Raw genomic sequence first — 57,078 nt, 5'->3', positions numbered from 1 at the left:
GGATCGGCGACGCCGGCGACACCCAGGCGCCGACGGCCCCGGCGAACCTGGCCTACACCGAGCCCGCCTCCGGCCAGATCCGCCTGACCTGGACGGCGTCCGCCGACAACACGGGCGTCACCGGCTACGACGTGTACGCCGACAACGTCCTGCGGGGCAGCGTCGCCGGGAACGTCACCACCTACACCGACACCCAGCCGGCCTCCGCGACCGTCACCTACCAGGTGCGGGCCAAGGACGCGGCGGGCAACCGGTCCGGCGCGAGCAACAGCGTCACCCGCAACGGCACGGGCGGCACCGGCTCCAACCTGGCCGTCGGCAAGGCGATCAGCGCCTCCTCCACGGTCCACACCTTCGCCGCCGCCAACGCCAACGACAACAGCACGGCGACCTACTGGGAGGGCGCGGGCGGCAGCTACCCGAACACCCTCACCGTCAGGCTCGGCGCCGGCGCCGACCTCGACCGGCTCGTCCTGAAGCTGAACCCCGACACCGCCTGGGGCGCCCGCTCCCAGACGATCGAGGTCCTCGGCCGCGCCCAGGACGCCACCGGCCTCACGAGCCTCGTCGCGGCGAAGAGCTACGCCTTCGACCCCGGCAGCGGCAATCAGGTGACGATCCCGCTCACGGCCCGGGTCGCCGACGTGCAGCTCCGGATCACCGCCAACACCGGGGCCCCGGCCGGCCAGATCGCCGAGTTCCAGGTGATCGGCGTCCCGGCGCCCAACCCGGACCTGAGGGTCACCGGGCTGACCGTCTCGCCCGCCTCGCCCGTCGAGTCGGACCCGATCACGGTCGGCGCCACCGTCCGCAACGACGGCAGCGCGGCCGCCCCGGCCAGCACACTCGCCGTGCGTCTGGGCGGCACCGAGGTCGCCACGGTCGCGGTGGGCGCGCTCGCCGCGGGGGCCCAGACCACCGTCACCGCCTCGATCGGGGCCCGCGACGCCGGCTCGTACGAACTGAGCGCCGTCGCCGACGAGGCGGACCAGGTCGTCGAGCAGAACGAGACCGACAACACGTACACCAGCCCCGCCGCGCTCGTGGTGCGGCCGGTGGACAGCTCCGACCAGACCGTCGCCTCGGTGACCACCTCGCCCTCCAGCCCCTCGGCGGGCGACAGCGTCACCTTCAAGACCTCGGTCCGCAACCAGGGCACGGTCGCCACCGCCGCCGGATCCCACGGGGTGACGCTCACCCTGCTGAACGAGCAGGGCGGCACGGTGAAGACCCTCAGCGGCTCGTACAGCGGCGCGCTGGCACCGGGGGCGCAGACGGAGGTGAGCCTGGGGCCCTGGACGGCCGCCGACGGCTCGTACACCGTCCGCACGGTCCTCGCCGACGACGCGAACGAGCTGCCGGTGAAGCGGCAGAACAACACCGCCACCCAGCCCCTCTTCGTCGGGCGCGGCGCGAACATGCCGTACGACATGTACGAGGCGGAGGACGGCACCACCGGCGGCGGCGCGACCGTCGTCGGGCCCAACCGCACGGTCGGCGACATCGCGGGCGAGGCGTCCGGCCGCAAGGCGGTGAACCTGGACGCGACCGGCGAGTACGTCGAGTTCACCACCCGGGCGTCCACCAACACCCTGGTCACCCGCTTCTCCATCCCGGACGCACCGGGCGGCGGCGGGATCGACTCGACGATCGACGTCTACGTCGACGGGGTCTTCAAGAAGGCCCTGCCGCTCACCTCGAAGTACGCGTGGCTGTACGGCTCCGAGACCGCACCCGGCAACTCCCCGGGCGCGGGCGGCCCGCGGCACATCTACGACGAGGCGCAGCTCATGCTCGGCGAGACCGTGCCGGCCGGCAGCCGGATCCGGCTCCAGAAGGACGCCGCGAACACCTCTACGTACGCGATCGACTTCGTGAACCTGGAGCAGGTCGCGCCGGTGGCGAACCCCGACCCGGCCGCGTACGCGGTCCCGTCGGGCTTCACCCACCAGGACGTGCAGAACGCGCTCGACCGGGTCCGGATGGACACCACGGGCGCCCTCGTGGGCGTCTACCTGCCGCCGGGCGACTACCAGACGTCGAGCAAGTTCCAGGTGTACGGCAAGGCCGTGAAGGTGATCGGTGCCGGGCCCTGGTACACGAGGTTCCACGCGCCGTCGACGCAGGACAACACGGACGTCGGCTTCCGGGCCGAGGCCGCGGCGAAGGGCTCGCTCTTCAAGGGCTTCGCCTACTTCGGCAACTACACCTCGCGGATCGACGGCCCGGGCAAGGTCTTCGACTTCGCGAACGTGTCGGACATCGTCATCGACGACATCTGGAACGAGCACTTCGTCTGCCTCTACTGGGGTGCCAACACCGACCGGATCACGATCAAGAACGCGCGGATCCGGAACCTGTTCGCCGACGGCGTCAACATGACCAACGGGTCGACGGACAACCTGGTGACCAACAACGACGCACGGGCGACCGGGGACGACAGCTTCGCGCTGTTCTCGGCGATCGACGCGGGCGGCGCGGACATGAAGAACAACGTCTACGAGAACCTGACCAGCACGCTCACCTGGCGGGCGGCGGGCGTGGCCGTCTACGGCGGGTACGACAACACCTTCCGGAACATCCACATCGCCGACACCCTGGTCTACTCCGGGATCACCATCTCCTCGCTGGACTTCGGCTATCCGATGAACGGATTCGGAACCGGGCCGACGACCTTCGAGAACATCTCGATCGTGCGGGCCGGCGGGCACTTCTGGGGCGCGCAGACCTTCCCGGGCATCTGGGTCTTCTCCGCGTCGAAGGTCTTCCAGGGGATCCGGGTCAACCACGTCGACATCGTCGACCCCACCTACAGCGGGGTGATGTTCCAGACCAACTACGTGGGCGGACAGCCGCAGTTCCCCATCAAGGACACCGTCTTCACCGACATCTCCGTCACGGGGGCGCGCAAGAGCGGTGACGCCTTCGACGCGAAGTCCGGCTTCGGCCTGTGGGCCAACGAGCAGCCCGAGTCGGGCCAGGGCCCGGCGGTGGGCGAGGTGACCTTCAACGGGCTGCGGACGAGCGGAAACGCCGTGGACATCCGCAACACCACCTCCACCTTCAGGATCGACGTCAACCCCTAGCACCCACCCCCCGGCGAGGCCGGTGCGAGCCGCTTCGAGTGGTTTGCGCCGGCCTCGTCTTCATGCAAGGTTGCGCTGCAATGTCGAGCATTTACGAAATCGGCGCGATATCTTGCGTTCACTTGTTGGGGGTGGTTGAGTGTGCGCACCCCACCCACGCATCCGAGTTGGGGTGACCTCCACGCCGCCCGAAGGGGACCACTCATGAGAAGTGCCCGGCTCCGCCGAACCCGCCGACCCGCCGCAGTCGCCCTCGTCTCCGCCCTCACGCTGACCGCCCTCGCCGCCTGCGGCACGAGCAGCAGCAGCGACAACGGCACCGGCGGAGACGGGGCGAGCGGGTCCTCCGACCCCTCCGCGCCGCTCGACCCCAAGGCCAAGGTCACGCTCACCATCGACTGCATGCCGCCCGCCGCCAAGGCCGCCGAACTCAAGGAATGGAAGGCGGACGTCGCCGAGTTCAACAAGACGTACCCGAACGTCACCATCGAGGGCCGCTCCACCCCCGGCCAGTGCCTGGAGCCCCCGCGCTTCACCGCGATGCTCAAGGCCAAGTCGCAGCCGGACGTCTTCTACACGTACTTCACCGACCTGCCGCAGGTCCTCTCCGAGGACGGCGCCGCCGACATCAGCGCCTACGTCACCGACAAGAGCGTGCCGCTCCTCAAGGACATCGACCCCGACGTCCTCGGCTCCCTCAAGCAGGACGGCAAGCTGTACGGCCTGCCCACCAGCAACTACACGATGGGCCTGCTCATCAACCGCAAGCTCTTCAAGGACGCCGGCCTCGACCCCGACAACCCGCCGCGCACCTGGGAGGAGGTCCGGGCCGCCGCCAAGAAGATCGCGGGCCTCGGCAACGGCATCTCCGGCTTCGGCGAGTACAGCGCCGGCAACACCGGCGGCTGGCACTTCACCGCCCAGATGTACAGCCTCGGCGGCGACGTCGTCGACGCGAGCGGCACCAAGGCCGCCTTCAACAACGAGCTCGGCAAGCAGGTCGCGAAGAACCTCCACGCCATGCGCTGGGAGGACGACAGCATGGGCAAGACCCAGCTGCTCAAGTGGGGCGACCTCCAGAAGCAGATCGCCACCGACAAGCTCGGCATGTTCCTCGCCGCCCCCGACGACATCGCGTACATGGTCCAGCAGCTCGGCGCGAAGTACGAGAACTTCGGCATGGGGCCGATACCCGGCGGCCGGAACACCCTCGCCGGCGGCAACAACTACATGGTCAAGAAGGGCATCTCGCCCGACAAGATCAAGGCCGCCGTCGCCTGGCTCAACTACAAGAACCTCACCGTCGGAAAGGGCCAGTTCGACTGGGCCCGCTCCAAGGCCGACGGCCTCCCGGTCGGCGTCCCGCAGCCCAACTTCTGGCTGAACGCCTCCAAGAGGACGGACGACGCCAACCGCGCCCAGAACGCGACCATGCCCGTCGCCAACTTCAAGTCCTTCATGGACAACCCGGTCGCCGGCAAGGCCGAGCCGCCGAAGGCCCAGGAGGTCTACAAGGTCCTGGACAACGTGATGTCCGGCCTCCTCACCAACAAGGACGCCGACATCGACAAGCTCCTCGCCACCGCCGAGACCCAGGTCGACCAGGTCCTGGCCAACCAGTGACCCGCCGGGCGGGGCGGTCCCGGTCCGCCCCGCCCGCCAGCACCCTCAGCAGCGGCACCCCAGCACCAAGGAGCGACGATGCCGGCCCCCAGCACGATCCCGAGCACGGCGGCACCCCACCGCAGCCCCGCCCCGCCCGGCCCCGCGGCACCCCGCCCGGCCACGGGGCAGTTCGCCAGGGCCCTGCGGCGCAACCTCACCGCCCACGGCTTCCTCATCGGCGCCGTCCTCTGCTTCGCGGTCTTCTCCTGGTACCCGATGATCCGGGAGTTCCTGCTCGCCTTCCAGAAGACCGAGAGCGGCCGCACCACCTGGGTCGGCCTCGACAACTTCCGGACGGTCGCGAACGACCCCGCCTTCTGGCAGGCCTGGGGCAACACCCTCCTCTTCACCGTCCTCGCCCTGGTCCTGGGCTTCGCCGTCCCCTTCGTCGCCGCCCTCGTCATCAACGAGTTCCGCCACGCCCAGGGCTACCTCCGGCTCCTCGTCTACCTGCCGGTCATGCTGCCCCCGGTCGCAGCGGTCCTCCTCTTCAAGTACCTGTACGACCCCGGCTACGGCCTCCTCAACGAACTGTTCCGCTTCCTGGGCCTGCCCGAACAGCAGTGGCTCCAGGACCCCGACCTCTCGATGCTCGCCGTCGTCATCGCCTCCACCTGGATGAACATGGGCGGCGCGACCCTCATCTACCTCGCCGCCCTCCAGTCCATCCCCGGCGAGCTGTACGAGGCCGCCGAACTCGACGGCGCCGGCCTGCTCCGCAAGATCTGGCACGTCACCATCCCGCAGACCCGGCTCGTCCTCTCGCTGATGCTGCTCATGCAGGTCATCGCGACCATGCAGGTCTTCGTCGAGCCGTTCCTGCTCACCGGCGGCGCCGGACCCGAAGGGTCCACCACCACCGTCGTGTACCTCATCTACCAGTACGCCTTCAGCTTCAACAACTACGGCGCCGCGGCCGCCCTCGGCCTGATGCTGCTCGTACTCCTCGCCGGATTCTCGGCGGCGTACGTGAAGCTCAGCCGCGCCGAGGACGAGTAGGACCGGGGAGACACACATGTCCACACGCACACTCATCGCACCGGCGCGGCTCGCCCGACCCCGCGGCAGGGCCGCCTACCGGATCGTCCTCGGCCTGGTCCTCGTCCTCTTCACCCTGGTCTTCCTCGGCCCCCTCTACTGGCTGGCCTCCAGCGGACTCAAGGACGCCCAGGAGGTCATCCAGACCCCGCCCACCCTGGTCCCCGGCACCTTCACCCCGGAGAACTACACCCGGGCCTGGGAGGTCATGGACCTCGCCACCCTCCTCCTCAACACCCTCTACTACGCCTTCGGCGCCCTCGCCTTCCAGCTCGTCCTGGACGTCGCCGCCGCCTACTCGCTCTCCAAGCTGCGCCCCGTGCTCGGCAAGGCCGTCCTCGGCATGATGCTCGCCACCCTGATGATCCCGGCGACCGTCCTCGTCGTACCCCAGTACCTCACCGTGCTCGACGTGCCGATCGTGGAACGCAACCTGCTCGACAGTCCCTGGGCGATCTGGCTGCCGTCCGTCACCAACGCCTTCAACATCTTCCTGCTGAAGCGGTTCTTCGACTCCATCCCCAAGGAACTCCTCGACGCCGCCTCCATGGACGGCGCCGGCCCCCTCCGGATCCTCCGGTCGATCGTCCTGCCGATCTCCCGGCCGATCCTCGGCGTCGTGTCGATCTTCGCGGTCGTCGGCGTCTGGAAGGACTTCCTCTGGCCGATGCTGACCCTCCCCGACCCCACGAAGCAGACCCTCAACGTGGGCATCTACTCCCTCTCCAACGGGGTCCCGGTCAACGTCCTCATCGCCGCCCTCACCATCGCCTCGCTGCCGACGCTCATCGTCTTCCTGATCTTCCAGCGGAACATCATGAGCGGCCTCACCGCCGGCGGCCTCAAGGGCTGACGCGCCCCACCCCCTCACCTCCACCGCACACACCCCTGCCCGAAAGGACCGTCACGTGGCAGCCCCCAACCCGTCCCGCACCGCCGACTGGTGGCGCGACGCCGTCATCTACCAGGTCTACCCGCGCAGCTTCGCCGACGGCGACGCCGACGGCACCGGGGACCTCGCGGGCGTCCGGGCGAGACTGCCCCACCTCGCCGAACTCGGCGTCGACGCCGTGTGGTTCACCCCCTGGTACGCCTCCCCGATGGTCGACGGTGGATACGACGTCGCCGACTACCGCGCCATCGACCCCGCCTTCGGCACCCTCGACGAGGCCGAGAAGCTCATCGCCGAAGCGGCCGACCTCGGCCTGCGCGTCATCGTCGACATCGTCCCCAACCACGTCTCCGACCAGCACGCCTGGTTCCGGGCCGCCCTCGCCGCGGGCCCCGGCAGCCCCGAACGGGCCCGCTTCCACTTCCGCCCCGGCCGCGGCGAGAACGGCGAACTCCCGCCCAACGACTGGCCCTCCCAGTTCTCCGGCGACACCTGGACCCGCGTCCCCGACGGCGAGTGGTACCTCCACCTCTTCACCCCCGAACAGCCCGACCTCAACTGGTCGCACCCCGACGTCCGCCGCGAACACGAGGACGTCCTCCGCTTCTGGTTCGCACGCGGCGTCGCCGGCGTCCGCATCGACTCCGCCGCGCTCCTCACCAAGGACCCCGGCCTCCGCGACTTCGTCGAGGGCGTCGACCCCCACCCGTACATCGACCAGGACGAGATCCACGACGTCTACCGCTCCTGGCGCGCGATAGCCGACGAGTACGGCGGTGTCTTCGTCGGCGAGGTCTGGCTCCCCGACGCCGAACGCTTCGCCCGCTACCTCCGCCCCGACGAACTCCACACCGCCTTCAACTTCAACTTCCTCTCCTGCCCCTGGGAGCCCGGACGCCTCCGCACCACCATCGACGACACCCTCGCCGAGCACGCCCCCGTCCACGCCCCCGCCACCTGGGTGCTCTGCAACCACGACGTCACCCGCACCGCCACCCGCTACGGGCGCACCGACACCGCCTTCGACTTCGCCAGCAAACGCTTCGGCACCCCCACCGACCTGGAGCTCGGCACCCGGCGCGCCCGCGCCGCCGCCCTCCTCACCCTCGCCCTCCCCGGCTCCGTCTACCTCTACCAGGGCGAGGAGCTGGGCCTGCCCGAGGCCGACATCCCCCGGGACCGCATCCAGGACCCCATGCACTTCCGCTCCGGCGGCACCGACCCCGGCCGCGACGGCTGCCGGGTGCCCCTCCCCTGGGAGGCCGAGGCCCCCTCGTACGGCTTCGGCGCCGGTACGGAGCCGTGGCTGCCGCAGCCCGCCGACTGGGCGCGCTACGCCGTCGACCGCCAGCGGGCCGACGCCGACTCCATGCTCACCCTCTACCGCACCGCCCTCGAACTGCGCCGCACCGTCCCCGGCTTCGGCGACGGACCGCTCCGCTGGCTCCCCGCCGGGGACGGCGTCCTCGCCTTCGCCCGCGACCACGGCCTGATCTGCGTCGTCAACCTCTCCGCCGGCTCCGTGGAACTCCCCGCCCACCACACCCGGCTGCTCGCCAGCGGCCCCCTCGACCCCGCCGGCACCCTCCCGCCGGACACGGCCGTCTGGCTGCGCGCCTGAGCCGCGCCCGCCACCACGAGAGAAACGAGAGCCCCGCATGGCCCACCCGTACGGGAGGGCGACGGCGCTCGCCGCCGCCCTCCTCGCCCTCGGCACCGCCCTCGCCGCCGCCCCCGCCGCCCGGGCGGGAGCGGCCCCCGCCCGGCCCGCCGTCACCGGGCCCGTCGTCACCCGCGCCGGCCTCGACCCGGCCCTGGTCTCCGGTCGCGGCGCCGCCGTCGCCTTCGACGAGCAGGAAGCGGAGAACGCCCGCACCGACGGCACGGTCATCGGCCCGGGCCGCACCCCGTACACCCTCCCCTCGGAGGCCTCCGGGCGGAAGGCGGTCCGGCTCCTCCCCGGGCAGTACGTCGAGTTCACCCTGCCCCGCGCCGCCAACGCCCTGACCGTCCGCTCCAGCATCCCGGACGCGCCCGGGGGCGGCGGGGTCACCGCGCCCCTGGACGTCACCGTCGACGGACGCCACCGCCGCACGATGACGCTGACGTCCCAGTACTCCTGGCTCTACAACCAGTACCCGTTCACCGACGACCCCGGCGCCGACCTCCTCCACCCCGACTGGTGGCTGACCGAGTGCTCCTGCGTCCCGGCCGGCACCACGCCCGCGCCCATCCTCGACAAGCCCTTCCGGCCCGCCCACTTCTACGACGAGCAGCGCCTCCTCCTCGGCACGACCCACCGCGCGGGGGAGAAGGTGCGGCTCACGGTGCCGGCCGGCAGCCCGGCCGCCTGGACGGTGATCGACCTCCTCGACACCGAACTCGTCGCCGCGCCGCACGTCGAACGCGGGGGGATCGACGTGCGCGCCCTCGGCGCCGACCCCACCGGGCGCCGGGACGCCGCACCCGCCATCGAGCGGGCCGTCGCCCTGGCCCGCCGCACCGACCGGCCCGTCTACCTCCCGCCGGGCACCTTCCGCGTCGACCGGCACATCGTCGTCGACGACGTCACGATCGTCGGCGCGGGCAACTGGCACACCGTCCTCAAGGGCCGCCAGGTCACCCTGGCCGAACCCGCCCCAGACGGCTCCCGGCACACCGGCGTCGGCCTCTACGGCAGGCCCGCCGCCGAGGGTGGCAGCCGGAACGTGCACCTCTCCGGCTTCGCGGTCGAAGGAGACGTCCGCGAGCGGATCGACACCGACCAGGTCAACGCCATCGGCGGCGCCATGAGCGACTCGACGATCAGGGGTCTGTACCTGCACCACACCAAGGTCGGCCTCTGGTTCGACGGCCCCCTGCGGAACGTCCGGATCACCGACAACGTGATCACCGACCAGATCGCGGACGCCCTCAACCTCCACACCGGCGTCACCGACTCGCTCGTCCGGAACAACTTCATCCGCAACACCGGGGACGACGGCATCGCCCTCTGGTCGGAGAAGACCGCGGACGCCCGCAACACCGTCGCCCGCAACACCGTCCAGTCACCCACCCTCGCCAACGGCATCGCCGTCTACGGCGGGGCGGACACCACGGTGAGCGGCAACCTCGTCGCCGATCCCGTACGCGAGGGCAGCGGGCTCCACGCCGGCGCCCGCTTCGGCGCCGAACCCTTCACCGGAACCCTCCGCTTCACCGGCAACACCACGGTCCGCGCCGGCACCCTCGACCTCAACTGGAAGATCGGACTCGGCGCCCTCTGGTTCTACGCCCTGGACGGCTCGATCGACGCCGACGTCCGGGTCACCGGGGACCACTACCTCGACTCCACCCACAACGCGGTCATGCTGGTCAGCGAGTACGGGGTGAAGGACCGCTACGACATCCCGGCCGTCCACTTCAAGGACATCCGCGTCGACGGCGCCGGGAACTCCGTGCTCAGCGCCCGCACCAAGGGCTCCGCCACCTTCGAGAACGTCGACGCCCGGAACGTCGGAGCCGTCGGCGTCAACAACTGCGGCTCGTTCCACTTCCCCGCCACGGGCTCGGAGTTCGCCCTCGCCGACCTCGGAGGCAACGACGGCGGCTGGCTCGCCCCCTGGCTGCTGCCGAACACCCTCACGTGCGACGACCGCCCGCCGGTCGTCGTGCCCCCGGCTCCCGCGCCCTGGTCCTGACGCCAGGGCGCGGGGTCACCCCGGGATCACCAGCCGAAACGGCGGTCGACCACCGCCGCGAACTCCTCGAAGCTCAGGACGCGGTCGCCGTTCTGGTCGGCCGCGTCGAAGAGCGCCGCGGAGTCGTCGACGTCCCCGACCCCCCAGACGGGGATCACACCCTGCGCCGCCAGGGTGGGCCCCTTCTCCCGCAGCGCCCGGATGACCTCGGTACGGGTCAGGGTGCCGTCCTGGTCGAGGTCGAGCGCATCGAAGAGGATGCGGGCCTTGTCACTCATCACGTGTCCTGTCAGATGGGGCCGGGCGCGGGCGCGGCCGACGCGTCATGTGGGGGAGGACGCGCCACCGTCCCCCGGGGTTGCCTCGCCGTCCGGCCCGTCGAACCGCTCACGGTTGCGGACGATCGCCCGCTGGTGCTCCCGCACCCACCCCACGACGTGGGCGACGGTGTCCCCGAGCGAGCGGCCCAGCGGCGTCAGCGCGTACTCGACGCGAGGGGGCATCTCGGCGTACGCGGTCCGTGTGACCAGGCCGTCCCGGGTGAGGGCGCGCAGCGTCTGGCTCAGCATCCGCTGGGACACCCCGTCGATCCGATCGTGCAGGGCCGTGAAGCGCAGCGGGCCGTCGCCGAGCGTGGTGACGACCAGGACGGTCCATTTGTCCCCGACGCGGGCGAGCACATCGCGTACGAGTGCGATGGTCGCCGCGCACTCCGGGGAAGGAGCGGCGGACGCGGGACCTGAATCCGGCGGGGAGACCAAGGCGTCGCTCCCTTCCTGTGCGTTGCTGACTTCGAAGTGCGTATCGGCGGGGCCTTGATCGTGGCCGCACCGCCCCCGTTACATACGAAGGGTAACCAACGGGCCCCACCCCCGACACGTCACGACTTCACATGAGGTGAACATGGCCAGTCCCGAAGCCCCTGTGCCGAACCCGGCTGCCGACGGGCACGCCGGTGGCACCGTGCCGGAGGTGCGGCACGAGACCTTCACCGTCGAATCCCGGCCGGCCGCACCGCCGAGCGCCGTGTTCGAGGCGTTCGCCGACGACGCGGTCCGGCGCCGGTGGTTCAGGATGCCGGGCCGGCACGCCACGTACCGGCACGACTTCACCGTGGGCGGCGGCGAGGTCGCGTCGAGCGTGTTCCCGGTCCCGGACGCGGAACCGGAGCGACTCGCCTACGCCTCCCGGTACCTCGAGATCACGCCGGGCCGCAGGATCGTCTTCGTGTACACGTCCCGCGTGGACGACGTGCCCCGATGGACGTCGCTGGTGACCGTCGAGCTGTACCCGGAGGCCGGCGGCACCCGTCTGCGGTGGACCGAGCAGGCGGCCTTCCTGACCCCTTCCGCGGAGCCGGACCACGACCTTCCGAACCTGCGCGGCGCCACCCGTCTGCGGCTCAACGGCCTCCCGGCCGCCCTGGCGGCCGCGGCCGGTCCGGACGGCTTCGTGCCCCGCGCGGTGGAGGACACCCGATCAGGGTGACGGCCCGGATCAGGACAGGCCGAGGTGCACCACGTCGAGCGGGGGAACCGGCCGCGGGCTGCCGTCGGAGTCGATCGCGACGAAGGTCAGGAACGCGGTGGCGACCTCGACCGCCGGGCCGGAGCTGTTCCAGCGCTCGGCGGTGACGCGCACACCGACGGTCATGGAGGTCCGCCCCACGCGTTCGAGCCCCGCCTCGACACTGAGCAGGTCGCCGGCACGGACGGGGGCAAGAAAGGTCATCCGGTCCACGGAGACCGTGACGGCGGGGCCGTCGGCATGGCGCCCGGCGGCGGCCGCCGCGGCGTCGTCGATGAGCTTCATCATCACGCCGCCGTGGATGGTGCCGTACAGATTGGTGTCGTGGTCGCTCATGATGTGAGCGAGGACGACACGGGAGTCGTCCGGGGTCTTGGCGGGACGGGCAGGGCTGGTGACGGTGCGGTCGGCCACGTCAACTCTCCTTCGCGAGTCGCGGCAGGGCTGGTCCGCGTCCGGGATCGCCGGCGCACGGGCAGCGGGCAGGTCTTCGGACTCGCGGGCACGTCCTCCACGTGGAGGGCTCCTACTGGCCGTCGCTTCCCAGGCCCGTCACGGGCCCAGTGCTGTGTGACGGCGGTCGTTCCCGCTCACCGCTGCGGGGCAGTCCCGGATTCCCACCGGGTTCCCTCTTACGACGCCTCCCGCCTGGCGGACGGGGCGAACCAGCTGCACCGCCCACCCTACGCGGCGCTCCTCCCCGCGCGACGGAGTCCCGTGCGCACCGCTGCCCTTGATCGGGAGGAGCGTGCATGATGCGGGCATGACGCAGATCATCAAGGGGGCGAACCTCCCCCTCAGCGGTGAGCCGATGCGGGTCGCCGTCGTCCGCCGCTCCGACGGGCCGGACGAGCTCCGGATCGACCCGGCGGCACTGCTCGTCGCAGCGGACGACAAGGTCAGGGGCCCGGAGGACCTGGTCTTCTACAACCAGCCCGAACACGGCGGGAGCGGCGTGCGGCTGACGGGCAGCGCCCGCGCCGAGGGCGGGGTCGTCGCGGACTGGCTGGAGATAGACCCCGCCCGGGTGGAACCGGACGTGCGGCGGATCGTGGTCGCCGCCTCCTGCGAGGGCGCCACGTTCGGAGAGGTCACCGGCCTCTACCTGCGGGTGGTGAGCGCGGCCACCGGCGAGCAGCTGGCGCTGTACGCGGTCGAGGACGCGACGACGGAGACGGCGCTCCTGCTGGGTGAGTTCTACCGGCGGGACGGAGGCTGGAAGTTCCGTGCGCTGGGGCAGGGGTACGCCTCCGGACTCCCGCGCCTGGCAGCGGACTTCGGCTTCTCGGTGCCGGGCGACGACACGGCCGAGGACGAACGGGAGGACGAACGGGAGGACGACGAGGCGGAATTCGACCGGGCGGGCGACGTGCTGCCGGACGGGACGGTGACGCACGACGCGTCTCCGGCGCACCGCATACCGGAGCCGGTGGCCGCCCCGGAGCCGGCCGCCCTCGCGGCGACCCCGTTCGAGGCTGGCATCCCCTCCGTACCGGCCGCCCCCGCCGCCCCGCCCGCTTCCCTCGTCGTGGCGAAGTCCGGTGCGCTCGGGCACCTCGTCATGCCGCCCCTCGGCGCGCCCCTGGCGCGGTGCAACGACCTCCCGTCCGAGATGGGGCCCGAGTTCACTCCGGTCGAGTTCTCGGGGTGCGGGAAGGAGGACGTCGACCCCGGCCTCACGCTCCCCAAGGGCTTCGTGGTCGTGGACGTGCTGAAGGAGGACGACCGCCTCATCGAGGTCGTCACGCTGACCGTGCGCAAGCGCGCCTGGCGGCAGGCTCTGATCAGCTCCATGCCGCAGCTGCGCGGGGTGGGGGTCTTCCACCATGACGGCCACACGCCGCTTCGGCTGCGGGTCGACGCGTGGGGCCGGGGCGCGTGGACGATCCGGCTCCGGCCGGTGTCGACGCTGCGCCCCTTCGACGGCCCGCTGGAGGGGGTGGGGCCGGACGTCCTGGCGTACACGGGCGGTGAGACGGGGGTCAGGTACCGGTGCCAGGGGGACGAGAAGAAGGAGGGCTTCTTCGGTGTGAACGTCCTCCGGCGCGGTGGCCACCAGCAGAGCGCCTTCTGCCGGCTGAACCGCGGCCGCGGCAGCGGTGCGTTGCCCGCGGGGCCGCGGCTGCTGGTGGTCGACACCAGGGGAGGCTGGTCGATGGAGCCCCGGCAGGGCGGCATCGGCGGCTTCTGGACCCGCCGCCGCTAGGGGGTTTCCGTCGAGGGCGTCGGCATCCGAGGGGCCCCGGGGCGTGGCCGGCGCTACGGGGTGAGCCAGCCGCGCAGGAGTCTGCTCACCGCGGGCATCGCCACGTACGTCATCAGGACGTTGAAGACCCCGGCGACGACGGCGCTGCTGAGCAGGACGGGGAGCGCGGTGAGGTGCGGGGTGAGGAAGAGGGCGCCGAGCACGGAGATGGGGTAGATCGCCAGGGTCGCGCTGATCGCCATCTTCCACCGGGGCGGCGCCGGCCGTGTCGAGCCCGGCTCGGCGAACCAGGTCTCCATGCCGGTGAGGGTGCGCCGCGCGATCTCGGTGTGGTGGTGACCCTGGCAGTCGGCGAACCAGGCGGCCCGCTCGGGGGATTCCTGCCAGGCCCGGCAGGCCTCCGCGTTCCGGAAACGGTGGACGAGGAACCAGGGGGCGTCGCCGCCGGAGGACCGGAAGAGCCCGTATCCGAGGTGGCCGGGGAAGCCGGCCGCCGTGTCGAGGATCCCCTGCGCCCAGCGCTCGAAGGCGGCTTCGTGGCCGGGCTCCACCCGGCGGGCTATCAGGAGGGTCACTTCGCCGGTGTCGGCGGGGACGGTGGTGTGCTCAAGGCTGACCGCGGTCACAGATACTCCTCGTGATCACGCCGCGCCGGGCCCCACTGTACGCGGTGCCCGCTCGGCGTCACGCGGCGCGGCAGAGATCCGTCGGGGCGGGCGCGGGCGAGGTGCGGGCCATGGTCGCGGGAAGGGGGACGGCGGTGCGGGTGGCGGCCCGCGAGCGGTTCCGTGCGAAGACGACGAGACGCAGCACCGCGAACCGTGCCACACCGGTGAGGGCGGAGGCCGAGAGGTAGACGACCTGCTCGAACACCGCACCGGGCGTCGCCACCAGCAGGTGCAGCGCGAGCATGGCCACGCAGGTCACCGCGTATCCGATCGCCGCGGCTCCGGCCGACTCCCCATGCTGGCGCCAGGTCGCCCGCCCGCCCGAGCCGAAGGTGAAGCGGGCGTGCAGTTCGGTGGCGAGGAGCGTGGAGACCACGGTGATCAGGGCGTTGGCCAGGACCCAGGGGATCCAGGTGCCGAGGGCCGTCACCGCGAAGCTGGAGGCGATGCCGATCCCGCCGCCGCAGAGCACGAAGCGGGCGAAGGCGGTGAAGGCCCCGGGCGCCGCCTGCTCCCAGTTCTGCGCTGTGTCCATGATCCGCCCCCGTCGATGACTCGTCCCCTGAAGCGGGCGCCCACGGCCTGCGAGGCCGAGCGTGCCGCTTGTGGTGCCATCATGGCGCATAAATGGCGCCATCGCGACCCTTTCTTGGTGTCCTGTGGCGCCGGCTTGTCTCCGTGGACTGCCGAACGGCCGTGAAAGCACAGTTCAGGGGCTGGGTCGTGATGGCGCCAAGCAGTTCGGAACTGTCGAGAATCTCCACGACCCCACGGGGTGGCCCGTACCGCTGTCGGTCTCACGGCCAAGGAGCCGTCCCGGGAGCCGGGCTCGCAGCACGGCCGAGCCGACCCTTCCGGAGTCGGCCGGCGGTCGGCCCTTCAGGGCATTCGGCACCCGGCCGCCGCGCGGCGCCGGAGCGCGGCCCGCGGGTTCGGGATATCAGTGGTCGCACGCGGCGGTCGGCGTCGATCGCCCCTGTTCGGAAAGGCGGGAGACCGGTGACCGTCAAGCCCATCCCCGAGGGATATCCGCGCGTCACGCCGTACCTCTGCGTCGACGGAGCCGCGGCGGCCATCGACTTCTACGTCTCCGTGCTCGGCGCGACCGAGCGGATGAGGATGCCGGCGCCCGACGGCACCATCGGCCATGCCGAGCTGGAGCTCGGGAACGCGCTCATCATGCTCGCGGACGAGTTCCCGGACATGAACTTCCGCTCCCCGAAGGCGGTGGGCGGCACGCCCGTCACCCTGCACGTGTACGTGGAGGACGTCGACGCGGTCTTCGCCGAGGCGCTCTCCCGGGGTGCCAAGGAGCTGTCGCCGGTGAAGAACGAGTTCTACGGCGACCGCACCGGGCAGCTGGAGGACCCCTTCGGCCACCGCTGGAACCTCGCCACGCACGTCGAGGACGTCTCTCCGGAGGAGATGGAGAAGCGGGTCGCGGAGGCCATGCGGTCGATGGGGTCCGACGGCGACTGAAACGGCCTCGGCCCGCCTCGCTTCCTAGCTCTTCGCCGGGGCGATGTTCTGGTTGTGGTGGAAGACGTTGTCCGGGTCGTACGTCCGCTTCACCTCGGCCAGCCGGTCGTAGTGACCGCGGTACGTGGCCCGGACGCGCTCGCCCTCCTCGTCCGCGCCGAGGAAGTTGACGTACGCCCCGCCCATCGACTGCGGGTGCAGGGCCTCCCAGTAGTCCACCGCCCAGGTGCGGATCGCCTCCGCGTCGGACGGCTCGGGGCTGATGCCGCCGATCACGCCCGACCAGATCGCGTCCCGGTAGGCCCAGGCCGTGTCCATGGGACCCACGCGGTGGGCCGCGGCGTCGACGGGGTAGAGGTGCATCGTCGACAGCGGGGTGGGGAGGTTCTCCAGGAAGGTGCCGTGCACGTCGATCGCCTCGTCCGTGACGCGGTCGAAGAAGTCGCCGCGCCAGTACCACTGGAGGCCCTTCGGGATCAGCTCGTCGAACATGGCCTGGACGGCCGGGTACGGCATCGGCGCCGCGAAGTGGAAGGCGGGCGGGGCCGGATCGGCGACGGCCGCGAACGTCTTCGCAAGGCTCTCCTCGTCCGTCGCGCCCGTGGTGCACCACACCACGCCGCACATCTTCCTGCCGTGGATCTCCTCCGGGAACGGCGGTCCGGGCGCGACCGTCAGAACGGCGAAGAAGCCGTTCAGCTCCTGCGGCGCCGCCGGCAGGAACTCCCGGTACCAGCGCAGCACCGCGCCGATGTGCTCCGGTTCCCATAGGGTGACGGCGAGCCCGACGGTGTCCACCGGGTGCAGGGCGTACGTGAAGGAGGTCGCCACGCCGAAGTTGCCGCCGCCGCCGCGCAACGCCCAGTAGAGATCGGGGTGTTCGTCCGCCGACGCGGTGACGACCGAGCCGTCCGCGAGGACCACGTCCGCCGCGAGGAGGTTGTCGATGGTCAGCCCGTACGCGCGCGTCAGGTGCCCGTGGCCGCCGCCCAGTGTCAGCCCGCCGACCCCGGTCGTCGACATGATCCCTGCGGGTGTCGCGAGCCCGAAGCCGTGCGCCTCGTGGTCCAGGTCCCCGAGCTGGCTTCCGCCGCCCACCAGGGCGGTCCGCGCCCCGGGATCCACCCGTACCCAGCGGATGGCGGACAGGTCGATCATCAGTGAGCCGTCGATCAGACACAGGCCGCCGCCGCTGTGCCCGCCGCCGCGGACCGCCAGGTCCATGCCGCTCTCCCGGGCGTACCGTACCGCCGCCCGTACGTCCGTGGTGTCCGCGCACCGCGCGATGACGGCCGGCCGGCGGTCGATCATCGCGTTGTAGATCTGGCGGGCCTCGTCGTACCCCGCGTCCTCCGGGCCGATCACCTCGCCGCGCAGCAACTCGCGCAGGGTCTCCACCGCCGTGCCGCCCATGACCACTCTCCTCCTGGGCACCCCTGCCTGCCGGCCGCGCTACCTCTTCAGTCTGCCCCTGCCGTGCGGGCCCCGCGAGCCCGTGATGTGCAACCTTCCGGTTGCTCCTCGCGGGTCGATGTGCAACTCTGGGGTTGCGGTAATGCGTCGGCGGACCCGTCGGCGACCGCACCACGCGGAGAGGATTCCCTCATGACCGAGGACCGGATCGAACGCGAGATCCAGATCGACGCGCCCCTGGAGCGGGTGTGGACCCTGGTCGCCCAGCCCGGCTTCTGGGTGGCCGACGAGGCGAGCCTGGCCGGGACCGTGGCCCGGGAGGGCGAGACCATGGTGGCGCGCAACGCGGAGTACGGGGACTTCCCCGTACGGGTCGAGAAGGTCGAGCCGCCCACCCGTCTCGCCTACCGCTGGGCCAGCGCGTTCCCCGGCGAGGCGCTGACCGACGGCAACAGCACCCTGGTCGAGTTCACCCTCACCCAGGAGGGTGCCGGCACCCGGCTCAAGGTCGTCGAGAGCGGCTTCGCCTCGCTGGCGGGCTCGGAGGAGCTGCGGGCCAAGGCGGTACGGGACAACTCGGGCGGCTGGCCCCAGGTGTTCGACGCCTTTAAGAAGCGCGCCGAACAGTCGCCCTCGTGACGGAGGACCCCGCCCGGCACCGGGCCGACGCGGCGGAGGATTTGGCTCGGGGCCGGGGCGGCGCGGCGGAGGACCCGGTCCGGGACCCGGCCGACCGTGTCTTCGGAGCTCTCGCCGACCCGACGCGGCGCGCCCTGCTCGACCTGATCGCGGAGCAGGGCGAGGCCACCGCGACCTCCCTCGCGGTCCGGCTGCCGGTCTCGCGCCAGGCGATCGTCAAGCACCTCGCCGTCCTCGACGCGGCCGGACTGGTCACGGCGGCCCGGGTCGGCCGGGAGGTCCGCTACGCGGTCCGCCCGGACGCCCTGGACGCGACGGCCCGCTGGATGTCGGCCCTCGCCTCCGAGTGGGACCGTCGCCTGGCGGCGCTGAAGCGGATCGCCGAGAGCGGCTGATCCGACTCGTGCGCGGCCGGCGGGGGCGGGCGGTGCCTCACCGGACCCGGAACGTGGCCATCATGCCCATGGCCGAGTGGTCGAGCATGTGGCAGTGGTACACGTAGTCGCCCCGGAAGCCGTCGAAGGTCACGTGCAGTTTCACCGTCTCGCCCGGCATCACCCGGACCGTGTCCTTCAGACCCGCCTCGGTCGGGCCCGCGGGCCGTCCGCCGCGTTCCAGGACGCGGAACTGGACCAGGTGCAGATGGAAGTTGTGCGCGATGCGCCTGTTGGTGTTGGTGACGTTCCAGATCTCGGACGACCCGAAGGCCACGGTGGTGTCGACGCGATCGGGGTCGTACAGCTGCCCGTTGATGAACCCACGGGGATCGGGGCGCCCGTCCTCGTCCATGCTGAGCTCGATGTGGCGGGTGACGGCGGCGGCGGGCAGGGCGGCGGCGGGCGGCAGGGTGCGCAGCACCTCGGGCACGCGGCTGGGGTCGTCCGCGGTGCGCACGACGTCGAAGCGGAGGACCTTGCCGACCTGCTCGGGCCGCCCGGGGCCGCTGTTCGTGAGCACCAGCCGGGTGCCGACGGGGTGGCGGGAGAAGTCGACGACCACGTCGGCGCGTTCGCCGGGGGAGAGCGTGAGGACGGGCACGGCGACGGGGCGTTCGAGCAGTCCGCCGTCCGAGGCTATCTGGATGAGCGGAGTGCCGTCGGACAGGCTCAGCGCGAAGAGGCGCAGGTTGGAGCCGTTGAGCAGACGGAGGCGGTACTTGCGGGCCGCGACCTCGAAGAAGGGGGTGGGGGCGCCGTTGGCGAGGATGGTGGTGCGGTTGCGGTCGGACATCGTGTACGCCAGCTGCCCGTGCTCGTCGAAGCGGGCGTCGCGGATCGTGAGGGGGACGTCGTACCGGCCCTTCGGCAGCGGAAGACGCTGTTCGAGGGCGTCGGTGAGCAGATAGGTGCCGGAGAGCCCCCGGTAGACGTGCTCGGCCTCCATGTGGTGGGCGTGGTCGTGGAACCAGAGCGAGGCGTGGGGCTGCCGGTTGGTGTACACGTAGGTCCGCGAGGTGCCCGGAGCGAAGACGTCCATCGGGTTGCCGTCGGAGGAGGGCGGGACGCTCGCGCCGTGCAGGTGGACGGAGACCGGCATGTCGAGGCCGTTGCGGTGACGGACGAGGACCCGGCGCCCGGAGCGCGCGTGGATCACGGGGCCCGGGAAGTGCCCGTCGTAGGTCAGGACCTCGGTGGCGATGCCCGGGAGGATCCGGGCCGTGGCCTTCCGGATGGTCAGCTCGTAGAAGTCCGCGTTCCCCGTCGAGGTGAGGGGGCGCAGCACGGGCGGGACCGGCATGGCCGTGCTGAACGCGGGCGGCACGGGGGCGGGTGCGCGGTGGGGGCCGGCCTGGGGCAGGGCTCCCGCCGCGTGCGCCTCGCCCCCGGCGAATGAGCCGGGGGCGAGGAGCGGCAGACCTGCGGCGGCGAGAGCCCCGCCGAGCACACGGCGACGGGTGATCATCGACTTCCTCCCGGGTGGTGGGCGGCAAGTGACGCCGGACGAGTGGCTTCCGGCGGGCCGGCCGACACCCTGTGATCCAGGTCTAGCCGAGAGCGGGAGGAACCGCACACGGCGACGGCGCCTCCGTGGCCCAGGGCGGGTCGTCACGGGTCGGCGCGTCCGGCGCGGTGCCTGGTACGCGGCCGGATTCGGCCGGCACCCGGCGAGGTACTCCGTCCGAGAGGGATGACGGCTGGTCAGGCCCGCTTCGCCAGCCCCGTGGCCCGGCCGACCCCGTCCCAGACGACCTCCAGGACCTCGTCGACGGCGGCGCGGTCGACCGGTCCGAAGACGTGCGGGAAGAGCGTGCCCTCGGTGACGCCGGGCGGCGGGGTCGGCACGGCGGCCTCCCACTCCGTCCGGGCCGTGAGCCGGCTCTCGTCGAGCAGGAGCGCCAGGAGCGGCCTGGGGGCGCCGCGGTAGAAGGCGTTGACGACGGCGAGCGTGGTCGCCTCGTCGGGGGAGCAGTGCACGAAGCCCTCCTCCGCGAGGGAGGCGGGCTTGTACGGCTCCTCCGGCAGGGCGGACCATTCGGCGGACGTCACCACGTGGTAGATCATGTTCCGGTTATAGCAGGGGCGATCGGGCGCCCTCCCGGGTCACCAGGCCCGGGCGGCCTCGATCAGCAGGTCCCGTACCCGGGTGACGTCGGGGTTGTCGGGGCGGCCCGGGCGCTGGACGAGGTAAGCGGTGTTGATCGGCGGGTCCTCCGGTTCGTGCAGCGGTACGAGGGCGCCGGAGGCGAGTTCGGCCTGGCAGAGGTAGCGCGGCAGGACGCTGAACCCCGCTCCGGCGACGACCGCGGCGAGGACCCCGCGCAGATCGGGCACGGTCACGGCCGCGGGGCAGGACAGCCGCGCCCCGAAGACGTGACGCCAGTAGCGGCGGGCGATCGGCAGATCCTCGGCGTACGTGACCAGGGGGACGGGGTGCAGAGCCGCCGGTCCCTCCAGCGCGAGCCGCTCCTTGACCCGGTCGGCCCACACGGGGGCCGCGACCAGGACGAACTCCTCGTCGGTGAGCGGCACGGAGGCCAGCGCCCGCCCGCGCGGCCGGAAGGTCGCGATCACCAGGTCGTGCCGGCCCGCGCGCAGTTCGTCGAGGAGCGGCTCGGTCAGCCCCGGGCCGACCCTCAGCCGCACGCCTCCGGCCGTCAGCGGGGCGAGCGCGGGCAGGACGCGCGTGCAGAGCAGCTCCGCCGGGCCCGCCAGGTGGACGGGAGCGGCCCGCTCGTGGGGCGCCGCCTCGTGCCCGGTCACGGCGGCGAGCGCGTCGAGGGGCCCGGCGACCCTGGCCGCGAGGTCGTGGGCGACGGGGGTCGGGGCGACGCCGCGCGGCAGCCGCTCGAAGAGCTCGCGGCCCGTCTGCCGCTCCAGGGCGCGGATCTGGGTGGTCACGGTCGGCTGCGACAGGCCGAGCAGCCCGGCGGCGGCGGTGAAGGAACCGGAGCGGTGGACCGCCAGGAAGGTCCGCAGCAGGTTGAGATCGGCCACGGGCTGGGCCGCGCCGCCGCCCTCGATGCCATCGGAATCCTTATGCCTCATGAGAGAAGCCTAACGATCCGGCTATGGGAGGGCCTCGCGTCGGACGCCCGCAGCCCGGGGCGTGAGGTCCTGCCCGGCGCGCTACGCCTTCAGCGCCGACTCGAAGATCTCGGCGACGGACCGCCGCACCGCGTAGGTGGCGCCCACCCCGTCCTTGCCCGCCCACCAGAAGAAGGGGTACCGGCGCCCGGACTCCTTCCGGGCGCGGCCGGTGGTGTTCATGTGGCCGGCCACGACGTTGGGGTTGTTCTTGGTGCCGTCGGGGTTGAGCCCGAAGCGCCGCACGAGCTCGTCGCAGGAGACCCGGCGGCCGGGGGTGGCCCGCAGGTGGTCGAAGATCATCCGCGCCGTCGGGGAGAGCGCCTCGTAATAGGCCACCGCCCGGTCGAGGTCCGTCGCCTCCCAATCGGGCCCGTCGTGCCCCGGTCCGCCGCTGTGCCGGGCCCACGCGGGGGCGGAGTCCTCCAGGAGAAACGGGAGTTCCTGGCCATCGGGCTTGCCCACGACTGGCTCCTTCCGGGCGACCGAGCCGCACGGGGGACGTCCGTCGCGGCGGCGACACCCTATTCCCGGGCCGCGTACGGAAGTTCAGCGGCCCCTGGTACCGGAGGCCGTGAAGAAGGGGATCGCCAGGAAGAAGCGGTTCGTGGCGGCGCGTTCGCTCTGGTCCGCCGTCCAGGCCGCCGCCTGCGCGGGGGTGACGGCCCCGGTCCGAACCGCCGACTCCGCGAGGCCCGTCACCAGGGGAAGACGGTGGGCGTCGGTGAGGACGGCGGTGGAGACCTCCACCTCCACCTCGTCGAAGCCGTGGTCCAGGAGCAGGCCGCGGAACCGGCGTGCGACGCGGGGCCCGGTGACCAGGTCGGCGCGCGCGTGCACGATCGTCCGGGTCAGGGAGCCGTCCTCGGCGTCCAGGACGCAGGTGTCCCAGTCCTGTCCGGTGAGCACGGCCCGCCCGCCCGGCGCGAGGACCCGGTACGCCTCCGCGAGCGCCGCGCCCGGATCGGGCAGCTCGTGGAGCCCCTTGTCCGCGCGGTACGCGTCCCACGCACCGTCCTCGCAGGGCAGCGCGGTCGCCTCGGCGACGGAGAAGGCGTGCCCCGGGTGGCGACGGCGCGCCTCGGTGATCATCTCCTCGTCCCGGTCGACACCGGAGGCGAAGGCCCCGAGAGCCCCGGCCTCCGCCACGGCGAGACCCCCGCCGCAGCCCACGTCGATCAGACGGGTACCGGCCGCCACCCCCAGGAGCTCGTAGGAACGGGCGCGCAGCGCGGCCGCCCCAGGGGCGCGGTCGACGGCGTCGAGGACGGCGAGCAGGGAAGGACGGCGTTCGCGGCCCGGACGGGCCGCAGGCGTGATGGACATGGCGACCACGCTCGTGGTTAATGCCGACATGAAGTCAAGCGGTGCGCCCCCGACGATGAGCATCGGCGAACTCGCGGAACGGTTCGGCCTGGCCACCCACGTGCTGCGGCACTGGGAGTCCACCGGACTCCTCGACCCCGCCCGCGACCGCCACGGCCGTCGCCGCTACGACGACACCCACGTCACCCGTGTCGCCGTCGTCCTCCGGGCCAAGCGGGCGGGTCTCGCCCTCGACGACATCCGGGAGCTGCTGCGGTCCGGCGACCCGGGGGCCCGCCGGCGACGGCTCGAAGCGCACCGCGAGGAGCTCCGGCGCCGGATGGCGGAGGCGCGGGCCTGTCTCGACCTGGTCGAATGCGCGCTGGGCTGCACCCACGACGACCTGGCGGACTGCCCCCGGTTCCGGGAGGCCGTCGCCGCCACGGGCGGAGCCGAAGACCTCTCCGACGCGACCGGTGCGCGCGGACCTACCCGCTGGTACGGTCCCTGACCTACCGGCGCTTCGCAGGGGAGCCGCCGGAGCCAGGGAGGGGCGTGACCATGACGACGCGAACGGGCGGGGTGCTTCCAGGGGTGCTTCCCGAAGGGCTTGCCGAGGCGATACGCGGCACCGCCGACGACATCGCGACGGTCCTGCGCACCCCCGCGCCGGCCGGACGCGGCGCGGACACCTCCCGGCTTCCCGTGCCCCGGTCCACCTGGACGGTCGGGGAGGCCGCCGCCCACCTGGCCCAGGCGAACGCGCTCATGGCCGACCTCGCGGCCGGACAGGAGCGCCCCTACGGCGACGGCACCCCCGGGAGCCTGGCCGAGGCCAACGAACAGGCCCTCGCCGGGTTCGGCGAGCGGGAACCCGGCCCGCTCGCCGAGATGATCACGGCTCAGGCCGACGCCTTCCTCACGGCCGTGGACGAGCGCGACCCGGCCGAGTCGCTCACCACGCCGCTGGGCCGCATGAGCCCGGCCGTCCTCGGGTCGTACCTGCTGACCCACATGCTCGGCCACGGCTACGACCTCGCCCTCGCCCTGGACCGACCCCACATGCTCGACGCGCGCCGGGTCGAGCTCACCCTGCCGTTCATGGTCGAGGCGATGCCCCGGGTCACGGACCCGGCCGCCGTCGCCGGCCTGACCGCGGCCTTCGCCGTACGGCTCCGGAGCGGCCCGAGCTTCGGCGTCACCGTCACGGACGGGGCGGTCCGGACCGCCCACGAGCCGCCGGCCCGTCCGGACTGCACGATCCTCACCGAGCCGGTCGCCTTCCTCCTGCTCGGCCTCGGGCGGGTCGACCCCTGGCCGGTGATCGCGCGCGGCAAGGCGCTCGGCTGGGGCCGCAAGCCCTGGCTCGCCCCCCGCTTCCCCCGCCTCTTCCGCGCGCCCTGACCGCGTCCCCGCGCGTTCCCGTCCCGGCCGGTGGATCCTGGAGGTACCGGAAGGGGCCGCGCCTCGGTGCCGCGCGGCCCGGCGATGCGAGGAGGCGGACCATGACCCGCACCCTGGAGTGGAAGGTCGGCGTGGAGCTGACCGAGGACAGCGGCCGGACGAAGGCCGAGGCCCGGCTGAGCACCGGCACCTCGACCCTCACGGGCCACGGCTCCGCCCGGTGCAACCCGGCGGACGTGGACGTGCCGGCGATCGGAGACGAACTCGCCGCGAGCCGGGCGATGAAGGACCTGGCGGGCAAGCTCATGCGGGAGGCCAACCGGGAGATGGAGGCGGTGGGCGCCGGGACCGTACCCCAGCACACCGGCCCCGGCTACGGCTGGCCGGAGGCGGTCTCCTGACGGAACCGCCTCCCGCGCCGGGAGCCCGGCGGGCCGGTGACGCCCCACCGGGCTCCCGGGCCGTGCTCCGACGGACCTCAGGAGCCGTCGCCCCGGGCTCTCGGGCCTCCCCGGACGCCCGAGAGGGTGCCGCACCCGTGCCCCGGCTGGCCTCAGGAGCCGCCCTCGTCCCCCTCGTACGTCATCCGGTCCACGACCTCCACCACCCCGTCCACCGTCTCGCACAGGCGCACCAGGATCGGGCCGAGGCCCGGTCGTTCCAGGGTGCCGCTCAGTGTCACCCGGCCCTCGTCGACGTCGATGTGCACGGCCGAGGGGGAGAGGCGCAGGATGCGGACGATCACGTCCTCGCGGATCTCCTCCTGGATCGAGCGGTCCCTCCGCAGGAACAGCTGGAGCAGATCGCTGCGGCTGAGCACCCCGATCAGCCGTCCGTCCGCGTCCACGACCGGGAGCCGCTTGACCCGGTGGCGTTCCATCAGGCGGGCCGCCTCGACGGCCGTCCAGGAGGGCCGGGCGGTCACGGCCGGGCTCGACATCATGGCCTCCGCCGAGCTGGGGCCGTCCTTCGCCGCGTGGCGCCTCAGCAGGTCCGCCTCGGAGACGACGCCCACCGGCCGGTTCTCCTCGTCGACCACCGGGACCGCGGTGATGCCGTACTCGTCGAGGAGCCGCGCGATCTCCTTGAACGACGTCCCGCGCTGCACCGCGACCGCGGTGGGCGTCATCAGGTCCGCGACACTGCGGTGCCTCATCGTCCGTTCCGTCCCTTCTGTGTTCCTCCGTCCATGATCCCGCACCGGCGGGGAGAGGAGGTGCGGAGGGGTGCGCCCCAGGGGCTTGTGGGCTCGACGTGACCATGGTTACCTCCGGTAAGTCGTCGTCGTGCCACGGAAGAAGGACCCCCATGCCCTCTCCCCGACCATCACGCTCCAGGCGCCCGCTGTTCCTGGGCGCCCTCGCCGCGGCCCTCGCGCTCGTCGCCACGACGGGCGGCAGCGGAGCAGCCGCCCCCGCCCCCGCCGAGCTCCAGGAGGTGATGTTCGTCGGCAACAACTGGGACGGGACCGCCGACGTCATCGCCTCCCGCGGCGACTTCCACCGCGTCGGACGGGTGAACGTGATCCCCGACAAGGCGGAGCGCCTCCGCGAGATCCACCTCGACCCCCTCAAGCTCGCCTTCTTCCTCGGCGTCCGCAGCGGACCGGGCGAGGGCCACGACCAGTTCGTCGACGACATGTACGCGACCCCCGACGGGTCCGCCATGGTCGTCTCCCGGCCCAGCTTCGCCGACGTCGTCTCCCTCGACCTGCGGACCGGACGGATCAACTGGCGCTTCCCCGTGGCCGGTTACCGCGCCGACCACATGGCCGTCTCGCCCGACGGCACCCGCGTCGCGGTCTCGGCCTCCACCGCGAACACCGTGCACGTCCTGGACATCGCGACGGGGCGCCAGGTCGGCTCCTTCAAGACCGGCGACAAGCCCCACGAGAACGTCTTCACCTCCGACGGACTGCTCTGGAACATGTCCATCGGTGAGGTCACCACCGCGCTCGACGCCCCCTGGCTCGACTGGACCAAGGGCGACCGGAAGATCACCGTCGTCGACGCCCGCACCTTCGAGACCGTCCGCGTCATCGACATGCGCTCCCGCCTCGACGCCTTCGGGCGCGGCGACCTCTCCGACGCCGTCCGTCCGCTCGTGTTCACCCCGGACGAGAAGAAGATCTACTTCCAGGTCTCCTTCCTCAACGGCTTCCTGGAGTACGACGTCGACTCCGACCGCATCACCCGCCTCAAGAACCTCCCCGGCAACCCGGCGACCGACCCCGACCGCACCACCTGGGTCAACGACTCACGCCACCACGGGCTTTCGATCAGCCCCGACGGCGACAAGCTCTGCGTCGCGGGGACGATGGACGACTACGCCACCGTGGTCGACCGCGCCACCCTCACGGAAGGCCCGCTCGTCCCGGCCTCCAAGCCCTACTGGGCCACCGTGAGCGGCGACGGCCGGTCCTGCGTCGTCTCCGAGAGCGGCGCCGACCGGGTCACCGCGATCGACTTCGGCACCGGGCGGCGCGTGGCCTCCGTCGACGTCGGCGACCACCCCCAGCGGGTGCGGCTCGCCCGCGTCCCCGCCGACTGGACCGGCCCCACGGCCGGCTGACACCCCGCACGCGAAGAGGGGCTGTCGGATCCGCACCCGGATCCGACAGCCCCTCTTCCTCTGTGCTCAGGACCTGTTGACGGCCACCTCGTAGAGCGAGTAGCCCCAGTCCGTGGCCCTCTTCACTCCGTGGACGCGCACGTAGCGGGCCGGCTGCGAGGCGAACTCCGCCGTGTCGTAGCCGCCGTCACCCGTGCTCGTGGACCACACGTTCCGCCAGGTCGAGCCGTCGTCCGACAGCTCGATCCGGTACTCCCGCGCGTAGGCCCGCTCCCAGTCGAGCGTGACCCGTCCGACCCGGCGCACCGAGCCCAGGTCCACCTGGATCCACTGGTCGTCCGACCACTCGCTGGCCCAGCGGGTGCCCGTGTTGCCGTCGACCGTGAGACCCGGCGAGAAGTTGACGAACGGGTTCCACCACTCGGTGGTGCTGGCCGACACCGGCTGCCCGGACGCGAGGTTCACGCCCGGCTCGTGGTCCTCGGTCCGCTTCCACGTGGTCAGGTACGACTCCGCTCCCCGCGACAGCTCGTCCACGACGCTCTGGCCACCGGGCGTGAGCCGGATCTGCTCGACCCAGTCCGGCACGAGACCGTTGTGCGCGGCGCCGTCGGTGTTGAGGTCCCAGGTGCGCTCACCGGTGACCTGACGGTCGATGACCGAGCCCCCGTCGAAGCTGCGGAACGGGTACTTCACGGCGTTGGGCGCGTCGTTGCCGACCGGGCCCGGCCAGCCGCCGACGCCGTTCATGTCCGTGCCGTAGCCGAACCCGACCCCGTACTTCTTCCGCAGGGCCGCCTTCTGCGTCGCCTCACCGACGAAGCCCTCGGCGCCGTGCATGTACGAGGCGGCGAAACCGCCGAGGCGGTACAGCCGCTCGCTCCAGTCCAGGTCCATCCAGCTGTGGCTGGACAGGACGCCGGGGTACTCCTCGGCCTCCAGCATGTCGAGCGCCCGCCCCGCGGCCTTGACGCTCATGTGGTCGAGCTCCAGCATCATGCCGCGCTGGACCATGCCCTTCAGGGCGTACTCCCCGAGCCGGGTGAGCCCCCGGGTGTTGCACTTGGCGTCGGAGGCGTACGAGGGGACGCTCACCCCGGCAGGCAGCTTCTCGGCCATCGCGGCCGGCGCGGCGGCGAGGCCGATCGGGTTGTCGTGCTGCGGGCCCGCGCACTTCTCGGTCTGCCAGAAGGTTCCCGTGGAGAGGAACTGGCCGATGTTCACCGCCACGCCCGTCGTCCCGCTGTCGAAGCGGACGCCGCAGAGCGCGTTGTCGAACTTGTGGCAGAGGAACATGCTGCGCACGCCGAGGCCGTACAGCTCGTCCAGGCCCTTGTCGATGTCCGCCTGGCTGCACTGGGCGACGTCGAGGATCTGCTTGCAGCCGAAGGGCTCCGAGGTCTCCACGCCGAGGACGACGGCGAGCTTGCCCTGCTCGATGACCGAGCGGGCCTGGTCGGCGCTGGTGACGATCCGGAACCAGCCCTTGCCGGGGCCGCCGTACATCCCGTCGATGTAGTCCTGCAGCTCGTACGTCTTGCGGGCCTCCAGCCGGATCGCGGTCATCTCGTCGCAGCTGCGGTCCCGCGGCAGGAGCGAGCAGATCAGGCCGTTGGTCACCAGGTCGTTGACCAGGACCCGCTGACCGCCGCGCCAGGCGCGCTCGACCCAGGCGTAGTAGTTCTGCTGGTGGCTGAGCGAGTTGTTGGCGGGCCAGTCCTTGAAGGTGGGCCAGCCGACCGGGTCGTGCTTGCCGTTGTCACCGCCGGTGAGGTGCTCGAAGAGCGCCCCCGAACCGTCCGGGTAGTGCTCGGGACAGTCCTTGAGGGCGTCGGCGACGCCCGCCTGCGAGAACGTCGCCCCGCAGATCATCCGGCCGCCGAAGCCCTCGTTGGACATGAGGTGGTTGTGCGCGTCGACGAACCCGCGCACCTTCCCCTGGGCGTCCGTTCCCGTGAACGGCGCACCTGTGACGTTGATCTGCGAATCGGGCGCGGGCCGGGACGTGGCTTCCCACCACGTACCGCCGGCGGCGGCGGGGACCGGCGCGGAGCCGAACAGCACCGCGGCCAGGGCCAGGAACAGCGCCAGGAGGGCGGATCTGCCGCCGCTCCCGCGCGAGAAGGGTCGAGTCATGATGGGCGATGCCTCCGGGCGGTGGGGGTGTACCGGCGCCCCGAGGATCGCGTTACCGAGGGTACGAGTCAAGAGTCCGGGTCAAATGACCTACTGAAAAATCGGGGAGCCCGGTGACGGCTCAACCCGCGATCAGGGACACGAATTGATCTGCCGTCAGATCGAGGTGCTCGGCGGCCGCCTTCGGGTCGCGGAGGACCAGGAACTGGAGGGTCAGCCCGTCGATCGCCGCCGCCAGATACCGCGCGAGCACCTCCACCGGCACGCGCGGCTCCCGGCCCTGCGCCCCGACCTGCTCGATCAGTGCCGCCGCCGACGCCACGTACTGCTCGTACTGGGCGCGCGCGAGGTGCTCGAACCCGGGCTCCCGCAGGGCGTACTGGGTGAGGTCGTACGTCAGCATGTGCTCGCCCGGGTGGGCCGTGACGTGGTCCCAGTACGTCTGCAGGGCACCCCGGACGGTCTCGCGGAGCGTCGCCCCCGGTTCCACCGCCGACTTCACGCGCGCCACGTAATTGCCGGTGATCGTCTCGATCGCCGCTTCGAGGAGCGCCTGCTTGGAATCGAAGCAGTAGTGGAAGACGCTGAGCGAGACCCCCGCCTCGGCGCAGATCGACCGGGTGGTGGTCCGGGCGACGCCGTCCCTGGTCATCGCCCTGATCGCCGCGTCGACCAGCTGTGTGCGTCGTTCGGCCGACGGCATCCGCGCCATGGTTCCTCCTCGCGTCCGGCGCAAGGGTAACCGCAGCCTCCGCGTCCCGCGCGAGCCGTGATCCCCCTCGGGCGCCGGTCCACGAGCCCGTCGGACGACGGCCGGGCTCCGCGTCGCCGCCGCCGGATCGGCCCGCGGTGCGGCGAGGAACGGGTGGCGATAATGAGATCTCCTGTTCTCACGAGTCACCCGAAGAGCCCACCTGTGATCGACAGCACCACTCCACTCCAGGCCACCGATCCGGCCGAGACACGTGCCGAGCGACGACGGCTCGTCGAGTCGGTCGGGGCCCATCGCCGGCTCCTCGCGGCACGCCGCCCGTTCGAGCTCGCCGACCGGCGGCGGCTGAACCGCGAAGCGGGGGAGCGGACCCGCGCCCAGGCACGGCACGGCAAGGTCCTGCAGCGCGTCCACGAGAAACGGACCAGGAAGGAACGGTCGCTCGCCGCCCAGCTGGACGGCCTGGACGGAAAGCGCGCCGGCCAGGAGCGCCGGGCACTCGCCGTACTGCGGCGCGAGTCGATCGAACGGTCGCTGCGCGGCACGCGCCTGACGGCGAGCGAGGTGAACGGCATCGGCAGCGGACTGGTCCGCGACCTCGCGGCACAGGGCATCGGGACGGCCGCCGACTTCCAGCGGGTCAGCTGGGGCAAGGCCCCCAACGGCCGTGGCGGCGACGTCCTCTACATCCACCGCACCCAGGGCCGCAAGGTCCACATCAACGGCATCGGCGAGCACCGGGGCAGGCCCCTGATGGAGTGGCGGCGGGCCGCCGTCGCCCGCGCGGAGGCCCGCGCGCCGCGGGAACTGCCGCCGGACGAACGGCACCGCATCGAGGAGATCATCCAGAACGAGCGGGTACGCCTCCAGGCGGAGCTCGCCGAGGTCCCCAAGACCGCCGGGGCCGCCCGTGCCGAGGCCGAACAGCTCCACGCGGAGCGCCTGGCGGACCTGACCCGCGCCGAACGGGAGGCGGGGGAGGAGGCCGCGCGGCGCAGGGCCGAGTTCGACGAGATGGCGGAGCGGCTGCTCGCGCTCCGGGCCGAACTGGCCGCCCACGTCGAGCGGTACGGCGACCTAGGGTTCCGCGAACGCCGGGCGCGCTCCCGGGCCCTCCGCCCGGTGCCGGCCGCACCGCCGGTGATCCCGGCCCCTCGCGCACCGGAGGCGAAGCCGGTACGGGAGGACGCGGAGTCCGTCGAGGCCCCGCAGGCGTCCGGCGATCGTGCGGGCCTCGCGGAGTCCTTCGAGGTCCCGCACACGTCCGGTATCCGTGCGCGCCTCGGCTGGCTCGCGCCGGTCGCCCTGTTCGGCATGACCGCGCTGTTCGGCGCGGGCGAGACGGACGCGACGCCCCTGTGGTTCGTCGTGGCGGGCCGCCTGGTGGCCCTGGCGACGGCCGTGGAGCTCCTGCGCCTGTGGATCCCGCGCAGGAGGTGGCGTACGGCGGACGACATGCCCTCCGGTACCGGATTCCTCGCGTCCGGCGTGTTCCTGGGGCTCGTGGCCGCCAGTATGTTCGCGGATCCGCTGTACGCGGCCGAAGGCGCCCCCTGGGCCCTGGCCGTCGTGTCCGCGCTCCTCGTCGTGGCCGGAGCGGCCCGGCGCGCGGGCGCGTCCCGGTGAGGTCAGTCCCGCTCAGGGGCCTCGACGGTCAGGACCTCGCGCAGCGCCGCCACCGCGTGGGCCCGGTGCTCGTCGAGCCACCGGACGGTGGCCTCCTCGTCGCCCTGGCGGAGCGCGGAGATCACGGCACGGTGCTCCCGCACGGCCTGCTTCCGGTGGGTGGGCCCGGTGTAGTACAGCGAGCGGTACGCGTCGGTGGAGTCCCACAGCGTCGTGATGAGGCGGACCAGGCGCGGCATCCCGGACGCCTCGATGAGGGTGAAGTGGAAGAGCCGGTTCGCCGCCGCCATCCCGGCCACGTCCCCTTCCTCGGCGGCCCGTTCCACCTCTCGCTGGATCCGTTCGAGCGTGCCGACCAGACCGTCCGGCGGCCACCGGACGGCCATGCGGACCGCCTCGGTCTCCAGAAGCTCCCGGATCCGGTAGATCTCCTCCAGATCGTCGAGGGAGAGCTCCGCGACGAAGTAGCCCCGGTGGACGTGATGGACCACCAGGCCCTCGGCCTCCAGGGCCTTCAGGGCCTCCCGGAGCGGCACCCGGCTCACCTCGAAACGTGCCGCCAGGGCCTCCTGGCGGATCGGCCCGCCGGGCCGGAGCTCCCCGCTGGTGATGGCGCGCCGCAGTTCCTCCAGGACGAACTGCTGGGCGGTCTGCGGCCGCCGCTTCTGCACCGCGCTGCTCATCGCCTGTGACCTTCCGTTCCCTCACGTCGCCGGCGACGGACCCCGCCGCCGGTGCCGACCATCTTCCTACGCGCCGCCGTCCGCCGCGGAACCCCTGTGGACAAGTCGCCCCAGCTCCGACAGCACACCGTCCGTGTGCTCGCCGAGCCGCGGCGGAGCGGTGCGGTAGGAGGGCGGGGTGGCGTCGAGGCGGATCGGGTTGGCGACCTGACCGGGGCCGGCCGCGGTCTCGGGGACGCGGGGGGCGAGCCCCAGCCGGTCGGCGAGGTCGAAGGCGGCCGCGAGGTCGTTGATCGGCCCGCAGGGCACGCCGGCCGCGGTGAGCTCCTCGAACCAGCCGTCGGCGGTACGGGTGCCGAGGGGCCCGGCGAGGGCCTCGACCAGCTCCTCCCGGTGGGCGACCCGGGCCGTGTTCGTGGCGAAGCGGGGGTCCCCGGCGAGCGCCGGCCGGCCGAGCCGCTCGCACAGGGCCGCGAACTGCCGGTCGTTGCCCACGGCGAGGACCAGCGGCCGGTCCCGCGCCTCGAACACCTCGTACGGCGCGATGCTCGGGTGGCTGTTGCCCATCGCGCGCGGCACGACCCCGGCGCCGAGGTGCGCGGCGGCCTGGTTGGTGAGTGCGGAGAGGAGGGAGGTGAGCAGGGAGACCTCCACCCGCTGGCCCTCGCCGGTGCGCTCCCGGTGCCGCAGGGCGGCGAGCACGCCGAGGCCCGCATGGAGGCCGGTGATGACGTCGACCAGGGCGACCCCCGCCTTCGTGCCCTGCCCGTCCGGTTCGCCCGTCACGCTCATGAGGCCGCCCATGGCCTGGACGAGCAGGTCGTAGCCGGGCAGCCGGGCGCCCTCGGCGGTGCCGAAGCCGGTCACCGAGCAGTAGACGAGTCCGGGGTTGCCGGCCCGTACGTCCTCGTATCCGAGGCCGAGCTTCTCCATCGTGCCGGGGCGGAAGTTCTCGACGAGGACGTCCGCGCGGTCCACGATCGCGCGGGCCGTGGCCAGGTCCTCGGGGTCGGTGAGGTCGAGCGACACGGAGCGCTTGTTCCGGTTCACGCCGAGGAAGTACGTGGCCTCGCCGGCGGCGAACGGCGGTCCCCACGCGCGCGTGTCGTCCCCCGAACCCGGTCGCTCGATCTTGATCACGTCCGCGCCCAGGTCGGCGAGGAGCATCGTCATGTACGGCCCGGCGAGCACCCGGCCGAAGTCGGCGACGACGATCCCGGACAGGGCGCCGCCGGACGCCGACGCTTCTGGTGTGCCCGGCTGATGTGCGTGCATGCGGCGTTCCTCGCTCCCGCTGGGATACCGGAGATTGGATCCAGACGACTGGAGATTGGATCCAATCGGACCGTACGGCTCGCCTGTCGTCTTTTCAATACTGGATCCAATATCCGATCTGCGGCTACGCTTCGGCTCGCCGAGTTGCCACAGTCGCCAGGAGGCCGTCCGTGAAGTCGCCGTCCACCCCCGTCCACCCCTTCGACCTGCTCGCCGTCGACGGACTCCTGACCGACGAGGAGCGGGAGATCCGGAACACCGTGCGTGCCGTCGCCGACCGCGAGCTGCGGCCGCACGTCGCCGGCTGGTTCGAGAAGGGCGAGATCCCCGCCCGTGAGCTGGCCCGCACCCTCGGCGGCATCGGCGTGCTCGGCATGCACCTGGAGGGCTACGGCTGCGCGGGCACCAACTCCGTCGCGTACGGACTCGCCTGTCTGGAGCTGGAGGCCGTCGACTCCGGACTGCGCTCCCTCGTCTCCGTGCAGGGCTCCCTCGCGATGTACGCGATCTGGAAGTACGGCTCCGAGGAGCAGAAGCAGCGCTGGCTGCCGAAGATGGCGGCCGGCGAGTACATCGGCTGCTTCGGCCTGACGGAGCCGGACGCCGGCTCCGACCCCGGCGCCATGCGGACGAACGCCAAGCGGGACGGCTCCGACTGGGTGCTCAACGGCACCAAGATGTGGATCACCAACGGCTCGGTGGCGGACGTCGCCGTCGTCTGGGCCCGGACCGAGGACGGCGTCCGCGGCTTCCTCGTCCCGGCCGGAACCCCCGGGTTCAGCGCCCCCGAGATCAAGATGAAGCTCTCGCTGCGGGCGAGCGTCACCAGCGAACTGGTCCTGGAGGACGTGCGCCTCCCCGCCGACGCGATGCTGCCCGAGGCCCGCGGCCTCTCCGGCCCGCTCGGCTGCCTCAACGAGGCCCGCTTCGGCATCGTCTTCGGCGCGCTCGGCGCCGCCCGCGACTGCCTGGAGACGGCGATCTCCTACGCCAGGGACCGGGTCGTCTTCGCCCGCTCCCTCGCCTCCTACCAGCTGACCCAGCAGAAGCTCGCGGACATGGCCGTCGAGCTGGGCAAGGGCATGCTCCTCGCCGTCCACCTCGGCCGGCTCAAGGACGCGGGCACGCTCACCCCCGAGCAGGTCAGCGTGGGCAAGCTGAACAACGTCCGCGAGGCGATCGCGATCGCCCGCGAGTGCCGCACGATCCTGGGCGCCAACGGCATCACCCTGGAGTACCCGGTGCTGCGCCACGCCAACAACCTGGAGTCGGTGCTCACCTACGAGGGCACGAGCGAGGTCCACTCCCTGGTCATCGGCAAGGCGCTCACCGGCGAGCAGGCCTTCCGCTAGGGGGACTGTCAGCCCGCCGTCACACGGTCGACGAACGCGTCCAGGTTGCCCGTCAGCCGGGCGACCTGCTCGTCGAGGGTGAGGGACTCCTCGTGGCGCCGGGCGCGCAGCTTCGGCTGCCGCCGGCCCCGGACGTAGAGGGAGCAGGCGAGGTCGGCGCAGAGGTAGATCCCGACCGTGTTCCCCTCGCGGCCGCGGCTGCCGGCCAGCGGGGCGACCAGGAGCGTGACGCCCGAGGACGCGTGCCCGGTCAGACAGACCTGGCACATGCTCGACTTGACCGCGCTGGTCCGGCCGGTCGCGGGGACCCGTAGGGTCACGCCGACCGGACCGTCCTCGCGCGGCACGACCAGGTGCGCCCGCAGGGGCGCGCCCGGGTCGACCCAGCCGAGGAAGTCCAGGTCGTCCCAGGGGAGTTCGGCGAAGTCGAGGGGCAGCTTGAGCCGGGCCGCCTCGCCCTTGGTGCTGTTCACGAAGGACGAGCGGATCTGTCTGTCGGTCAGTGGTTCCACCCGGTGGACCGTACACGGACCGCCGGAGCCGGGCATCCGAATAAGGGCCCGGCGACCCCGAGGTCAGGCCACCCAGTCCGGGAGGGCCGGGTCGGCGTAGTGGCCGGGGGAGCCCTCCAGGGCCGCCGCGAGCCGCTCCGCGGCCGGTTCGTACACGTCCACGGGCAGCGTGAACGGGATCCGCAGCCGGTGCTCGTGCGTCCCCGGGTCCACCCCGAAGCGCGCGCCGCCCTCCACCCGCACCCCGTGCCGCAGGGCTCGGGCGGCGAGGGAGGAGGCGACCGGCCGGCCCAGGTCGATCCAGAGGCACATCCCGCCCGGCGGCACCGCCCACCGCCACTCGGGCACATGACGGGCGAGGGCGTCGGACAGTGCGGACCGGCGCAGCCGCAGCTCGTCGAGGCGGCGCGGCAGGATCTCGTCGAGGCGGCCCATCAGGGCGACGGCCACCAGCTGGTCGAGCACGGAACCGGACAGGTCGGCGGTGATCCGGACCCGGGCCAGCTCGGTCACGACACGGGACGCGGCCCGCACCCAGCCGACCCGCAGCCCGCCCCAGCAGCTCTTGCTCAGCGAGCCGACCGCGACGATCTGCTCGCCGTCGCCCCCGCCGGCCGCCGCCGCGAACGGCAGCGGCGCGGGCACGTCCAGGGCCATGTCCGTCAGCGTCTCGTCGACCACCAGCCAGGTCCCGGTGGCGCGTGCGGAGCGTGCGAGCTCCCGGCGCTGCTCGGTCGGCATGAGCCGGCCGGTCGGGTTGTGGAAGTCCGGGATCAGATAGGCCAGACGCGGTGCGGTCTGCCGGAGCGCCGCGTCGACGAGCCCGGTGTCCCAGCCGGCCTCCGTCACCGGCACCGGCGTGACGCGGAGCATGCGCCCGCGCATCGCGTCCAGGGCGTTGGTGTACGAGGGGTTCTCGGCGAGCACCCGGTCGCCGGCCCGGCCGAGCAGCGTGAGCACCAGGGAGACGGCCTGCTGCGCGCCGGTGGTGACCAGGATCTGTTCGGGGAGGGTCGGCAGGCCCCGGGCCGTGTAGCGCTCGGCGATCGCGGCGCGCAGCGCCGGCAGCCCGTACGGGTGGTAGCCCTGCGAGCCGGCGTAGCGGGGCAGCTCGGCGGCGGCCGCCGCCAGCGCGGCCGAAAGCTCCTCCTCCGGCGCGTGCGGCGCGGCGAGCGCGAGGTCGATGGTGGCGCCCGCGTCGTCCTGGAAGGCGCCCAGAACGGTCGGCGCCTGCCCGTCGGGCAGCGCGGTCCAGGTGCCGGCGCCGCGTCGGCTGTGCGCGTACCCGCTCTCCCGGAGCAGGTCGTACGCGCCGGTCACGGTGGTCCGGCTCACCAGCAGCACCGCGGCGAGCTCCCGCTCGGCCGGCAGCCGCAGGCGCAGCGCCACCCGGCCGTCGAGCAGGGCCTCCCGCACGGCCCGCGCGAGCTCCCGGTACCCGAACCGGCCCTCGGGGGGCGGGGTGAGGAGCGATGCGAGCTGGCGACCCGTCAGGGTCCGGTCCGCTGTGTGGACCACACGTGCCACTGCCATGCCAATCACTCCTCATTGGCTCTGCTGTCCGGGCCAATAAGACTACAGACTCCCTTTCAGTGGCCTGGTGGCCATGTTCCTCAGGGAAAGGAGACGACCGATGTCCGGACACTTCACCGACCGTGACGAGCGGATGTGGCAGCTGCGTGCCGAGGAGCGGACGGCCCGCCCCCTGCCGGTCGGGGCCTGGCTCCGGGCCCTGCGCACCAGGGCGGCCCGCACCCCCGTGGAGCGCCGCGCCACGACGCCGACGCCTCGCGCCCACGCCTGCGAACCGGCGTGACCGGCCCGTTCCCGGGGTGCGGGGGCCGGATCGTGGTCGGGGTGAGCGGCTCGCTCGCCTCGCTCGCCGCCCTGAGGTACGCGACCGCCCTCGCCCGCCGCGACGCCATGCCGCTCCTGGCGGTGCTGGTCTGGGAACCCCCGGAGGGGGAAGCGCTGTTCGCCCGGCTGCCCGACCGGGCCTGGGCGCGTCTGTGGGGCGAGGAGGCCCGGCGGCGCCTGGAGGACGCGCTCGTCGACGGGCTCGGCGGCGTCCCCGGGGGACTCGCCTTCGAGGGCCGGGTGGTCCGGGGTGCCCCGGCCACCGCGCTGTGCGCGGTGGCCGACCGCCCGGGGGACCTCCTGGTCCTCGGCTCGGCGCCGTGCCGGGGCCGGTTCGGCCGGCTCCGGAGGCGTCCGGTGCTGCGCGGGGTCCTGCGCGGTGCGGCCGGGCCGGTCCTGACCGTGCCGGGCCCCGTCCTGCTCCCGGGCGAGGCCCGCGTCCTGCGGCGGAACGCCCGTACCTCCGTACCGGGAGGACCGACCGGACCGGGCCGCCGAACGCTCAGGCGGCGGGCGCGGCTTCGGGGCCGGGCGCCGGAGCGGGGGCCGGACCCGGAGCGGGGCCGGACGCCGGCGACGGGCTCGTGAGACCGGCCGGGCCGTCCGAGGCGGGACCCGACTCCGGGCTCACCGACGCGGGGCCCGACGACTCCGGGCTCGCGGATTCCGGGCTCGAGGACTCCGTCGACGGCGACGATTCCGTCGGGCCGGAGGAGTCGGACGGAGACTCCGGTGAGGAGGTCGACGCCGAGGGGGACAGCGTCGAGGGGCACGGTGACGGGGAGGTCCCGTCGCTCGGCGTGGTCGCCTCGCCCGGGGCCGAGGTCTCCGTGTCCGTCACCGTCACGCACGGCGACGGCGACGACGGGGAAGAACTGGACGCGGAGGCCGAGGGGGAGACCGTGGGCGGCCGGGATGGCGGCGGGGCCGGCCTGTCGTGCTCGCCGGTGTCGCCGTGCTTCCGCGCGAACCAGCCGTCGTCCTGGGGGTCGTACACCACGAAGACGTTCACGACCGTCACCGAGGGCGCCACCACGACGACCTGCTGGGAGCTGTACCCCTGCCACGGTGTGCCGGTGGTGCGGGGTGCCTTCTGTGCCACCGGGACGCTCAGCGGATTCCCGCAGGCGCAGCGGACCCGGGGCACTCCGTGGCCGTCGACCATGACCGCCGTGCCGGCCTGGAGCACCGCCTGGTAGGTGGTGGCCGCGCCGTCGCGGAAGCCGTGGTTCGTCACCCGGGTGTCGACCCGGAGCTGAAGCGGGGTCAGCGAGCGGAGGTAGCCCGGCACGTCGTCCGGGGAGATCCCGATGACGTCGGCGAAGGCCGCGTTCTTCGCGGGCTGGGCGGAGAGGTAGCGCACCTGCTGCTCGACGTCGCAGCTGGACACCGACCGCGTCCCGCCGTAGAGACCGGGCGTGGAGCCCGACACCTCGGGAACGGCCGAGGCGGTACGGGGCGGCAGCGAGGCGGGCGGGGCGGAACCGCCGTCGGTGCGGGCCGTCGACGCGGTGAACGGGTCGGGGCCGCTCGCGGCGGCGTTCTGCAGGAAGACCTCGCCGCCGGATCCCGTCGTGCCGCCCTTGTCGTCGGGGCGGTTGGTGAGGACGACGGCGAGTGCCGCGGCCGCCACGAGCACGGCCGTGACCGCGGCGACCTTCGGGACGGAGCGCCACCAGGGACCGCCGCCGCCCCGGCCCCCGCCGCTCGGGGCGGAGCCGCCTCCGGCTCCGCCGCCACCGCTTCCGGAGTCACCGCCGCCGGAGCCGCCGGACGAACCACCGCCTCCCGGACCGTGGGGCGGTCCGGGAGGTTGCGGGGGGCCGGCGCTTCCCGGGCGTGTGCTCGGACCCGAGAGGGGACCCGAGGGGGGACCTGCGGGGGGAACCGACGGAGGGCCGGACGGCGGGTGGGAAGTCACATTTTTCCCTTTCTTCCGTTCCGCGCCCATTGTGTGCGCCGAACGGTGCGCGCCCGCAAGCGGAAGCCTCCCGTCCGCAAGCGGACCCCCGCCACCGGTACTAGCGTGGGCAGCGTGACGAGCAGTCGGCTCCCCACCTCCGCAGGATCACCCGCGACCCCGACCGGGCACTACGCACGCGTCGTCCTCCAGGCCCTGGCCGCCGTGGTCGCCGGGTTCGTGGCCATGGGCGTCGTCGCCGGGCTCGGCCTCTGGGCCGCGGGCGCCGCCGACCTGCCCGGCGGCTTCACCGCCGTCCTCGCCGCGGTCGTCGTCATGGCCTCGGGCGGCACGGTCGAACTCTCCGGCGACGCGGGCTCCCTCGCCGGCACCCAGGCCGAACTGACCGCCATGCCGCTCACCGTCACCCTGGTGGGCGCACTGGTCACCGGCTTCTGCTTCCTGCGCCCGCTGCGCCACCACGCGGTGGCCGGCACCCGCGAACTCCTGATCCGTGCGGCGAGCGTCGTCGTGCTCTGGCTGGTCGCCCTCGCCTGCCTCTCCGGCCTCGCCCGCCACGACTTCCCCCTCACCCTCGGCGGCGGCGAGTCCGAGGGGTCGCTGATGGACATCTTCGGAGAACTCCTCGACGCCACGAACCCGACCGTCGGTTTCCGCACCGACCTCGGCCCCACACTCTTCTACGGGCTCCTGTGGATCCTCGGCGTGCTCGTCATCGCCCTCCTCGTCTCCCGCGGAACCCCCCTCCCGGCCCGGCTCGTCCGCTACCAGGAACCCGTGCGGCCGGCGGCCTTCGCGATGCTCCTGCTGCTCCTCGCGTACGTCGTCGTGGGCCTGGTCATCGGGATCGTCGTCGCGGCGACCAAGGGGCACGCCGCGAGCACCCTCGCCGTCCTCCTCCTCGGGCTCCCCAACATCACCTGGCTCGCCCTCGGCGTGGGCATCGGCGGCTCCTGGGAGGGCAAGGCGGAAGGTCCCTTCGGCCTGCCCATGCCGCAGATCCTCGACGCCGTCCTGCGGGAGAACGGCGACAGCGCGGACCTCTCGACCGTCGACCTGTCCTCGCTCGCCGCGCAGGACGCGCGCGCGTGGTGGCTGCTGCCCGTCGCCGCCGTCCTGGTGCTCGCCGCCGCCTTCGTGGCGGCCGTCCGCTCCCCGGCCCGGATCTCGCCCTGGCAGCACTCCCTGCACCTGGGAGTCGCCTTCGCACTCACCATGCTGGTCGCCGCGCCGCTCACCCTGGTCGAGGCGCGCTTCGGCCTCTCGATCCTCGGCATCGGCGACCTCGCCTCCCTCGGCGGAGAGGTGCTGCTCCGCCCGCACGTCTGGAAGACGGCCGGCTTCGCGCTGCTCTGGGGCCTGGTCCTCGGCTTCCTCGGCGGCCTCCTCGCCTCCCGCGTCCACCGCAAGGGCGAGGTCGGACCGGCCCCGGCGCCCGAGCGACCGGGGACCGCCCAGCCGCCCGTCCCGTAGACCGGCGGGCCCGGCGGCGGACCGGGCTCCGAGCCGCGACCCCCGAACGGGACTAGTCCGGCAGCTCCCGGAAGACCGGCCGCGCCCACGCGGGCGGGGCGGGCGGCGCGCCGAGCTCACGCGGCCTCGGAGACACCACCGGCCCGCCGCCGCTGCCGGTCAGGACGGCACGCAGCTCGGCGACGAACTCCAGGCACGTCCCGTACCGCTCCTCGGGCGTCTTCGCCAGCGCCCTGGCGAACACCGCGTCCGCCGCCTCCGGCAGCCCCGGCCGCACCTCCGAGAGCGGGGGCGGAGGATCGTACTGCTGCGCCCACAGCACCGCCCAGTCGGAGTCCCGGCGGAACGGCGGCGCCCCCACCAGGGTCTCGAAGACCACGCACGCCAGGCTGTAGACGTCGCACCGGCCGTCCACCGGCTTGCCCGAGATCTGCTCGGGCGCCACGTAGTCCAGCGTCCCGACGAACTCGCCCACCGTCGTGAACCCCGTGAGCGAGAGCGACTTCTTCGTCAGCCCGAAGTCGGTCAGATAGACGTGCTCCGGGTGGTCGCCGTCGGTGCCCTCCGCCACCAGGATGTTGCCGGGCTTCACGTCCCGGTGCACCAGGTCGTGCGCGTGCGCCGCGTCCAGCGCCGAGGCCACCTGGACCGCGATCCGGCCCGCCTTCACCGGCGGCAGCGGCCCCTCGCGGTCGAGCAGGGCCGCGAGGTCCCGCCCCGCCACGTACCGCATGGCGATGTACAGCACGCCCTCCGTCTCGCCCGCCTCGAAGACCGGCACGATGTGCGGATGGTCGATCGCGGCGGCGACGCGCGACTCGTGCGCGAAGCGTCTGCGGAAGGTGTCGTTGCGGGCCAGCTCGGGGGCCAGCAGCTTCAGCGCCACCGTCCGGTCGAGGCGCAGGTCCCGCGCCCGGTACACGACCGCCATGCCACCGCGCCCGATCTCCCCCTCCACCCGGTAGCCCGCGATCTCCTTGCCGAGCAGCCCCGAGGGCCGGCCCGCCGGGATCTCCGGGTCCCCGTGCGCTCCGCCGACGGTCATGGCTCCTCACCCTCCGGGCCGTCCGGCCCCACGACCCGCGTCGGCGGCGGCCCGGCCGCCGCCGCGGCATCCACCTGGGGCACGACCTGCGTCGGCTCGTACCCGGGCGGCGCCGCCGCCGCGGGTTCCTCGGCGGACCGGGCGGGCTCGGGCGCGGGGGCGGCGGCCGAAGGAGCCGCCGAGGCCGCGTACGTACTCAGCCCGACGCCGTCGCAGTACACCCAGCGCTCGTGCTCCGCGTCGTACAGCCACACGGATTCCCCGTCGACGACCATCCCGACCCGCAGGCCCCGCGTCCGCGACCGGAAACCCTCCCCGTCGAGCCGGCCCGCGCCCAGCTCCTCCGCCGCCCGCCGGTACCGGCCGAGCGCGTCCTCGGCGCGGGCGATGAGCGGCCGGGGATCGGCGGTCCTGGCCGTAGGACGGCCCGCCGCCGGAGGATCCTCCGGCACGCCCACCAGCAGGCGCGCGTCGACCCACGCGGTCCAGCCGTTGGAGCACAGCACCCGCCCCCAGTCACCGGTCCGCTCCGTGAGCCGTACCGGCAGGAAGGCGTCCAGCGGCGTCGTGGGCAGCCCCGGATCGGGACCCTCCCAGGCGGAGAGACCGGAGCGCGGCACCACATGGGTGGGCCGGAAGTCCGGTACGTACTCGGGTACGGGGACGCTCACGCGCTCACCTCCGCCACGGGACCTCCGAGGACTGCACTCATCGGCCTACCTCCGCATGACGACCGGCTCGTGGCGGCGCAGCAGCCGCGCCACGGCCAGACCGAGGGCCAGACAGAGCACCACCATCATGCCCATGTCGAACAGCCAGACCTCCGCCGTGTGCCGCATCAGGGGATCGGCGGTCTTCTCGCTCGGCGCGGTCTTCCCGATGTCGATCGTCGCGCCCATCGCCGCGAACGCCCACCGCGAGGGCACGAGCCAGGCCAGCTGCTCCAGGACGGGCGTGCCGCGCACCTTCAGGAGCGCCCCGCAGAACACCACCTGCACGATCGCGAGGAGGACGAGCAGCGGCATCGTCACCTCCTCCTTGCGGACCAGCGCGGACACCAGCAGACCGAGCATCATCGCGGTGAAGGCGAGGAGCGCGACCGCGAGGGTGATCTCCACGAGCGGAGGCATCAGGACGCCCTTGCCACCGGGCACGTTGAGCGGCACGCCGATCAGGGCCACCAGGGTCAGGACCACCGCCTGCACGACCGTGATCAGACCGAGGACCACCACCTTGGAGGCGAGGTAGGCGGAGCGGGAGAGGCCGACGGCTCTCTCCCGGCGGTAGATCGTGCGCTCCTTGACCAGTTCGCGCACGGCGTTCGCGGCGCCCGTGAGCACCCCGCCCACGCAGAGGATGAGCAGCACGTTCAGCGTCGACTCGGGGTTGAGGCTGCCCTCGGACAGGGCCCGGGCCATCGCGCCCATCACGAACGGCAGGGCGATCATGATGGCGAGGAAGGTCCGGTCGGCGGCGAGCGCCGCCGCGTACCGGCGTACGAGCGTCCGCAGCTGGGAGCCCCAGCTCTGTGCCTTCGGCGGCGGCGCCGGCTCCGGGCCCGGCTCCGGGCCCGTCCGGCCGGCGGCGGGCACCGGGACGTCGGGGCGGGCCGTCGCGTCCGCGATGTACCGGCGGTGGAAACGGGAGGACCGGTACTGCCCGGCCCAGTCGCGGTCCCGGTCGTTCTCGAAGGCCTCGAAGGCCTCGGGCCACTGCTCGAAGCCGAAGAAGCCCAGGGTGTCGGCGGGCGGCCCGTAGTACGCGACCCGGCCGCCCGGCGCGAGGACGAGCAGCCGGTCGCACACGTCGAGGCTGAGCACGCTGTGCGTGACCACGACGACCGTGCGGCCGTCGTCCGCGAGCCCGCGCAGCATGTGCATCACGGAGCGGTCCATGCCCGGGTCGAGACCGGAGGTCGGCTCGTCCAGGAAGAGCAGGGACGGCTTGGTGAGCAGTTCGAGGGCGACGCTCACCCGCTTGCGCTGGCCGCCGGAGAGGCTGTGGATCGGCTGCTCCGCGCGCTCCACGAGCCCGAGCTCCCGGATCACCTCGTCGACCCGGGCCCGCCGCTCGGCCGCCACGGTGTCCTCGGGGAAACGGAGCTCGGCTGCGTAGCCGAGGGCCCTGCGGACGGTCAGCTGGAGGTGCAGGATGTCGTCCTGCGGGACGAGCCCGATGCGCTGGCGCAGTTCGGCGTAGTCCCGGTAGAGGTCACGGCCGTCGTAGAGCACCGTGCCCCGGTCGGCCGGGCGCTGACCGGTGAGCGCGCCCAGGAGCGTCGACTTCCCGGCCCCGGACGGTCCCACGACCGCGAGCAGGCACTTCTGGCCCACCGGGAACGACACCTCGTCGAGCAGGGTCTTGTGCCCGTGGTCGACGGTCACCGCGAGCGACCGGACGTCGAGGGAGACCTCGCCGGTGTCGGTGAACTCGACGAGCTTCCCGCCGATCAGGCAGAACGCGCTCCGGCCGATGCCGACGATGTCCTCCGCCGTCACCCGGGCGTCCACGACGGGGGCGCCGTTGAGGAAGGTGCCGTTGTGGCTGCCGAGGTCGTGGATCCAGTAGGTGCCGTCGGGGTGGGCGCGGAGCTCGGCGTGCCGCCGGGAGACGACCAGGTCGGCGACGATCACGTCGTTGTCGGGGGCGCGCCCGATCCGGATGCTGTGGGCAGGCAGCGGCCGCACGGAGGTCGGCTGCCGGAAGGTGCCCGTCGCGGCGGGATGCGAGACGGAGGGCGGCCGGAGGGCCTCGGGCCGGGGGGCCTCGGGCTCCGGAGTCCCGGGTCGGGGGGCCTCCGGCCGAGGCGTCCCGGGCGGGGGCTCCACGGGGGGTGGGGGTTCGGGCACCGGTGTGTCGGGCCCCGGGGCCTCGGGCAGCGGCGCCTTCGGCAGGTGTACGGAGGCGGGGACGGGCGCGGCGTCGGCCGGGGGGCCCTTGGGTGCGGGCGCGGGCTCGGGCTCGGCGGGCGGTCCGGCGGGCGCCGGTTCGGCGTCGGCGGGCGGTCCGGCGGGTGTGGGTTCGGCGTCGGCGGGCGGTCCGGCGGGCGTGGGTGGCGCGTCGGTGGCCGGCCCGGCAGGTGTGGGTCGTGCGCCGGCGGCCGGCCCGGCAGGTGTGGGTGGGGCATCGGCGGGTGCGGGTGCGGGTGCGGGCTCGGCCTCGGCCTCCGCCGGTGGACCGGCGGCGACGGCCTCCGCGGCGGGTGCCGGATCCGGCGGCCGGGCCGGGGCCCCGGTCGAGAGGACCGCGCGCGGCCCGTCGGCCGGATGCCCGAACCGCACGACCGTCCCCGGACCGACCTCGCGTGGCCGGGCGACCCGCAGGCCGTCCGCGAACGTGCCGTTCGTACTGCCCTCGTCCACCAGGGTCCAGTGGCCGCCGCCGGCGCTGAGCACCGCGTGGTGCCAGGACGCCCGGGCGTCCGCGAGCACGATGTCGCTGCTGGGGTCGCGCCCGATGCGATAGACGCGGCTCGGGGTCATGAGCATCGCGTCCCCGTCGATCTCGAGGACCAGATCGGGCGCCGCGGGCACTACGGGCCGCTCTGCCATGCGTGAATTTTATCCGCGGGCGCACCTCGCCGCCCGGGAAGCGGACGCCGGTAAGGTGGGCGTCCGCCGCGCGAGCGGCCCGAACGAGGAGGACGCACCCGTGCCGAAAGGTGTCACCAGGCGACGGCCCCGCACCCGCGCGGCGCTCCTGAAGGCAGCCCTGGAAACCTTCGCCGAGCACGGCTTCCACGCGACGACCATCGAGCAGATCTGCGAGCGCGCCGGCTACACGCGCGGGGCGTACTACTCGAACTTCGCGAGCAAGGAGGAGCTCTTCCTCGCCCTCTTCGACGAGCACAGCGAGCGGACGGTTCGGCGCCTCGCCGAGTCCATCGACGCGCTGACCCCCGAGGAGTACACCCTCACGCGGCTCGCGGAGCTCGCCGGCCGGGTCGAACCGGACGAGCGGGACTGGTACCTCGTCACCACCGAGTTCACCCTGCACGCCATCCGTGACCCGCAGGCCGCCTGGGTCCTCGCGCGCCACGACGAGCGGCTGCGGACCGAGATCGCCCGTGGCCTCACCCTCGTCCTGCGCCGGGCCGGACGCGAACTGACCGTGGAGGCCGACCGGTTCGCGCGCCTCCTCATCGCTCTGCGCGAGGGCGGACTCGCGCAGAGCTACGTCGAGCCGGCCGAGCTGCCGCCCGGCACCCTGGAACGGCAGTTCCTCGCCCCGCTCCTGGAGGCGACGACGCGCGAGGTCCCCGGTCGGGGACCCGCGGGTCAGTCGAACAGGTCGGGGTCGGACGCGGTGATCTGATCCCACAGCGGGCGCGCCTGGAACCAGCCGGCCAGGTGCCCGCCGATCTGTCCCCGGGTGAGCAGGGCCGTCTCCCGGTCGATGAGCTGCGGGGTGCCCGCCGCCATCGCGAGGAGCTGCGCCTGGCAGGAGCGCTCCATGGTGACGAACCACCACACGGCCTCGGCGACGGAGTGGCCGACCGTGAGCAGCCCGTGGTTCTTGAGGATGACCGCCTTGAAGTCGCCGAGGGCCTTGGCGACCCGCTCGCCCTCCTCCGTCTCGTTCACCACGCCCCGGTAGTCGTCGTAGATCCCGTGGTCCTCGAAGAACGCGCAGGCGTCCTGCGTGATCGGGTCGAGCGGGATGCCGAGGCTGGAGAAGGCCTTGCCGTGCAAGGAGTGCGAGTGCGCGGCGGCGACCGCGTCGGGGCGGGCGGCGTGGACCCGCGAGTGGATGACGAACGCGGCCCGGTTCACCGGCCGGCGTCCTTCGAGGACGTTCCCCTCGTGGTCCACCAGGATCAGGTCCGAGGCCTTGATCTGGGTGAAGCTCATGCCGAACGGGTTGACCCAGAAGGCGTTCGGGTCGCCGGGGTCGCGGACGGTGATGTGCCCGGCGACGCCCTCCGAGAAGCCGAACCTCCCGAAGATCCGGAACCCGGCGGCCAGCTGCTCCTTGCGGTGGCGGCGTTCCTCCTCGACGGACTCGAAGGTGGGCGGCAGCGGCACGATCGCGCCTTCGGGCAGCGGCCCGACGGCGGCGGCGAGAGCGGGCGGCACGGTGCTCATGGCGGCTCCTCGATGAGCGGAGGGGGCGGAGGTGGGGCTCGGCGCGCCAAAAGATACAGAGATGTATCCGATACGACAATGGATCAGCCGGCGGGGGCGCCGAAGCGGGCCAGGCAGTGCCAGACCTTCTTCACGTCCTGCTGGTCGTACCGGCCGGACGCGGCCGCCTCCTGCACGATCCGGGGGTCGAGCCGGCCGTCCACGGCGATCAGCGCCGCGAGCTCCACGTACGCGGGCCCCCGGAAGCCGGGGTGCCGCCGCAGCTCCTCGACGGAGACGCGGAATCCCGCGTGCCACTCCACCGGACACGGCAGCCGCCGCGCGGCCTCCTCCACCTCGGTGCCGCGGTGGCTCGGGTCCAGGACCAGCGCCTCCACGTCCCGACCGATCACGACCGGGCCGTGGACCTGCGCCTCGATGTAGTCGTCGAGCGGATCCTTCTCGTCGGCCTCCGCGAGGCCGATCAGACGCATCCGGGACGCGACGCCGAAGTCGCCCGGCTCCAGGAAGCTGTCGGGATAGCAGAAGGTCGCGCGCTCCAGGGCCGGCGCGGCGAGCCGCAGATGGGCGGAGCCGAAGCGCGGAGCCGCGCCGAAGGACCGGCGGCGGAAGTCCAGGGCGCCGTAGACCGGGCGCGCCTCCGCCGGAGCCTCGTCGTAGGCCCCGCCGAAGATGCGGCTCTCCCAGCGCCAACGGTCGCCGCCGGGGCGGGCGGTCAGGCCGCCGTTGCCGGTGCCGGTGGCGAACTGGGAGCGGTAGACGCCCTCGTCCGCGAGCCGGTGGAGGAAGTGCGGGTGGAAGTTGAGGGTGACCCGCAGAGTCGGGTCGAGCGGCGAGCCGGTGGAGCGGTCGGCCACATGGGCGAGGGCCCGCCGGGCGTGAGCGTGGAGGGGTGTCATCGGGGCAGTGTGGCGGAGCGGAGGGGGTTGCGGCCCGGGGTTTTCGGCGGATACGGTCAGGGCGGCGGAGAAAGCGCTTTCCCCCGTGATTTCCGGCCTTCTCCGCCACTCCCTGCCTCCGTCCGGTACGTCCTCCGGCCTCCCCGCGGCCCGTCCCCGTCCCGTACAGCCCCTGGAGTCCGCCGCGTGCCCACCGCCGACGTCCTGATCTGCACCCGTACGGCGGGATACCGCCACGACTCGATCCCCGCCGCCGCCGCCGCCCTCGCCGAACTGGCGCGGGAGCTCGGACGGGCCGCCGAGACCACCGGGGATCCGGGCGTCCTGACCCCCGAGCGGCTCGGCCGGTGCGCCGTCGTCGTCCTGCTGTCCACGACCGGGAACGTCCTGGCGCCCGAGGAGCGCACCGCCCTCGAGGCGTACCTCCGGGGCGGCGGCTCGCTCCTCGCCGTGCACGCCGCCGCCAACGCCGAACCGGACTGGCCCTTCTACGGCGAACTGCTCGGCACCCGGTTCGACGGCCACCCCGAGATCCAGCCGGGCCGCGTCCTCGTGGACACCCACGACCACCCGTCGACCGCCCCGCTCCCGGACCGCTGGTCCTGGACCGACGAGTGGTACAACTTCACGTCCGACCCGCGGGCCGCCGGCGTCCGGATCCTGGCCCGGGCCGACGAGTCCACGTACCGGGGCGGCACCCACGGCGACGACCACCCGCTCGTCTGGTGCCGGGAGATCGACCGGGGCCGCTTCTTCTTCACCGCGCTCGGGCACGCCTCGGAGGCCTACCTCGACCCGGCGTTCCGGGCCCACCTCTCCGGCGCCCTGGCCTGGCTCACCGCCTGACTCCGCGCCCCGGACCGGCGGGCAGGTCACCCCACCGCCCCGCCCCTGTTGCGCCGACGCCCAGGGAGCGGAAGGTTGCAGGTGGGGGCCGATGACAGAGGAGGCACGTCATGGGCATCGCCAGCGTGAACCCCGCGACCGGCGAGACGCTGCGCACCTACGAGGCCCACGGGCCCGAGGAGGTCGAGCGGCGCGTCGCCGCCGCGCACGAGGCGTACCGCCAGTACCGCACGACCCCCTTCGCCGAACGCGCCCGGCTCATGCGGGCCGCCGCGACCCTCCTCGACGAGGACACCGACGACATCGCCCGCACCATGACCACCGAGATGGGCAAGCCGATCGCGGCCTCCCGCGCGGAGGCCGCCAAGTGCGCCAAGGCCATGCGCTGGTACGCCAAGCACGCCGAGGAGCTGCTCGCCGACGAGCACCCGGCCGAGAGCGACGTCCAGGACTCCGGCGCCGACGTGGCCCGGGTCCACTACAGGCCGCTCGGCCCGATCCTCGCCGTCATGCCGTGGAACTTCCCCCTGTGGCAGGTGATCCGCTTCGCCGCGCCCGCGCTGATGGCGGGCAACACCGGCCTCCTCAAACACGCCTCCAACGTGCCGAGGACCGCGCTCTACCTGGGCGACCTCTTCCGCCGCGCCGGCTATCCCGACGGCTGCTTCCAGACCCTCCTCATCGGCTCCCGCGAGGTCGAGGGCGTCCTCCGGGACCCCCGGGTGGTGGCCGCCACCCTCACCGGCAGCGAACCGGCCGGGCGGGCCGTCGCCGCCGTCGCGGGCGACGAGGTGAAGAAGACCGTCCTGGAGCTCGGCGGCAGCGACCCGTACATCGTGATGCCCTCCGCCGACATCGTCGGGGCCGTGAAGACCGCCGTCACCGCGCGCGTGCAGAACAACGGCCAGTCCTGCATCGCCGCCAAGCGGTTCATCGTCCACCAGGACGTGTACGACGACTTCTCGGAGCGCTTCACCGCCGCCATGAACGCCCTCACCGTCGGCGACCCCCTCGACGAGTCCACCGACGTCGGCCCCCTCGCCACCGAGCAGGGCCGCGCCGACCTGGAGGCCCTCGTCGACGACGCCGTGGAGCGGGGAGCCACCGCCCTGTGCGGCGGGCACCGTCCCGAGGAGCCGGCGCTCCGGAACGGCTGGTACTACCGGCCCACGGTCCTCACCGGCATCACCCCGGAGATGCGGATCCACCAGGAGGAGGCGTTCGGCCCGGTCGCCACGGTCTACCCGGTCAGCGACATCGAGGAGGCCGTGGCCGTCGCCAACGACTCGCCGTTCGGCCTCAGTTCCAATGTGTGGACGCGCTCCGCGGACGACGTCGCGTTCTTCGTCCGCGACCTGGAGGCGGGCGGTGTCTTCGTCAACGGCATGACGGCCTCGCATCCCGCGCTCCCCTTCGGCGGGATCAAGCGCTCGGGGTACGGCCGCGAGCTCTCCGGCCACGGCATCCGCGAGTTCTGCAACGCGACCACGGTCTGGCAGCGCGCCTGACCCGTCCCCGGCTCAGGCCGCCGCCCACGCCAGGAGACGTTCCGCGGGCCAGGTGTTGATCACCCGGTCCGCCGGGACCCCGCACTCCTCGGCCCGGGCGCAGCCCAGGATCTGCCACTCCAGCTGACCGGGCGCGTGGGCGTCCGTGTCGACGGCGAAGTACGTCCCCGCCGCGACCGCCGCCCGCAGCAGCCGGCGCGGCGGATCGAGGCGCTCCGGGCGGCTGTTGATCTCCACCGCGGTCCCCGACTCGGCACAGGCGGCGAAGACGCGCTCCGCGTCGAACTCGGACTCCGGCCGCAGCCGCCCGCCCGCCACCAGGCGTCCGGTGCAATGCCCGAGCACGTCCATCAGCGGGTCCCGCACGGCCCGTTCGAGGCGGCGGGTCATCGACCGGGCGTCCATCCGGAGCTTCGAGTGGACCGAGCCGACCACCAGATCCAGGCGCGCGAGCAGCTCCGGCTCCTGGTCGAGCGAGCCGTCCTCCAGGATGTCGCACTCGATCCCGGTCAGGAGCCTGAAGGGCGCCCACTCCTCGTTGAGCCGCGCCACCACGTCCAGTTGCTCCCGCAGGCGCTCGGGGGACAGGCCCCGCGCCACCGTGAGCCGCGGCGAGTGGTCGGTGAGGACCGCCCACTCGTGGCCGAGCGCCGCCGCGGCACGCCCCATGGCCTCGATCGTGGCGCCGCCGTCGGACCAGTCCGAGTGCAGGTGGCAGTCGCCGCGCAGGGCCGCCCGCAGCGCCTCACCGCCCCGGCCGTCCGCCTCCGCCGGCCCCAGGGAGGCCTCCAGCTCCTCCTCCAGGTGCGCCAGGTACTCCGGCACCCGGCCCTCCAGGGCCTCGCGCACCACCGCCGCCGTCTTCGGGCCGACGCCCTTCAGGGACTCCAGGGTGCCCGCCGCCGCGCGCCGGGCCGCCTCGCCCTCCGGCAGGGCGGCGACGGCGGCGGAGGCCGTACGGAAGGCCCGCGCCCGGTAGCCGGGGGCCTGGGCGCGTTCCAGGAGGAACGCGATGCGGTTCAGGGCGGCGACGGGATCCACGGAGACCTCCTCACCCACCGCCGGGGGCGGGCGAGACGGCCACCGGGGCCGGCCCGATCTCGCACCACACCGCCTTGCCCTCGCCGCGCGGTTCCACGCCCCACCGGGAGGCCAGCGCGTCGAGCAGCAGCAGTCCCCGCCCCGAGGTGGCGGCCTCGCCGGGGGTGCGCCGCCGGGGCCAGGCGCTCGACCGGTCCTGCACCGAGAGCCGTACCCGCCGCACCGGCTCGGGCAGCACCTCCAGGGTCAGCACCGCGCCGCCCTCGGTGTGCAGCAGCACGTTCACGAGGAGCTCGCCCGTCAACAGCTCGGCGTCGTCGGCGAGTTCCGGCATGCCCCAGTCGCGGAGCGCCTGCCCGACGGCCGCGCGCGCATCGGAGAGGCCCTGCGGGTCGGCCTGGTGGATGTACTGGTGGATGCGCGGCGCCCGGACCGTGCCCGGGTCCGGGCTGCGCCGCAGCACGAGGAGCGCCACGTCGTCGCCCGAGCCCCACCGCTCCCACAGGCGCTCCGAGAGGTGGTCGGCGAGCGCCTCCGCCTGCGGAGGGCCGCTGCTGATCGCGCCCGACAGCGCGGCGAGACCGGACTCGATGTCCGATCCGGGCTGCTCGACGAGCCCGTCGGTGCAGAGCACCAGCGTCTCCCCGGGCACCAGGTCGAGCCGCGTCTCCGGGAACTCCTCCTCCCCGAACACGGTCGCCAGACCCAGCGGGAGCCCGCCCCGCAGCTTGGGCTGCCCGACCCGGCCGTCGGTGTGCCGGATCAGCGGACCGAGATGCCCGGCCCGTACGGCGCGCAGGGTGCCGCTCGCCAGGTCCACCTGCGCGTACGTGCAGGTCGCGAAGCGGTTGGTGTCCAGCTCGGCGAGGAACCGGGAGGCCCGGGCGAGGACCGTCGACGGGGCGTGCCCCTCACCGGCGTACGCGCGCAGGGCGATCCGCAGCTGCCCCATGATGGCGGCGGCGTGCGTGTCGTGGCCCTGGACGTCGCCGACGACGATCCCGACCCGGCCGCGGGGCAGCGGGATCACGTCGTACCAGTCGCCGCCGACCTGCCGGCCGCTCCACGCCGCGTGATAGCGGACGGCGATCTCCCCGCCGGTGATCTGCGGGATCCGGCGCGGCAGCATCGTCGCCTGGAGTCCGGTCGCCAGCTCCCGCTCCTCGTCGAAGAGGATCGCCCGCTGGAGCGACTGGGCGACGATCGCCGCGAGACCCAGCGCGAGGTTGCGCTCGTCGGCGTTGAACGAGGTGCGGCCCCGGTAGAAGAGGGCCATGCCGCCCAGCGAACGCGCCTGCGCCACCAGCGGGAGGTAGCAGGCGGCCCGGAACTCCAGCCGTGCCACGTACGGGGCGAGTTCGGGGAAGTCCCGGCCCAGCGAGGGGAACGAGGAGACGAACCGGGGCCGCCCGCTCAGTACCGCCTCCGCCAGCGGCAGCTTCCGGTCGAGGCGGCGGCTGCGGAAGTCGTTGAGGATGTCGAGGGATTCGCCGCTGAGCGCGATGATGTTCAACGAGCCGTTCTCGACGAGGCCGAGCGCGAGACCGTCCGCGCCGAGCCGGGCGAGACCGCCCGGACCGGTCAGGGCGGCCGTCACGTCGTCCACGGTCACCGCGCGCGACAGCGCGTTCGTCGTCCGCTCGACGATGTTCGTCTGGACCTCGCGCCGCTTCTCCAGCTCCTGCACGAACGCGAAGTGCGCGACCTCGGCGGTCGTGTCCCGCACGACGCCGACGATCCGCCGGGCCCGGCCGTCCGGCGAGCGCAGGATCCGCGCCTGCACATGCGTCCAGTGGGGTGATCCGTCGGCCTGCGGGATGGGGAAGTGCGCCGTGTAGGAGACCGCGCCGCTCTTGACGGCCTGCCGTACGACGCCCTCCAGTTTGGCCCGCTCCTCGGGGTCCAGACGCGTGATGAGCGTCGCCGGGCGGCCGTCGTGGGCGTCCGGGGCCACGCCGAAGAGCAGCAGCCCGGACTCGTCGACATCGATGGTGCCCGTGTCGAGATCCCAGTCGAAGCTGCCGGTCCGGTTCATGGCGAGCCACTCGGCGGGCCCGATCTCGCCACTGCGCGTACGCCGGTCGTCATCGGTCATCCTCCCCATTGTCGAACCCGCACCCCGCGGACGCCATGGCGGTGACACGGCGTGGCGCGAGTTCGCCGCCCCGGGCGGGTCCGGGGGGCCGCCCCGTCACGGCCGGCGCGCCGGGGCAGAATGGGCCGGTGCAGCCGCCCTACCGTGTTCTCGGTCCGTGTCAGGCCTTCCGTACCGACGACGGGACGGAGGCCGCCCTGAGCGGGGCCAGGCTCCGGGCCCTCCTCACCGCGCTCGCCGCGGCCGGCGGACGCGCCGTGGGCCCCGGAGCACTGATCGACCAGGTCTGGGCCGACGGCGATCCCGCCGACGACCAGGACCGCACGGCGGCGCTCCAGGCCCTCGTCGGCCGCCTGCGCCGCGCCCTGGGCCGCGAGGCCGTCGTCTCGGCCCCCGGCGGCTACCGGCTCGCCGCCGGCCCGGACGCCGTCGACCTGCACCTCTTCGAACGGCTCGCCGCCGAAGGCGCCGCCGCCCTCGCCGACGGCCACGCCGAGCGGGCCGCCGCGCTCCTCGACGAGGCCCTGGGACTGTGGCGCGGGCCCGCCCTCGCGGACCTGCCCGGCCGGGACACCGACCCCCTGGTCGTACGGGTCGAGCAGCGCCACGCCCAGGCGCGGCGCGACCGGCTCGCCGCCGACCTCGCCCTGGGGCGGGCCACCGCCGTCCTCGCGCCGCTCGCCGCGCTCGCCGCCGGGCAGCCGCTCGACGAACCCCTCCAGGCCCTGCGGATCCGCGCCCTGCGGGCGGCCGGGCGGCCCGCCGAGGCCCTCGCCGCGTACGAGGAGGTACGCGCGGCCCTCGCGGACCGGCTCGGCGCCGACCCGGGGCCGGAACTGCGCTCCCTGCACACCGAACTCCTCACGGAGGACGGTCCGGTACCGACCGGGCTGCCCGCCCGGCCCGGGCCCTCGGGCGGCCTTCCCGCCCGCCTGACCTCGTTCATCGGCCGGGCGGACGAACTGGGCTCGCTCGCCGCCGCCTGGGACGGACGGCGGCTCGTCACCCTCACCGGGCCGGGCGGCGTCGGCAAGACACGGCTCGCCCTGGAGGCGGCCGGGACGTACGAAGGCCCCGTCCACCTCGCCGAACTCGCCTCCGTCCGCGAGGAGTCCACGGTCGCCGCCGCCGTCCTCACCGCGCTGGGGGCCCGCGAGACCCAGCTCTGGCAGACGCCGGCCGTCGCCCCGGCGGCACCGAAGGACCGGTTCGCGGCCCTCGTCGAGCACTGCGCCGGGCGCCGGATGCTGCTCGTCCTCGACAACTGCGAGCACGTCGTCGCCGAGGCGGCGGAGCTCGCGCAGGCGCTCCTCACCCGCTGCCCGGCCGTCACCGTACTGGCGACGAGCCGCGAGCCCCTGGGGGTGCCGGGGGAGGAGGTCCGGCCAGTGGGCCCGCTGCCGGCGGACATGGCACTCCGGCTCCTCGGCGAGCGGGGCGCCGCCGCCCGCCCGGGGTTCGACGTGACGGAGGACGCCGAGGCGGCGGAGGAGATCTGCCGCCGGCTCGACGGGCTGCCGCTGGCGATCGAACTGGCGGCGGCGCGGCTGCGGATGCTGTCGGCACGGCAGATCGCGGACCGGCTCGACGACCGCTTCAGACTGCTGACCTCGGGTGCGCGGACGGTGCTGCCGCGGCAGCAGACGCTGCGGGCGGTGGTGGACTGGTCGTGGGACCTCCTCGACCCGGGCGAACGGGCGGTGCTGCGGCGGCTCGCGGTGTTCACGGGCGGGTGCGACCTCGCGGCGGCGGAGGCGGTGTGCGCGGACGCAGCGGCGGGAGGACCCGCCGACGTCCTGGACGTCCTGGGTGCCCTGGTCGACAAGTCGCTGGTGGTGGCCGCCCCGGACGCCGACGGGATGCGCTTCCGGCTCCTGGAGACCGTGGCCGAGTACGCGGGGGAGCGGCTGGACGAGGCCGGGGAGCGGGCGGCGGTCGCGCGGCGCCACCTCACGTACCACCGGGAGCTCGCCCGCCGGACCGAGCCGGAGATGCGCGGTCCCGGACAGGTGGCCGCCATCGCCCGCTTCGAGCGGGAGCACGGCAACCTGCGCGGCGCCCTCCGGACGGCCGTGGCGCTCGGCGACGAGCAGGAGGTGCTCTGCCTCGTGCACGCGCTCAGCTGGTTCTGGCAGCTCCGCAACCACCAGGTCGACGCCCGCACCTGGGCCGTCGAAGCCTGCCGCCTCGGACCCGACCCCTTCCTGGAACCGGTCCGCCCCGCCGGGCCGCTGGAAGGACGGTGCGTGGACGTGCCGCCGCCGTGGACCGGCGAGCGGCTGTGGGAGGCCCGGCGCGGCGGCAGGCTGTACGCCCTGGCGACCGAGGGCGGCGACGGCGCCACCGCCCTCGAACGGCCCGAGACCCGCGCCCGGCTCGCCGCCCTGGTCGCCGCGTACCGCCCCGGCCTCCCGCAGACCTGCAGCCAGCCCGGCACGATGTGGTACTTCGCCCGGCTCATGACCGGGGAGCTCACCGACCTCGACGAGACCCTGACCCTGATCGTCGACGCCTGCCGCGCCCACGCCTCCGGCTGGGACCTCGGCTTCGCCCTCCTGATGCGGGCCAAGCTCGCCGCCCACGGCGCCGACGCCGCCGAGGCGCTCGCCCTCTTCGAGGCCGCCGGGGACTCCTGGGGGATCGCGGAGTCCCTCGCCGCCCGGGGCGAGGCCTACGAGCGGGAGGGCCGGCTCGCCGAGGCCGCCGCCGACTTCGAGCGGGCGACCGGCGCCGCCGCCCTGGTCGGCGCACGCTCCCAGGTGCCCGTCTTCACGGCCCGCCTCGCGGCCGTACGGCTCCGGCTCCGCCCGGCGGGGGACGCGGAGGCCGAACGGCTCCTGGCCGAAGCCGCCGACGAGGCCGGGCAGTGGGGCGCGGAGGCCGCCGGCACCGCGCGGCTGCTCCTCGCCCAGCACTACGGCCACACCGGGCGCACCGGCCTCGCCCGCGCCCAGCTCTCCCTCCTGGAGGGGGAGTTCGGAGACGTCACCCCCTCGCTCTTCTGGGGGCTGGTCGGCGGGACCTGGGCGTGGCTCGACTGCCTCGACACCGCCTACGACCGGGCCCTGGAACGCCTCGCCCGGGCGGTCGTGGACGTGGAGACCCTCGCCCATCTCGTCGCCCCGCACCTCGTCGTCGCCCAGTTCGGGACCGCCGCCTGGGCCCGCGGCGGGCGCGACGCCCCGGGCGACGCCGAGACGGGGGCCCGGCTCCTCGGCGCGTACGACGCCCACGCCGGCTCCGACACCGGGGGCGGCTTCCGCCCCTTCACCGCGCAGACCGAGGCCGCGATCCGTGCCCGCGCCGAAGCCGTGCTCCGCGCGGCCCTGCCCCCGGAGACGTACACCCGCCGGTACGAGGAGGGCGCCGGCCTCTCCCTCAGGGAGGCCGCCGCCCTCGTCCGGGACCCGGAGGGCGGGGCACCCCCTAGGGCCTGTCCGGCGGATCACGGCCGGAGCCCTGATCCGCCGGACAGGTCCTAACCGAGGTCCTCCAGGCGTTCGCGCGCCTCGGCCAGGTCCTCCGGGGTCGGCGCGTCGTCCTGGGTGAGACGGCGTCGCCAGTACCCGGTGAAGTGCACCGAGCGCCGGTCGACACCCCGCTCCTCCACGAGGTGCCGTCGCAGTCCGCGCACCGCCGAGGCCTCGCCCGCCAGCCAGACGTACGGCCGCCCGGGCGGCAGGGTGTCCGCCCGCACGGCCTCGGCCGGCGAGTCGCCGTCGCGCAGGTGGCGCACGGTCAGGTCCCCGGCGGTCGGCAGCGGCTGCTCCTCGGCCGCGTCGGGCACCTGGACGTAGGCGAGGGCCCGCCGTCCCGGAGGCAGCGCGGCGACGACGGTGGCGAGCGCGGGGAGCGCGCAGGCGTCGGCGTACAGGAGCGTCCAGTCGCCCGCGCCCGGATCGACGGGTACCGCGAG

At 73.5% G+C, this 57,078-nt stretch carries 50 protein-coding genes, 1 pseudogene and 1 riboswitch (2 of these 52 running past the window's edge); of the genes and pseudogenes, 24 read left to right on the top strand and 27 right to left on the bottom strand.

What is annotated here, in order from left to right; translation table 11 throughout:
• The 6 genes from IE237_RS33690 to IE237_RS33665 all read left to right on the top strand — a co-directional run.
• Positions 1-3,086: the 3' portion of a discoidin domain-containing protein gene (locus IE237_RS33690; RefSeq protein ID WP_189805964.1), read on the top strand. It extends 1,201 nt beyond the left edge of the window; only the last 3,086 of its 4,287 coding nucleotides appear in the window; the start codon falls outside the window, past its left edge; it ends in the stop codon at positions 3,084-3,086.
• Positions 3,087-3,290: 204 nt separating this feature from the next.
• The gene (locus IE237_RS33685; RefSeq protein ID WP_189805963.1) at positions 3,291-4,709 is read left to right on the top strand and encodes an ABC transporter substrate-binding protein; all 1,419 of its coding nucleotides are present in this window, start codon (positions 3,291-3,293) and stop codon (positions 4,707-4,709) included.
• Between the two features lie 78 nt (positions 4,710-4,787).
• Positions 4,788-5,750, top strand: a complete 963-nt coding sequence (locus tag IE237_RS33680) for a carbohydrate ABC transporter permease (RefSeq protein WP_189805962.1) — start codon at positions 4,788-4,790, stop codon at positions 5,748-5,750.
• A gap of 16 nt (positions 5,751-5,766) precedes the next feature.
• Positions 5,767-6,642, top strand: a complete 876-nt coding sequence (locus tag IE237_RS33675) for a carbohydrate ABC transporter permease (RefSeq protein ID WP_189805961.1) — start codon at positions 5,767-5,769, stop codon at positions 6,640-6,642.
• A 55-nt stretch (positions 6,643-6,697) separates the two neighbouring features.
• Entirely contained in the window at positions 6,698-8,302 is a 1,605-nt protein-coding gene (locus tag IE237_RS33670) for a glycoside hydrolase family 13 protein (RefSeq protein WP_189805960.1), read from the top strand.
• A gap of 37 nt (positions 8,303-8,339) precedes the next feature.
• Positions 8,340-10,361 (top strand): glycosyl hydrolase family 28-related protein, encoded by a 2,022-nt coding sequence (locus tag IE237_RS33665; RefSeq protein WP_189805959.1) that lies wholly within the window; start codon positions 8,340-8,342, stop codon positions 10,359-10,361.
• Between the two features lie 26 nt (positions 10,362-10,387).
• Here IE237_RS33665 and IE237_RS33660 read toward each other — a convergent pair whose 3' ends face one another.
• Entirely contained in the window at positions 10,388-10,639 is a 252-nt protein-coding gene (locus tag IE237_RS33660) for an EF-hand domain-containing protein (RefSeq protein WP_189805958.1), read from the bottom strand.
• A 45-nt stretch (positions 10,640-10,684) separates the two neighbouring features.
• Entirely contained in the window at positions 10,685-11,122 is a 438-nt protein-coding gene (locus IE237_RS33655; RefSeq protein WP_189805957.1) for a winged helix-turn-helix transcriptional regulator, read from the bottom strand.
• Positions 11,123-11,264: 142 nt separating this feature from the next.
• Here IE237_RS33655 and IE237_RS33650 point away from each other — a divergent pair, with 142 nt between their 5' ends.
• The gene (locus IE237_RS33650; RefSeq protein ID WP_189805956.1) at positions 11,265-11,849 is read left to right on the top strand and encodes an SRPBCC domain-containing protein; all 585 of its coding nucleotides are present in this window, start codon (positions 11,265-11,267) and stop codon (positions 11,847-11,849) included.
• Between the two features lie 36 nt (positions 11,850-11,885).
• On the opposite strand, the pseudogene IE237_RS33645 reads toward IE237_RS33650, so the two are convergent.
• Positions 11,886-12,224: pseudogene (locus tag IE237_RS33645) on the bottom strand (acyl-CoA thioesterase); the annotation flags it as partial.
• A gap of 140 nt (positions 12,225-12,364) precedes the next feature.
• Positions 12,365-12,560: riboswitch (cobalamin riboswitch) on the bottom strand.
• A 91-nt stretch (positions 12,561-12,651) separates the two neighbouring features.
• Here IE237_RS33645 and IE237_RS33640 point away from each other — a divergent pair.
• Positions 12,652-14,094 carry a TerD family protein gene (locus IE237_RS33640; protein WP_189805955.1) on the top strand — a complete coding sequence of 481 codons (1,443 nt, stop codon included), beginning with the start codon at positions 12,652-12,654 and terminating at the stop codon, positions 14,092-14,094.
• Between the two features lie 53 nt (positions 14,095-14,147).
• Here IE237_RS33640 and IE237_RS33635 read toward each other — a convergent pair whose 3' ends face one another.
• A complete protein-coding gene (locus IE237_RS33635; RefSeq protein WP_189805954.1) occupies positions 14,148-14,720 on the bottom strand; it encodes an antibiotic biosynthesis monooxygenase in 573 nt (190 codons plus the stop codon).
• A gap of 58 nt (positions 14,721-14,778) precedes the next feature.
• Positions 14,779-15,297, bottom strand: a complete 519-nt coding sequence (locus IE237_RS33630; protein ID WP_189805953.1) for a GtrA domain-containing protein — start codon at positions 15,295-15,297, stop codon at positions 14,779-14,781.
• Positions 15,298-15,761: 464 nt separating this feature from the next.
• On the opposite strand from IE237_RS33630, the gene IE237_RS33625 reads away from it, so the two are divergent.
• Positions 15,762-16,241 (top strand): VOC family protein, encoded by a 480-nt coding sequence (locus IE237_RS33625; RefSeq protein WP_189805952.1) that lies wholly within the window; start codon positions 15,762-15,764, stop codon positions 16,239-16,241.
• A 24-nt stretch (positions 16,242-16,265) separates the two neighbouring features.
• Here the strand turns inward: IE237_RS33625 and IE237_RS33620 are convergent, their stop codons facing one another.
• Positions 16,266-17,654: an FAD-binding oxidoreductase gene (locus IE237_RS33620; RefSeq protein WP_189805951.1), complete on the bottom strand. Its 1,389-nt coding sequence runs from the start codon at positions 17,652-17,654 to the stop codon at positions 16,266-16,268.
• Positions 17,655-17,846: 192 nt separating this feature from the next.
• Between IE237_RS33620 and IE237_RS33615 the strand changes: the two genes are divergently transcribed.
• The gene (locus IE237_RS33615; protein ID WP_189805950.1) at positions 17,847-18,293 is read left to right on the top strand and encodes an SRPBCC domain-containing protein; all 447 of its coding nucleotides are present in this window, start codon (positions 17,847-17,849) and stop codon (positions 18,291-18,293) included.
• 41 nt (positions 18,294-18,334) lie between these two features.
• Entirely contained in the window at positions 18,335-18,688 is a 354-nt protein-coding gene (locus IE237_RS33610) for an ArsR/SmtB family transcription factor (protein ID WP_189805980.1), read from the top strand.
• Between the two features lie 37 nt (positions 18,689-18,725).
• Here IE237_RS33610 and IE237_RS33605 read toward each other — a convergent pair whose 3' ends face one another.
• The 5 genes from IE237_RS33605 to IE237_RS33585 form a co-directional block, all read right to left on the bottom strand.
• Positions 18,726-20,195, bottom strand: a complete 1,470-nt coding sequence (locus IE237_RS33605) for a multicopper oxidase family protein (protein ID WP_189805949.1) — start codon at positions 20,193-20,195, stop codon at positions 18,726-18,728.
• 236 nt (positions 20,196-20,431) lie between these two features.
• Positions 20,432-20,794 (bottom strand): DUF952 domain-containing protein, encoded by a 363-nt coding sequence (locus IE237_RS33600; protein ID WP_189805948.1) that lies wholly within the window; start codon positions 20,792-20,794, stop codon positions 20,432-20,434.
• Positions 20,795-20,833: 39 nt separating this feature from the next.
• Positions 20,834-21,778, bottom strand: a complete 945-nt coding sequence (locus tag IE237_RS33595) for a LysR family transcriptional regulator (protein WP_189805947.1) — start codon at positions 21,776-21,778, stop codon at positions 20,834-20,836.
• Positions 21,779-21,859: 81 nt separating this feature from the next.
• On the bottom strand, positions 21,860-22,282 hold the full coding sequence (locus IE237_RS33590) for a DUF6416 domain-containing protein (RefSeq protein ID WP_189805946.1): 423 nt from the start codon (positions 22,280-22,282) through the stop codon (positions 21,860-21,862).
• Positions 22,283-22,366: 84 nt separating this feature from the next.
• The gene (locus IE237_RS33585) at positions 22,367-23,143 is read right to left on the bottom strand and encodes a methyltransferase domain-containing protein (protein ID WP_189805945.1); all 777 of its coding nucleotides are present in this window, start codon (positions 23,141-23,143) and stop codon (positions 22,367-22,369) included.
• A 28-nt stretch (positions 23,144-23,171) separates the two neighbouring features.
• On the opposite strand from IE237_RS33585, the gene IE237_RS33580 reads away from it, so the two are divergent.
• From IE237_RS33580 to IE237_RS33570, 3 genes are all read left to right on the top strand, one after another.
• On the top strand, positions 23,172-23,633 hold the full coding sequence (locus IE237_RS33580) for a MerR family transcriptional regulator (protein WP_189805944.1): 462 nt from the start codon (positions 23,172-23,174) through the stop codon (positions 23,631-23,633).
• Between the two features lie 50 nt (positions 23,634-23,683).
• Entirely contained in the window at positions 23,684-24,526 is an 843-nt protein-coding gene (locus IE237_RS33575; RefSeq protein WP_189805943.1) for a maleylpyruvate isomerase family mycothiol-dependent enzyme, read from the top strand.
• Positions 24,527-24,627: 101 nt separating this feature from the next.
• Positions 24,628-24,927: a DUF1876 domain-containing protein gene (locus IE237_RS33570; protein ID WP_189805942.1), complete on the top strand. Its 300-nt coding sequence runs from the start codon at positions 24,628-24,630 to the stop codon at positions 24,925-24,927.
• Positions 24,928-25,079: 152 nt separating this feature from the next.
• Here the strand turns inward: IE237_RS33570 and IE237_RS33565 are convergent, their stop codons facing one another.
• Entirely contained in the window at positions 25,080-25,682 is a 603-nt protein-coding gene (locus IE237_RS33565) for a CBS domain-containing protein (protein WP_189805941.1), read from the bottom strand.
• Positions 25,683-25,834: 152 nt separating this feature from the next.
• Between IE237_RS33565 and IE237_RS33560 the strand changes: the two genes are divergently transcribed.
• Positions 25,835-27,097, top strand: a complete 1,263-nt coding sequence (locus IE237_RS33560) for a YncE family protein (RefSeq protein WP_189805940.1) — start codon at positions 25,835-25,837, stop codon at positions 27,095-27,097.
• 66 nt (positions 27,098-27,163) lie between these two features.
• On the opposite strand, the gene IE237_RS33555 is transcribed toward IE237_RS33560, so the two are convergent.
• Positions 27,164-29,233, bottom strand: a complete 2,070-nt coding sequence (locus IE237_RS33555) for a galactose-binding domain-containing protein (RefSeq protein ID WP_189805939.1) — start codon at positions 29,231-29,233, stop codon at positions 27,164-27,166.
• A 121-nt stretch (positions 29,234-29,354) separates the two neighbouring features.
• On the bottom strand, positions 29,355-29,945 hold the full coding sequence (locus IE237_RS33550; RefSeq protein WP_189805938.1) for a TetR/AcrR family transcriptional regulator: 591 nt from the start codon (positions 29,943-29,945) through the stop codon (positions 29,355-29,357).
• A 204-nt stretch (positions 29,946-30,149) separates the two neighbouring features.
• Between IE237_RS33550 and IE237_RS33545 the strand changes: the two genes are divergently transcribed.
• Positions 30,150-31,571 (top strand): hypothetical protein, encoded by a 1,422-nt coding sequence (locus IE237_RS33545; RefSeq protein ID WP_189805937.1) that lies wholly within the window; start codon positions 30,150-30,152, stop codon positions 31,569-31,571.
• 2 nt (positions 31,572-31,573) lie between these two features.
• On the opposite strand, the gene IE237_RS33540 is transcribed toward IE237_RS33545, so the two are convergent.
• Together IE237_RS33540 and IE237_RS33535 are read right to left on the bottom strand one after the other, a co-directional pair.
• The gene (locus IE237_RS33540) at positions 31,574-32,254 is read right to left on the bottom strand and encodes a GntR family transcriptional regulator (RefSeq protein WP_189805936.1); all 681 of its coding nucleotides are present in this window, start codon (positions 32,252-32,254) and stop codon (positions 31,574-31,576) included.
• Positions 32,255-32,320: 66 nt separating this feature from the next.
• On the bottom strand, positions 32,321-33,529 hold the full coding sequence (locus IE237_RS33535; RefSeq protein WP_189805935.1) for a CaiB/BaiF CoA transferase family protein: 1,209 nt from the start codon (positions 33,527-33,529) through the stop codon (positions 32,321-32,323).
• Between the two features lie 170 nt (positions 33,530-33,699).
• Here IE237_RS33535 and IE237_RS33530 point away from each other — a divergent pair, with 170 nt between their 5' ends.
• Positions 33,700-34,881 (top strand): acyl-CoA dehydrogenase family protein, encoded by a 1,182-nt coding sequence (locus IE237_RS33530; protein ID WP_189805934.1) that lies wholly within the window; start codon positions 33,700-33,702, stop codon positions 34,879-34,881.
• Between the two features lie 8 nt (positions 34,882-34,889).
• On the opposite strand, the gene IE237_RS33525 is transcribed toward IE237_RS33530, so the two are convergent.
• Both IE237_RS33525 and yczR read right to left on the bottom strand, forming a co-directional pair.
• On the bottom strand, positions 34,890-35,429 hold the full coding sequence (locus tag IE237_RS33525; RefSeq protein ID WP_370468328.1) for an FBP domain-containing protein: 540 nt from the start codon (positions 35,427-35,429) through the stop codon (positions 34,890-34,892).
• 27 nt (positions 35,430-35,456) lie between these two features.
• Positions 35,457-36,926 (bottom strand): MocR-like transcription factor YczR, encoded by a 1,470-nt coding sequence (yczR, locus tag IE237_RS33520; protein ID WP_189805932.1) that lies wholly within the window; start codon positions 36,924-36,926, stop codon positions 35,457-35,459.
• Positions 36,927-37,026: 100 nt separating this feature from the next.
• Here yczR and IE237_RS33515 point away from each other — a divergent pair, with 100 nt between their 5' ends.
• The gene (locus IE237_RS33515; RefSeq protein WP_189805931.1) at positions 37,027-37,209 is read left to right on the top strand and encodes a hypothetical protein; all 183 of its coding nucleotides are present in this window, start codon (positions 37,027-37,029) and stop codon (positions 37,207-37,209) included.
• Entirely contained in the window at positions 37,206-37,838 is a 633-nt protein-coding gene (locus IE237_RS33510; RefSeq protein ID WP_308433143.1) for a universal stress protein, read from the top strand. Before IE237_RS33515 ends, IE237_RS33510 begins: the two co-directional genes overlap by 4 nt.
• Here IE237_RS33510 and IE237_RS33505 read toward each other — a convergent pair.
• Positions 37,753-39,201, bottom strand: coding sequence for a DUF6777 domain-containing protein (locus IE237_RS33505; RefSeq protein ID WP_370468327.1), 1,449 nt, complete (start codon positions 39,199-39,201; stop codon positions 37,753-37,755). The two genes, IE237_RS33510 and IE237_RS33505, sit on opposite strands and share 86 nt — an antisense overlap.
• Positions 39,202-39,285: 84 nt before the next feature.
• Between IE237_RS33505 and IE237_RS33500 the strand changes: the two genes are divergently transcribed.
• On the top strand, positions 39,286-40,644 hold the full coding sequence (locus tag IE237_RS33500) for a streptophobe family protein (protein ID WP_370468326.1): 1,359 nt from the start codon (positions 39,286-39,288) through the stop codon (positions 40,642-40,644).
• Between the two features lie 52 nt (positions 40,645-40,696).
• Here IE237_RS33500 and IE237_RS33495 read toward each other — a convergent pair whose 3' ends face one another.
• The 3 genes from IE237_RS33495 to IE237_RS33485 are packed head-to-tail and all read right to left on the bottom strand — an operon-like array spanning position 40,697 to position 45,240.
• Positions 40,697-41,689 (bottom strand): serine/threonine-protein kinase, encoded by a 993-nt coding sequence (locus tag IE237_RS33495; protein ID WP_189805927.1) that lies wholly within the window; start codon positions 41,687-41,689, stop codon positions 40,697-40,699.
• Positions 41,686-42,360, bottom strand: a complete 675-nt coding sequence (locus tag IE237_RS33490) for a hypothetical protein (protein WP_189805926.1) — start codon at positions 42,358-42,360, stop codon at positions 41,686-41,688. Before IE237_RS33490 ends, IE237_RS33495 begins: the two co-directional genes overlap by 4 nt.
• 45 nt (positions 42,361-42,405) lie before the next feature.
• Entirely contained in the window at positions 42,406-45,240 is a 2,835-nt protein-coding gene (locus tag IE237_RS33485) for an FHA domain-containing protein (RefSeq protein ID WP_189805925.1), read from the bottom strand.
• Between the two features lie 100 nt (positions 45,241-45,340).
• On the opposite strand from IE237_RS33485, the gene IE237_RS33480 reads away from it, so the two are divergent.
• Complete coding sequence (locus tag IE237_RS33480) at positions 45,341-46,003, top strand: TetR/AcrR family transcriptional regulator (protein WP_189805924.1); 663 nt, start codon at positions 45,341-45,343, stop codon at positions 46,001-46,003.
• Here IE237_RS33480 and IE237_RS33475 read toward each other — a convergent pair.
• A complete protein-coding gene (locus IE237_RS33475; RefSeq protein WP_086831924.1) occupies positions 45,967-46,773 on the bottom strand; it encodes a class II aldolase/adducin family protein in 807 nt (268 codons plus the stop codon). The two genes, IE237_RS33480 and IE237_RS33475, sit on opposite strands and share 37 nt — an antisense overlap.
• Before the next feature lie 83 nt (positions 46,774-46,856).
• The gene (locus IE237_RS33470; RefSeq protein ID WP_189805923.1) at positions 46,857-47,672 is read right to left on the bottom strand and encodes a DUF3626 domain-containing protein; all 816 of its coding nucleotides are present in this window, start codon (positions 47,670-47,672) and stop codon (positions 46,857-46,859) included.
• 186 nt (positions 47,673-47,858) lie between these two features.
• Between IE237_RS33470 and IE237_RS33465 the strand changes: the two genes are divergently transcribed.
• Both IE237_RS33465 and IE237_RS33460 read left to right on the top strand, forming a co-directional pair.
• Positions 47,859-48,518 (top strand): ThuA domain-containing protein, encoded by a 660-nt coding sequence (locus IE237_RS33465; protein WP_189805922.1) that lies wholly within the window; start codon positions 47,859-47,861, stop codon positions 48,516-48,518.
• Between the two features lie 110 nt (positions 48,519-48,628).
• The gene (locus tag IE237_RS33460; protein WP_189805921.1) at positions 48,629-50,026 is read left to right on the top strand and encodes an NADP-dependent succinic semialdehyde dehydrogenase; all 1,398 of its coding nucleotides are present in this window, start codon (positions 48,629-48,631) and stop codon (positions 50,024-50,026) included.
• 12 nt (positions 50,027-50,038) lie between these two features.
• Here IE237_RS33460 and IE237_RS33455 read toward each other — a convergent pair whose 3' ends face one another.
• Complete coding sequence (locus IE237_RS33455; protein ID WP_189805920.1) at positions 50,039-51,067, bottom strand: PHP domain-containing protein; 1,029 nt, start codon at positions 51,065-51,067, stop codon at positions 50,039-50,041.
• Positions 51,068-51,077: 10 nt separating this feature from the next.
• Positions 51,078-53,162: a SpoIIE family protein phosphatase gene (locus tag IE237_RS33450; RefSeq protein WP_189805919.1), complete on the bottom strand. Its 2,085-nt coding sequence runs from the start codon at positions 53,160-53,162 to the stop codon at positions 51,078-51,080.
• A 128-nt stretch (positions 53,163-53,290) separates the two neighbouring features.
• Between IE237_RS33450 and IE237_RS33445 the strand changes: the two genes are divergently transcribed.
• Complete coding sequence (locus IE237_RS33445; RefSeq protein ID WP_229843259.1) at positions 53,291-56,644, top strand: ATP-binding protein; 3,354 nt, start codon at positions 53,291-53,293, stop codon at positions 56,642-56,644.
• Here IE237_RS33445 and IE237_RS33440 read toward each other — a convergent pair.
• Positions 56,641-57,078, bottom strand: partial view of a siderophore-interacting protein gene (locus IE237_RS33440; protein WP_189805917.1) — the 3' portion only. The gene runs 411 nt beyond the window's last position; the window shows 438 of its 849 coding nt (coding positions 412-849); its start codon lies off the right edge, out of view; it ends in the stop codon at positions 56,641-56,643. The two genes, IE237_RS33445 and IE237_RS33440, sit on opposite strands and share 4 nt — an antisense overlap.

Source organism: Streptomyces tanashiensis (assembly GCF_014648895.1).
Taxonomy (GTDB): Bacteria; Actinomycetota; Actinomycetes; order Streptomycetales; family Streptomycetaceae; genus Streptomyces; species Streptomyces tanashiensis.
The sequence above is the reverse complement of the archived record's forward strand: the minus strand, read 5'-3'. Positions and strand labels throughout refer to the sequence as shown.

Bases quoted from the DNA above. Each gene is read 5' to 3' on its own strand.
- IE237_RS33685 (WP_189805963.1), top strand. From the start codon at position 3,291: ATGAGAAGTGCCCGGCTCCGCCGAACCCGCCGACCCGCCGCAGTCGCC.
- IE237_RS33680 (WP_189805962.1), top strand. From the start codon at position 4,788: ATGCCGGCCCCCAGCACGATCCCGAGCACGGCGGCACCCCACCGCAGC.
- IE237_RS33675 (WP_189805961.1), top strand. From the start codon at position 5,767: ATGTCCACACGCACACTCATCGCACCGGCGCGGCTCGCCCGACCCCGC.
- IE237_RS33665 (WP_189805959.1), top strand. From the start codon at position 8,340: ATGGCCCACCCGTACGGGAGGGCGACGGCGCTCGCCGCCGCCCTCCTC.
- IE237_RS33660 (WP_189805958.1), bottom strand. From the start codon at position 10,639: ATGAGTGACAAGGCCCGCATCCTCTTCGATGCGCTCGACCTCGACCAG.
- IE237_RS33650 (WP_189805956.1), top strand. From the start codon at position 11,265: ATGGCCAGTCCCGAAGCCCCTGTGCCGAACCCGGCTGCCGACGGGCAC.
- IE237_RS33640 (WP_189805955.1), top strand. From the start codon at position 12,652: ATGACGCAGATCATCAAGGGGGCGAACCTCCCCCTCAGCGGTGAGCCG.
- IE237_RS33630 (WP_189805953.1), bottom strand. From the start codon at position 15,297: ATGGACACAGCGCAGAACTGGGAGCAGGCGGCGCCCGGGGCCTTCACC.
- IE237_RS33620 (WP_189805951.1), bottom strand. From the start codon at position 17,654: ATGGGCGGCACGGCGGTGGAGACCCTGCGCGAGTTGCTGCGCGGCGAG.
- IE237_RS33615 (WP_189805950.1), top strand. From the start codon at position 17,847: ATGACCGAGGACCGGATCGAACGCGAGATCCAGATCGACGCGCCCCTG.
- IE237_RS33605 (WP_189805949.1), bottom strand. From the start codon at position 20,195: ATGATCACCCGTCGCCGTGTGCTCGGCGGGGCTCTCGCCGCCGCAGGT.
- IE237_RS33600 (WP_189805948.1), bottom strand. From the start codon at position 20,794: ATGATCTACCACGTGGTGACGTCCGCCGAATGGTCCGCCCTGCCGGAG.
- IE237_RS33595 (WP_189805947.1), bottom strand. From the start codon at position 21,778: ATGAGGCATAAGGATTCCGATGGCATCGAGGGCGGCGGCGCGGCCCAG.
- IE237_RS33585 (WP_189805945.1), bottom strand. From the start codon at position 23,143: ATGTCCATCACGCCTGCGGCCCGTCCGGGCCGCGAACGCCGTCCTTCC.
- IE237_RS33580 (WP_189805944.1), top strand. From the start codon at position 23,172: ATGAAGTCAAGCGGTGCGCCCCCGACGATGAGCATCGGCGAACTCGCG.
- IE237_RS33575 (WP_189805943.1), top strand. From the start codon at position 23,684: ATGACGACGCGAACGGGCGGGGTGCTTCCAGGGGTGCTTCCCGAAGGG.
- IE237_RS33570 (WP_189805942.1), top strand. From the start codon at position 24,628: ATGACCCGCACCCTGGAGTGGAAGGTCGGCGTGGAGCTGACCGAGGAC.
- IE237_RS33565 (WP_189805941.1), bottom strand. From the start codon at position 25,682: ATGAGGCACCGCAGTGTCGCGGACCTGATGACGCCCACCGCGGTCGCG.
- IE237_RS33560 (WP_189805940.1), top strand. From the start codon at position 25,835: ATGCCCTCTCCCCGACCATCACGCTCCAGGCGCCCGCTGTTCCTGGGC.
- IE237_RS33555 (WP_189805939.1), bottom strand. From the start codon at position 29,233: ATGACTCGACCCTTCTCGCGCGGGAGCGGCGGCAGATCCGCCCTCCTG.
- IE237_RS33550 (WP_189805938.1), bottom strand. From the start codon at position 29,945: ATGGCGCGGATGCCGTCGGCCGAACGACGCACACAGCTGGTCGACGCG.
- IE237_RS33540 (WP_189805936.1), bottom strand. From the start codon at position 32,254: ATGAGCAGCGCGGTGCAGAAGCGGCGGCCGCAGACCGCCCAGCAGTTC.
- IE237_RS33535 (WP_189805935.1), bottom strand. From the start codon at position 33,529: ATGCACGCACATCAGCCGGGCACACCAGAAGCGTCGGCGTCCGGCGGC.
- IE237_RS33525 (WP_370468328.1), bottom strand. From the start codon at position 35,429: ATGCCCGGCTCCGGCGGTCCGTGTACGGTCCACCGGGTGGAACCACTG.
- yczR (WP_189805932.1), bottom strand. From the start codon at position 36,926: ATGGCAGTGGCACGTGTGGTCCACACAGCGGACCGGACCCTGACGGGT.
- IE237_RS33515 (WP_189805931.1), top strand. From the start codon at position 37,027: ATGTCCGGACACTTCACCGACCGTGACGAGCGGATGTGGCAGCTGCGT.
- IE237_RS33505 (WP_370468327.1), bottom strand. From the start codon at position 39,201: ATGGGCGCGGAACGGAAGAAAGGGAAAAATGTGACTTCCCACCCGCCG.
- IE237_RS33495 (WP_189805927.1), bottom strand. From the start codon at position 41,689: ATGACCGTCGGCGGAGCGCACGGGGACCCGGAGATCCCGGCGGGCCGG.
- IE237_RS33485 (WP_189805925.1), bottom strand. From the start codon at position 45,240: ATGGCAGAGCGGCCCGTAGTGCCCGCGGCGCCCGATCTGGTCCTCGAG.
- IE237_RS33475 (WP_086831924.1), bottom strand. From the start codon at position 46,773: ATGAGCACCGTGCCGCCCGCTCTCGCCGCCGCCGTCGGGCCGCTGCCC.
- IE237_RS33470 (WP_189805923.1), bottom strand. From the start codon at position 47,672: ATGACACCCCTCCACGCTCACGCCCGGCGGGCCCTCGCCCATGTGGCC.
- IE237_RS33460 (WP_189805921.1), top strand. From the start codon at position 48,629: ATGGGCATCGCCAGCGTGAACCCCGCGACCGGCGAGACGCTGCGCACC.
- IE237_RS33450 (WP_189805919.1), bottom strand. From the start codon at position 53,162: ATGACCGATGACGACCGGCGTACGCGCAGTGGCGAGATCGGGCCCGCC.